Genomic DNA, 54,877 nt, shown 5'->3' on the forward strand with positions numbered 1-54,877 from the left:
TAGTGGCCGCTCTCCACGTAGCCGAGGAAATTGGCGACCGAGGCCGGGGCCCGGTCCTCGTGGAGGTCGATGACGATGGCGCCGAGGCTGGTGGTCAGCTTCACCTGAGGCATGTCGGGTCCGGTCCCCTTTCCGGTACTGAAACGTGCCACCAAGCTTCGCAGAGCGTCACCGGCACGCCACGGCCCGGGGTGCGACCCCGGGCCGGGACGCCGGCGGCGTCATCGTCGGTCCGCTACGGCAGGTAGCGCTCGATGACCTGCGGACCCTCCTTCTCGATCAGCCGGCGGGCCTTCTCGACCCGCTCCGGAGTCGGGTCGTGTCCGGTCGCCATCACCAGGTCCTCGGGGTCGTACGGTCGCTCCGGCTCCCCACCCGTGAAGAGCCGGTCCGACCGGGTGGGCCGCTCGTCCGATTCACTGTCCATCGCATACCTCCTCCGGTGCCCCCCAGGCCCCCATCCTCCGGCCGCGGCCCCATGAACGCACCTCGGGGCGGACCCCGTGCCGCGCCCGCGCCGAGACCGTGCCGCACCCGTCCGCGGACCGCGCGCCCCTCCCGCGGCCATAACACCGGAGGAAGGGTCAACCGGCAGCTCCCGCAGGCCCGTTCGCGTTCCTACGGTTTCGGTGACCCCCACGAGGAACCGAGGAGCCCCCATGCTCAAGCGACACGCCCGCGCGGCGTGTACCGCCCTGGCCGCCGCCGGACTGCTGCTGGCCGCCGGCAGCGCCACCGCCGCGACCGCCGCCACCGACACCGCCCCGCGCAAGTCCGCCGCCGCCACCCTGCGCACCGCCGACGCCCCGCCCGAGTTGCTCGCCGCGATGGGGCGCGACCTCGGCCTGACCCCCACCCAGGCCGAGACCCGCCTCGCCCACGAGGCCGAGGCCGGTGCCACCGCCGCCCGCCTGCGCCTGACGCTCGGCGCCGCCTTCGCCGGGGCCTGGGTCGACGGGGCCGACGCGGGCACCCTCACCGTGGCCACCACCCGCCCCGCCGACACCGCCGTCATCCGCGCCGCCGGCGCCACCCCGAAGCTCGTCACCCGCTCCCTGGCCGACCTGGACACCGCCAAGGCCGCCCTGGACCGGGCCGCGTCCACCGAGACGCCCGTGCGCTACGTCGACCCGCGCACCAACACCCTCGTCATCGAGGAGACCCGGCCCGGCGCCGCCGCCCGCCTCCTCGCGGCCACCGGCACCGACGGGACCCTGGCCACGGTGGTCCGCACCGCCGAGGCCCCGCGCCCGCTCCACGACCTGCGGGGCGGCGACGCGTACTACATGAACGGCAGCGGGCGCTGCTCCGTCGGCTTCCCGATCACCAAGGGCACCACGCAGGGCTTCGCCACGGCCGGGCACTGCGGGCGGGCCGGGACCACCACCACCGGCTTCAACCAGGTCGCCCAGGGCTCCTTCCAGGCGTCGGTCTTCCCCGGCAACGACATGGCCTGGGTCGCCGCCAACAGCAGCTGGACCTCCACCCCCTACGTCAAGGGGAGCGGCGGGGCGAACGTGCAGGTCACCGGTTCGGTGCTGCAACCCGTCGGCTCGTCCGTCTGCCGCTCCGGCTCGACCACCGGATGGCACTGCGGCACCGTCCAGCAGCACAACACCAGCGTCACCTACCCCGAGGGCACCATCTCGGGCGTGACCCGGACGACGGTCTGCGCCGAGCCCGGTGACTCCGGCGGCTCCTACATCTCCGGCAGCCAGGCCCAGGGCGTCACCTCGGGCGGCTCCGGCGACTGCTCGCGCGGCGGCACCACCTTCTTCCAGCCGCTGAACCCGATCCTGTCCGCGTACGGGCTGACCCTCAAGGTCACCGGCTCCGACCCGGGCCCCGGCCCCGGCCCCGGCGAGCCGGAGCCGGGCGGCACCTGGAAGGCGGGCACCGTCTACGCGACCGGCGCCACGGTCACCCACGGCGGCGCGACCTACCGCTGCCTCCAGGGCCACCAGGCGCAGACCGGCTGGGAGCCCCCGGTCGTCCCGGCTCTTTGGCAGCGGGTCTGACCAGAGGGGAGAAAGACGAAGGTGCCGTGACTGCCAAGGGGGGAGTCACGGCACCTTCGCGCGCGGGTCACAGGACGGCGAGCGTGCCCACCGCGCCGACGGCGACCAGGACGCCGCAGATGCCCAGGTTGACCGTGCGGTGTTCCCAGAAGACGGCCACGAACTCGCGCAGGATCGCGCTGGGCAGGAAGTACCGCGCGGTGGGCGAGCCGAGGACCTGCCCGTCGACCCCGGACTTGCGGGCCAGCATCGCCGCCCGGAAGGCGTGGAAGTTGTTCGTGACGATCACGCACCGGTAGTCGGGCCCGGCGGCCGTCATGATCTCCTTCGAGAAGAGCATGTTCTCCTCGGTGGTGCGGGAACGGTCCTCCAGGGTGATGTGCTCGGCCGGCACGCCCTGTTCGATCAGCCAGTCCGCCATCGCCCGCGCCTCGGGGACGCGTTCGTCGGAGCCCTTCCCGCCCGAGGTCAGCAGCACCGGCGGGCGGGAGCCGCGGGCCAGCTGGGCGGCGTAGATCTCCTGGCCCTTGCGCAGGCGCGAGGCCAGCAGCGGCGGGACGCGGTCCCCGCCGATCAGGCCGGAGCCGAGCATGACGACGTGGTCGACGTCGCCGCGCACCTTGATCCGCCCGTACAGCCAGGCGTAGCCGAGGAAGCACACGAAGATGAAGGAGACGTAGGCGACGACGGCGGTGAGGGTGGCGACCGCGCCGCCCAGCAGGGTCGAGCCGAACCACGGGACGACGATCAGCAGGGCCGTCATCGCGAAGATGCCCAACCCGGCCAGCATCGACAGCAGGTTGGCCGGCTTCCGGCCCTCCTTGCGGATCATGGTCATGCCGTTGGAGATCAGGAACCCGCCGAGGACGAGGACGCCGAGGGTCGGCAGGGCGAAGACGAGGAAGAGGACGGCGACGGCCGCCCAGGTCGGCAGGGCCCTCAACTGGAAGAGCAGGGCGAAGGAGAGCGCGAGGAAGGTCAGGCCGAGCAGCACCGCGTTGCGGAACCGGCGGCGGTCCTTGTAGGCGCTGATGCAGAAGACCACGAACAACACGGCGGCGGGGGCGAAGGCGACCATGCGTTCATCGTATGGGTCGCCCGCACGGAGCAGACCGGTCGTGAACGGGCGTACGACGAACGGCCCGACCTGCCAGGACCTCGGTCCGGCGGCCGTCCCGGACGACGAAGCGGCCGTCGATCAGCACGTGCGGGACGCCGACCGGCGCCGACCGGCGCCGGGTGGCACCGGTCGGCGCGGGTCGGGCGGGATCCGGAAGGGGCGGCCTAGAAGAAGGTGCGCACGTAGTCGGTGACGGTGCCGTCGGCGGCCACGACCGGGATCAGCGGCCACTTCTCGAAGATGGTGCACGGGTGCGACATCCCGAGGGCCACCCAGTCCCCGACCCGTACGTCGTCCTGCCCGTCGGTCTCCAGCCAGGCGTGCTGGTCGGAGAGCTTGACCACGCGGACGCCGTCGGCCGGGCGCTCCTCGCCGGTGAGGGGGTCGCGGACCAGCTCGGCCTCGGGCAGCCCCAGGTCGTAGGCGATGTCGCGCTTGCCCGCGTTGACGAAGGCCTGGGTGGGGGAGGGGCGGGAGACGACCTGCGTCCACAGCCGGAACGCGGGGCGCAGTCCACCCTCGGCGGGGATCCGGTTGAAGGGGGTCAGCCGGCCGTACCAGCCGTGGTCGTGGGAGACGTACGCGCCGGAGCGCAGCAGCCTGAGCACCGGGCGGGACAGCTCGGGGATCTCGGCGAAGACGTCGGCGACGGCGTCGAACCAGGCGGAGCCGCCCGCGCTGACGACGATCTCCGCCAGGTCGGGGGAGAAGCGCCCGGCCTTGTCGAACTCGACGGTGAGGGAGGTCAGGCGGCGCAGCCAGGCGTGGACGCGGTCCGGGTCGGCATCGGGCACCTCGGCCTCGTAGCCGGCGACGCCGACGAGGCGCAGGGCGGAGCTCGCGGCGACGGCGTCGGCCACGGCGCGGCAGTCGTCGTCGGTGCGGGCTCCGGTGCGGGCGCCCTCGCCGGCGCCGAGTTCGACCACGACGTCCACGGTGGCGCCCCGGCCGGCCAGGGCGGCGTCCATGAGCTCGACGCCGCGCACGGAGTCGACGTAGCAGACGAACCGGAAGTCGGGGTCGGCGGCGAGTTCGGCGGCGACCCAGCGCAGGGCGGCGGGGTCGACCAGCTCGTTGGCGAGGAAGATCCGGCCGATGCCGAAGGCGCGGTAGACGCGGACCTGGTGGGGCACGGCGGCGGTGATGCCCCAGGCGCCGTGGTCCAGCTGCCGGCGGAAGAGCTGCGGGGCCATGCAGGTCTTGCCGTGGGGCGCGAAGGCCAGGGCGTGCCGGCTCGCGTAGGTGCCGAGGACGGTGAGGTTGTGTTCCAGCGCCTCCGCGTCGAGGGTCAGCACGGGGGTGGTGAACCCGCCGGTGTACAGGTCGCGGGCCTGGGCCGCGAGCGCGCCGACGGTGAGGCCGGCGGCCTCGGCGTCCGGCGGCAGCCCCTTGAACCGGTGGTCGACCGGTTCGTCGGCGAGGGCCTGGACGGGGTCGCTGGGCATGGACGTGCCTCCCGGGTTCGGCGGCGTTGCGAGGAGTGCAACGGTCGTTGCGTACGGCGCTGCGAGTTGTCTAACATCCCGGATGACGGTGGGTCAACGTCCCGCCTCGGGCGGCCGGCGGGAGGGACACGGCATGAGTCAGTCGGTGGAACGGGCGCTGCTGATCCTGCCCGCGCTGGCGCGGGGCCCGGCGGGCCTCGGCGAGGTCGCGGCCGCGCTCGACGTGCACAAGAGCACCGCGCTGCGCCTGCTGCGCACCCTGCACGCGCACGGGTACGTCTACCGACAGCCCGACGGCCGCTACCGGCTCGGGGCGCGGCTGTTCGCGCTGGCCGCCGAGGCGGTGGAGGGCCTGGACATACGGGAGATCGCGCATCCGCACCTGGTCGCCCTGAACGCGGCCACCGGACACACCGTCCACCTCGCGGTCCACCAGGACGACGAGGTCCTCTACATCGACAAGGTCGAGAGCCGCTACCCGGTGCGGATGTACTCGCGCATCGGCAAGCCGGTGCCGCTGACGGTGGCCGCCGTCGCGAAACTGCTGCTCGCGGACCTGCCGGAGCCCGAACGCCGCGCGCTGGCCGCCCGCATCGACTACCCCCGCCACACCGCCCGTTCGACGCCCGACGCCGAGGCGTTCCTGCGCGAGCTGGCCCTCGTACGGGAACAGGGCTGGGCCAGTGACCTCGGCGGCCACGAGGAGTTCATCAACTGCGTGGGCGCCCCGGTACGCGGGCCCGACGGACGCGTGGTCGCCGCGCTGTCCGTCTCGGCTCCGAACGTGGTGGTCACCGCCGCCGAACTGCTCGACCTGCTGCCGCTGGTACGCCGTACCGCGGACGCCGTCGGACAGGACTACTCGGGGACCCCTTCGGGTGTCCCCGCCCCCACAGGAACCCAGGAGAACGCGTGAGCGAGAAGATCGCCGTCACCCCCGACACCCACACCGTCCCGCCCGCGCGGTTCTCGCACGGCGTGCGCAAGGGGAACATCCTCCAGGTCGCCGGCCAGGTCGGCTTCCTGCCGCACGTGGACGGGCAGCCGCCGACGCCCGCCGGGCCGACGCTGCGCGCGCAGACCCTCCAGACGCTGGAGAACGTCCGCTCGGTCCTGGAGGCCGGGGGCGCGGGCTGGGACGACGTCATGATGATCCGCGTCTACCTGACGGACACGGACCACTTCGCCGAGATGAACGAGATCTACAACGCCTACTTCGACGACCAGGGCCTCAAGGAGGCTCCCGCCGCCCGCACCACGGTCTACGTGGGCCTCCCGGCCGGTCTGCTCGTCGAGATCGACGCGCTCGCCGTCCTGGGCTGAGTCCCGCCGGCCGCGCCGACCGGATCGGGACCGGCGGCCGCGTAGGACCGGCGGCCGCGTACGACCGGCGGCCGCGCCGGGACCGGCGAGGGGGCGCCCCCCTGGCGGTGGGGCGCCCCGGGTCGTCCTAGGAGCAGTACTGCGCTTCCTTGCCGATCGAGCGGTACATGCAGTCCGCGTTCTCCAGGAGCTGGAGCACGGCCTCCTTGTTGCGGGCCGTCTCGCGGTCGATCACCTCGTCGGGCGGGTAGAAGCCGCCGCCGCCCGAACCGGCCGGGTACATCTCGAAGGTGTAGCCGAAGATCTTCTGGCTGCCCCACAGCCAGTCGTCGATCGTTCCGTCGGTGATGTACAGGTCACTGGACTGCTCGGGGGTGTAGCCGTTGCTCGCCGCCATGCTGGTGCCGACCTTCTTGAAGGCGGCGAGGTCGTCGGCGGTGAGCCCGGGCGCGGTGTCGTTGTAGGTCCAGCCGAAGGGCCACAGGACCAGCTCGCTGTACGTGTGGAAGTCGATCGCGGCCTTGATCTGCTGCTTGCCGCCCACGACGCGGCTGCGCACGAAGTCGGAGACCACCTTCACCTCGGGGGCCGACTCGGCGGCCGGACCGCGGTAGGTCTCGGAGCTCTTGCTGCTGCTGGAGCCGCCGCAGCAGCCCCACTTGTAGTTCCAGTTCCGGTTCTCGTCGGTGCCGACGGCGCTGGAGCCGGAGTTGGGCTGGCGGTTCTTGCGCCAGGAGCGGTAGGAGCCGGTGGCGATGTCGTACTCGCCGCCGTCGGGGTTGAGGTCCGGGATGATCCAGATCTCGCGGTTGTTCACCATGTTCGTGACCCGGGACTCGCTGCCGTACTTCGAGCCCAGCTCCTTGAGCAGGTACAGGGCCATCTCGACGGTGAGGTGCTCACGGGCGTGCTGGTGGGCCGTGAACAGCACCTCGGGCTCGGCCTCGTCCGTCGCCACGTTGTCGCTGATCTTGATCGCGACGAGGTCCCGGCCCTGGTAGGACTTGCCGATCACCCGCTTGCTCATGATCCCGGGGTACTGGGCGATGCGCTGGTCGATCTCCGCGCTCGCCTCGGCGTAGTTGTGGTACCGGGAGTCCGCCGACGGGAAGTCGAACGGGCTCGCCGCGATCCCGCGCTCGGAGCGGTCCGGCGGGCCGGGCAGGGCGGTGAGCCGGTAGCCCATCGCGCGCAGGCTCTTGGCCTGGGCCGGGTCCGCGGTGACCACGACCGAGCGGGCGTCCACCTCGTCGATGGACACGCCCGTGCGCAGCAGGGCGCTGCGCTCCGCCGGCGTGGAGGGGCCCTCGACCTCGTACTGGACGACGGCCTCGTCCTGGGTGGCGGTGGACGGGGTGGGCGGTGGCGCTGCCGTCGCGCTCATGCCGTAGGCGGGTGCGCCGAGCGCGAGCGCCAGCAGGGCCGCCGTGACGGCGGCCCTCCGGCGGGTGTGGAGCCGCATGCGTTCTCCTGGGTGGGGAGTGTGGGGGTAGCCGTGCGGACGCGCACAGCGTGCTCTCATGGCATGTCCGGGTCAAGAACCCCCGGGGTTCGTCGAACCGATTCAGGCCACCCCCACAGCTACCGCCTACGGGAGCGCGTGGACCTTCGGACCCACCGTGTCGGACCAGGTGCTACCCGCCTTGGCGTCCCAGTTGGTCGACCAGGTCATCGCACCGCGCAGTCCGGGGTACGTCTTCGACGGCTTGAAGGACCCGCAGTTCGTGCCCCGGGCCAGGCAGTCCAGGGCGTTGTTGACGATGGTCGGGGAGACGTAGCCGCTGCCCGCGCCGCTGGGCGAGGCCGGCACCCCGATGCCCACCTGGGACGGGTCGAGGCCGCCCTCCAGCTGGATGCAGGCCAGGGCCGTCAGGAAGTCCACGGAGCCCTGGGAGTAGACCTTGCCGTCGCAGCCGTTCATCGCGCCGCTGTTGTAGTACTGCATGTTGACGACGGTCAGGATGTCCTTGATGTTGAGCGCCGTCTTGAAGTAGCCGCCCTGCGGGGACTGCATGTCGATGGTCTGCGGGGCCATGGTGATGACGAGCGAGGGGCCCGCCTTCGCCGACAGGGCGCGCAGGGCCTGCGTCATGTAGGTCGGGTTGAGGCCGTTCTCCAGGTCGATGTCGATCCCGGTGAACCCGTACTCCTGCATCAGCGCCCAGGCGGAGTTCGCCAGGTTGTTCGCCGAGGCGGAGTCGTTGACGGTGATGGTGCCCTTCTCGCCGCCGATGGAGAGGATGACCGACTTGCCGGCCGCCTTCTTCGCGGCGACGTCGGCCTTGAACTGCGCGACCGTGTAGCCGCCGAGGCCCGCCGAGTCGAGGTTGAAAGCGATGGCGCCGGGCGTGGCCGTGGCGTCGGCGAAGGAGACGGCGATGATGTCGTACTGCGCCGACACGTCGGAGATCTTCTGGACGGTCGCGCCGTTGTTGAAGTTCTGCCAGTAGCCGGTCAGGGCGTGCTTGGGCACCGAGGGGTTCGGGTTCGGGTCGCCCCCGCCGGTCGTGGTGCCGGTCACCGGCGCGGACCGGGGTCCCTCGCCCGCCGCGTTGTACGCGCTCACCTGGAAGGAGTAGGAGGTGGAGGGCGCGAGCCCGGTGATCGCGGCGGTGCTCGCGGACACCGTCCGCACGCGGGTCCCGTCCTGGTAGACGTGGTAGCCGCTCGCGCCGGAGACGGCGTTCCACGAAAGGGTGAGCCCGTTCGCGCTCTGGCCGGAAACGGCGGCTCCCGCGGGGGCGCCGGGCACGCTCGGGCCGGGGTCGGTGCCGCCGCCCCCGTCCGGGCCGAAGACGCTGAACTCGTCCACCGTGTAGGCCGGCTGGCCGTACCAGCCGTGCGTGTAGACGGTGACCTGGGTGGTGTTCGGGCCTGTGCTGAAGGTGGTCGACAGCTTCTGCCAACCCGAACCGGAGCCGGGGGTCCAGGTGGAGACGTCCTGCGTGCCGGTGCCGGTCGCGCCGAGGTACACGTAGCTGCCCTGGACCTGGGTGCTCAGCGTGTACGTCGAATTCGGCTTGACCGTGACGGTCTGACTGCAGCGCGCGTTGTCCGAACCCGCCGGGGTGGCCTTGAGGGCGCCCGCGCCGGCGAAGACCGGGGAGGCGACGACGGCGCCCGAGCCGCCGGCGCAGGACCAGTGGGAGAGGCCGGACTCGAAGCCTCCGTTGCGGGCGACGTTGATGTCGGCGGCCTGCGCGGTGCCCGTGCCGAGGGCGGACAGGCCGCCGGCGGCGAGGGCCGTGGCGCCCAACAGGGCGAGGGAGCGTATGCGGTTCACGTGGTCTCCGTGGGGGGAGGAAGGGAAGGAGTGAACGGGGGTGGTGCGGGTGTACGAACGGGGGGAGTGGGGGTCCCCGGGGTCGGCGGCCGGGCGGAAGTCCCGGCGCAGCCAAGTTGGTCCAGACCAATCCCCGTGTCAAGGGTCTTTGCGATGTGGCTGGAAATGAACGGACGCCCGATCCCTGTTGTCCGGGTTTCCGGGCACCTGTGACATGTGCTTCCGGCACGGGAATCACCAAGGCCCTGCCCCGCCAGGGGCGTCGCGGATATGGTGCTCGGGCAAGGGGGAAGCGCGTCGATCGTTTGCGGTCGCGCAGTACGTGCGCGTACGTGACGACCGTGCGAACGGGCGCGGGCGTAACGGGTGAACGGGGGGATTCACGTGCCGACCGCCATCGCTGTCACCAGCGCCGACCTGGTGCTGCCGGCCCCTGACCGGCACACGCCCGCAGCCGCGGTCCTGCGTCCGCCCGACGAGGTCGACCTGGAGTCCTCCCTCGCCGAGACCACCGCCCTCCTGGAGCGCCACGGCCACCTCCTGGTCGTCACGCCGCCCTGGCTGCCGCCGGCCGTCGCGCGCCGCCTGTACACCGTGCGGGCCATCCTGGAGACCGATCGGATCGCGTTCCTCGACGTCGATCTCCCCCCGCTGGGCGTCGCCGTGCTGGTGCGTCAGCTGCGCCAGCTGACCGTCTGCGACTTCAGCCCCGGCGTGATCGCCTCCGCCGCCCGCCTGCTGTCCCACTACGTCTACGCGGGCGCCCTGCTGGGTACGGTCGCAAAGCTGGACCGGGTGCCGGTCGGGCTGAAGGCGCACGCCCGGTCCTGGTCGCCGTCCGCGCAGTTCGCCGTGCTCGCCCACCCCGAACCCCACCTGGCCCGTCTCGGGACCGCCCCCGCCCCGGGGGCCGCCGTCCTGCCGCCCGGTCCCGGCTTCGCCACGCACCTCACCTTCGCCCGCGGACAGCTCTCCTCCGACTGGGTGACGGCCGAACTCGCCCCCGCCTGGCAGGTGCAGGGGGTCATGGAGAACCCGCTGCCCCTCGACTCGGCCCGCTGGTGGGCGACCGCGAAGCTCGTCGAGTTCGCCGCCGCCATCCCCGACGTCGCCGTGCTCCACCAGCTCGTCGCCTCGGTCCGCCGCGAGGAGTGCCGCTGGTGCGGCCTCGAACTCATCGGCGACCGCTGCGGATTCTGCTCCGCCCCGCTCGCGCCACCGTCCGCCGCCCCCTCGTACGCCGGCGCGCCGCCGGGGACCTCCTCGCCCTCGGGCGCCCCCACCGCGAGCCGACCGCACGCGCGTCCCCGCACCCGATCCAGATCCCGATCATGACCGGCCCGAACGAACGAAGAACGGCGAGGTAGTACGGCCCATGAACTCACGCCAGCGCCGCGGCGTCATCCTGCTCCTGCTGTCGGTCCTGTGCGCCCTCGCGGCCTTCGGCGGGGTCCTCGTGGTCATCGGCGACGTCAACTCCAAGGTCGGGGCCGAGACGGTCGCCTACCGGGTCAAGGGCGACATCGCACCGTACAGCCCGCTCACGGCGGGCCAGTTCGAGCAGGTCACCGTCCCCAAACGGTGGCTGTCCGAGACCGCCGTCACCGACCTCGGGGCCCTCCAGGGGAAGATCGCGCTCACCACCCTGAAGAAGGGCTCCTACCTCCAGAGCGACATGGTCGTCGACAAGCCGCAGCTCCAGGCGGGCGAACAGGAGATCGCCATCATGATCGACGCGGCGACCGGCGTGGCCGGCAAGATCACCTCCGGAGCCAAGGTCAACATCATCGCCACCTTCAAGGGCGCCAAGGAGACCGACCCCGCCCGCTCCGTGATCATCGTCCCGAACGCCCGCGTCCTCGGCGTCGGCAAGCTGACCTCCCTCGACAAGGACGGCACCAAGCAGGGCCCCACCGAGGTCGTCCCGATCACCTTCGCCCTGAACACCAAGGACACCCAGCGCGTCGCCTACGCCGAGTCCTTCGCCGTGCACGTCCGCCTGGCCCTCGTGGCCCCCGGCACCGATTCCGCGCCCGGCCCGAGCGAGCGCACGTACACCCTCGACGGGGACAAGTGAGGCCCGGATGACCACGCGAATCCTCCCCGCGGCCGCCGACCCGGACGCCGCCCGCGCCATCGTGGCCCTGATCGGCCAGCTCCCCGGCGCCGAACCGGCCGCCCCCGTCCCCGACTCGACCTCCCTCCTCGACACCCTGGCGCGGCTCGCCGCCGAGTCCGTCGACGAGCTGCCCGAGGTGGTCCTCGTCCACGAGCGGATCGGCCCGGCCCCCGCCCTCGAACTCGTCCGCGAGGTCGCCCTGCGCTTCCCCGCGGTCGGCGTGGTCCTGCTGTCCTCGGAGACCGGCCCCGCCCTGTTCTCCGCCGCCATGGACTCCGGCGCCCGGGGCCTGGTCGGGCTCCCCCTCGGCTACGAGGAACTCGCCGCCCGCGTCCAGGCCGCCGCCCAGTGGGCCGTCGGCGTACGCCGCCACCTGGGCGGGGGCGAACGCGTCCCCACCGGACCGGGCGGCCGGGTCGTCACCGTCAGCGGCGCCAAGGGCGGCGTCGGCACCACCTTCACGGCGGTGCAGTTCGCGCTGGCGGCGGCCGCCGCCGGACGGCGCACCGCCCTGGTGGACCTCGACCTCCAGGCCGGCGACGTCGGCTCCTACCTCGACGTGCAGTTCCGCCGCTCCATCGCCGATCTCGCCGGCATCCAGGACATCTCCCCCCGCGTCCTCCAGGACGCCGTCTACGACGACCGCACCGGACTCGCCCTGCTGCTGGCCCCGGCCGAGGGCGAGCGCGGCGAGGAGGTCGACGAACGGGCCGCCCGCCAGGTCATCGGCGCCCTGCGGACCCGCTACGAACTCGTCGTCGTGGACTGCGGCACCGTCGTCACCGGCGCCGGCGCCACCGCCGTGGAACTCGCCGACGTCGCCGTCATGGTCACCACCCCCGACGTGGTCGCCGTACGGGCCGCCAAACGCCTGGTCCGGATGTGGGAGCGGCTCCAGGTCCGCAAGGCGGAGGACACCACGATGGTCGTGAACCGCTGGAGCAAGCACACCGAGATCCAACCCGCCCTCATCCAGAAGATCACCCGAACCCGACCCACCCGCACCCCCGTCCCCGCCGCCTTCAAGGAACTCCAGGCCGTCGTCGACGCCGGCCGGGTGCAGGACCTCGACAACCGCTCCACCGTCAAGCAGGCCCTGTGGACCCTCGCGGGCGAACTCGGCCTGCTCGCCGCCCCCGGCGAGCCGGGAGCCCTCCCCGACCAGGCGGCCCTCGCCCCCGCGGGCCGCTCCGGCGGCACCGCCCTCGCGGTCCGCGCCGCCGGTCCGGTGGCCCGCCTGCGGCGCGGCCGGGAGGGCTGAGGCATGGACGCGGGCGGATCCGTACGCCGGGACCGGAAGCACGACGGCGACCGCGGCCAGGTGGCCGTCGAGTTCGTCGGCATGGTCCCGCTCATCCTGCTGCTCGTCGCGGCGGTGTGGGAGTGCGTACTGATCGGCTACGCCTTCTCCCTCGTCGGCAACGCCGCCGACGAAGCGGCCCGCGCGGGCGCCGTCAAGAACGACGGGGCGTGCGTCGCCGCCGCCGGGGAGCACATCTCCGGGGCCTGGGGCAGGGAAACGGACTGCGGCCGGGCCGGGGACGTCTACAAGGCCACCGTCTCGGTGCAGATCCCCGTGCTCTTCCCCGGACTGAACTTCGGCCGGATCCACGGCACCGCCGGCGCCGCCATGGAACGGGAGGAGTGAGGCGCAGTGAGGAGCACCGAGGACGTGAGGACACCGACACCGCGCACCCGCTCCGACCGGGGCCAGGTCGCCCTGGAGTACATCGGCTTCGTCCCGATCCTGCTGTTCGTCGCGCTCTGCGGGATCCAGCTCGGCTGGATCGCGTACGTCCACGAACAGGCCGACACCGCCGCCCGGACGGCGGCCCGCGTGGAGGCCCGCACGGGCGGTGGCGGGGCGGCGGCCGGCAGGGCCGCGGTACGCGGCGGCCTCACGGCGACCGTCGTCGTGACCAAGAACGCCGACGCCGTCACCGCGAACGTCTCCATCACCATCAACTCGATCATCCCCGGACTGAACCCCGACCCGGCCACCGCCACCGCCGTCATGCCCAACGACGACCCCGGCACCCTCACCGACCCCGACACCGACCCCGACACCCTCGTGAACAGCGCCGGCGCCGACGGCCCGAAGGGATCCCGACCATGAGCCTGCGTTCCCGGGTCACCACCCCCGAAGACCGGGGCGGCCCCCGCGAGGACGGCCACCTGGTCTCCTCCTACCGGGCCAAGCTGCTGGAGGAGATCGACCTCGCCGAGATGTCCGCGCTCGCGCCCGCCGAGCGCCGCGCCCGCCTCGAACGCGTCCTCGGGCACATCATCAGCCGCGAGGGCCCCGTCCTGTCCACCGTCGAACGCGACCGGCTCATCCGCCGGGTCGTCGACGAGGCTCTCGGACTCGGCGTCCTGGAACCGCTCCTCGAAGACGCCTCCATCTCCGAGATCATGGTCAACGGCCCCGACCAGATCTTCGTCGAACGCGCCGGCCGGGTCGAACAGCTCCCGCTGCGCTTCGCCTCGCACGAGCAGCTCATGCAGACCATCGAGCGCATCGTCTCCACCGTCAACCGACGCGTGGACGAGGCCAATCCCATGGTCGACGCCCGCCTGCCCAGCGGCGAACGCGTCAACGTCATCATCCCGCCGCTCTCCCTCACCGGCGCCACCCTCACCATCCGCCGCTTCCCGCGCGCCTTCACCCTGCCCGAGATGATCACGCTGGGCTCCCTCGACGAGCAGATGCTCCTGCTGCTGTCCGCGCTGGTCCAGGCGAAGCTGAACGTGATCGTCTCCGGGGCCACCGGCACCGGCAAGACCACCCTCCTCAACGCCCTCTCCGGACTGATCCCGGAAGGCGAACGCATCATCACCATCGAGGACTCCGCCGAACTCCAGCTCCAGCAGGCGCACGTCATCCGGCTCGAATCCCGCCCCGCCAACGTCGAGGGCAACGGCCAGATCACCATCCGCGACCTCGTACGCAACAGCCTGCGCATGCGCCCCGACCGCATCATCGTCGGCGAGGTCCGCGGCGGCGAGACCCTCGACATGCTCCAGGCCATGTCCACCGGCCACGACGGCTCCCTGGCCACCGTCCACGCCAACAGCTCCGCCGAGGCCCTCACCCGCCTCCAGACCCTCGCCTCCATGTCGGAGATCGAGATCCCCTTCGAGGCCCTCCAGGACCAGATCAACAGCGCGGTCGACGTCATCGTCCAACTGACCCGCTTCGGCGACGGCTCGCGCCGCATCACCGAGATCTCCCTCCTCGAATCCCACGGCCGCGAACCCTTCCGGATCACCACCGCCTGCCGCTTCCTCGCCCAACCCATGGGCCACGACGGCCGGGTGCACGGCCACTTCGTCCACCACCCGCTGCCGCGCCGCACCGCCGAACGCCTCTACCTGCACAACCAGCCCGTCCCCCAGGCCTTCGGCGTGGCCCCGCCCGACGGCTTCCACGACCCGCTCACCTCACGGACCGTCCTGTGACCAACCTCGTCCTCCTCACCCTCGGCGCCACCCTGCTGGCGGGCCTGTTCGTCACCCTCGGCGTACACGCGTACGCCGCCGGCCTCGAACGCCGCGCCGCCCTCATCGAACGCCTCTCCGCGGAGGGAACCCCCGAGCCCACCGGCCGCCGCCGCCGCTTCCAGGGCGTCGACCGGCGACTGCGCGGCACCCGGCCCGGCCGCCGCCTCGAACGGAAGCTGGCCACCACCGGCCTGGACCTCACCCCGGGCGAGTTCCTCGTCTACATGCTGGCCGCCATCGCGGGCGTCTGGCTCGTCTGCGCCTCCCTGCTGGCCCCCTTCTTCGGGCCCGTCGCCGGACTGATCGGCGTCTGGGCCGCGAACGCCTTCCTCAACTGGCAGCGGGCCCGGCGCACGGAGCGCTTCATCAACCAGCTCCCCGAACTGGCCCGCATCCTCGCCAACGCCACCCAGGCCGGGCTGGCCCTGCGCACCGCCATCGCGATGGCCGCCGAGGAACTGGAGGCACCGGCCGGCGAGGAACTGTCCCGGGTCGCCGACCGGATCGCCGTCGGCCACTCCATCGAGGAGGCCCTCGGGGAGATCGTCGAACGGCTCCCCTCGCGCGAGCTCGTCGTCCTCGTCTCCACCCTCGTCCTGTCCGCCCGCGCCGGCGGCGCCATCGTCGGCAGCCTGCGGAACCTGACCGTCACCCTGGAACAGCGCAAGGAGACCCGCAGGGAGATCCGTACGCAGCTCTCCCAGGTCACGGTGACCGCGTACCTCGTGCCCGCCATCGGCCTCGGCTCGCTGCTGCTGGTCAACACGATGATGCCCGGAGCCCTCGACCGGATGACCGGCGCCTTCGTCGGACAGCTCGCGGTGATCGTCTCGCTCGGCCTCTTCGCGCTGGGCTTCGTCCTCATCCGCCGGCTCTCGAAGATCGACGTGTGAGGGGGCACCGGTGACCGCGTACGTACCCCTGCTCCTGGCCCTGACCTGCGCCCTGTCCGTCTTCGGCATCCTGCACGGCATCCGCCTCTACCGGGCCGACGTCAAACTCCCCACCGACCTCGCCCTCGCCCTGGAGGTCGGCGCCACCCGCACCACGGCCGTCGGCTCCGTCATCGACCGCCTCGGCATCCGCTGGGCACCGCTCGTCCTGCGCCTGATGGGCCCCAGGCAGGTCGCGCGCAAGCGCCGCCAGATCGACATGGCGGGCAACCCCGCCGGCCTGACCATCGACCGGTACGCGGCACGCCGCGCCGTGTACGGCTTCCTCGGCGGCTTCGGCGCGCTCGCCATGCTGATGAACGGCCGCCTGGTACCCGCCCTCCTCATGATCGCCTTCGGGCTGTTCTGGATCGAGTTCGGCCTGTGGTCCGCGATCCGGGTCCGCCGCGACCACATCGAGCGGATACTGCCCGACTTCCTCGACGTGCTCGCCGTCGTCGTCAGCGCCGGACTCGGCTTCCGCCAGGCGCTGGAGAGGGTCGCCGACAAGTACGACGGCCCCTGGTCGGACGAGATCCGGATCACCCTCCAGCAGATGGACATGGGCGTCAGCCGCCGCCAGGCCTTCGACGACCTGCGCCGGCGCAACGACTCCGAGCAGGTCGCCCAGTTCGTCACCGCCCTCCAACAGGGCGAGGAACTCGGCTCCCCGATCGTCGACACCCTCATCGCCATCGCCGAGGACATGCGGCGCACCGACGCCCAGAACGCCCGCCGCCGGGCCGCCCGGGCCGTCCCGAAGGCCACCTTCGCGGTGACGATGTTCATGCTGCCGGGCACCCTGATCCTCCTCGTGTGCGGCTTCGTCTACGGGGCGGACGTCGACTTCGGCGCCCTGCTCGGGGGCGGGTGATGGCCATCCGCGTCCTGATCGCGGACGACGACCCCGTCGTCCGGGCGGGCCTGGCCGCCCTCCTGTGCGAAGCCGGCGGCTTCGACGTCGCCGCCCGGGCGGCCGACGGCCACGAGGCCCTGACCCTGACGCGCCGCCACGCCCCGGACGTGATCCTGCTGGACGTCCGCATGCCCGGCGTCGACGGCATCTCCGCCCTCCCGCACCTGGCCGCCCTGGCCCCCGTCCTGATGCTGACCCACAGCCGCGACGCCGGCACCGTACGGGAGGCCCTGCTCCTGGGCGCGGGCGGCTACCTGGTCCACGGCGAGTTCACCGCCGAGGACCTGATCCGGGCCGTCCGCGACGTCCGCGAGGGCCGCGCCCACTTCACGACGACGGCGGCGACGGCCCTCCTCGCGGACCTCCGCGCCTCTTCGCAGCCGCAACGAGCTGTGGCATCCTCGACGGAGCGGATGCACAACTCGGTGACGTACGGGCTGAGTTCGCGAGAGGCAGAGATCATGGACCTGATCGCGTCCGGCATGAGCAACCAGCAGATCGCCGGAGCCTGCTTCATCAGCGAGAAGACGGTCAAGAACCACATCAACCGCATCTTCGCGAAGCTCCGCAGCACCACCCGCAGCGAGGCGATAGCCCGCTGGCTGGGAACCGCCCGTCCGGGAGTGACCGGCCATGGCTGACCGCCGCGCACAGTGGGTCCGCATTTGGGCCCCGGGACCCTTGGTGACGACCCGTAACCCAACGTACCGTCCGCAAATCGACAGCGGCCCCGGCCCGGGAGGAACCCCCGATGTTGCAGAACACCCTGGCAAGGATCCGAAACCGCTACACGGTCAAGCCCGCGAAAGACCGCGGCCAGACGGCGTTCGAATACCTGGGGATCATCCTGGTGGTCGTGGTGATCATCGGCGCCATTGTCGGAACGGGCATCGGTACCGCCATCACGGACCGGATCAGCGCCGCCGTCGCGGCCATCACCGCTGGAGGCGGCGGAAAGTGACGTTGGGTCGCCACGGCGACCGAGGGCAGGCCTTTCCCATCTACATGGTGGCGATCGTGGGTCTGCTCTTTGCTGCGCTCGTCTTCTTCGTTGTCGGGCAGGCCGGAGTCACGAGAAGTAACGCGCAGGGTGCGGCCGACGCGGCAGCCCTGGCTGCTGCCGGTGAAGCAAGGGACAACGTTCTCGTCGGGCTTGACTTGATCAGTCTCAGGCCCGCCGACTGGTCGAAGATCGCCGATGGTGATCTGCTCACCGGCCGAGGCGTCTGCGCCGAGGCCGACGCGTTCGCTGCCCTGAACGACGCCACGGCCGTCTGCGAGGTGGCCATGCCCGAAGTCACCGTCACCGTGACCACGAACGGCACGGTGGGCAAGTCGGTCGTCCCCGGTACTGAGGAACTGCAAGGCAGAGCCACGGCCAAGGCGAGGATCAGCCCGCGCTGCTCCTTGCGGTCCGCCCCGGCTCCGGTCCCGGCTTCGCCCGCCCCGACACCGAGTGCGACGCCCAGCGCGAGCCCCACACCGGTGTTGGGGGACGTCACGTTCGTCTGCGAAGGAAAGTCGCTCAGTTTGGACCCGGCGGACCCGGGCCCGCTGAACCGGCTGGCAAGGGCCCTGTTCACGGTTCGACTGGTCGACTGACAAGCACGCGAGAGAAGGAAGCCGCATACATGAGCACTCGGCACACGGTGAAGGTCCGCGGGGGAGTGGCCGCTGTCGTCGCGGCCGTCTTGGCCCTCGCGCTGGCCGGATGCGGCGGGGGCGACGACAAGAAGCCGAGCGCCGAAGGGCAGCCGAGCGGTTCGCAGTCACAGAGCAGCGGATCGAACAAGCCCGCCACCAACGCCGTTCCCGTCCCTCAGACGACCGAGGTGATCGGAACGTCCAACGGTGACCCCGGCATCGTGCTGACCGTGAACTCGGCCGTGCGGGACTCCGGAGGCTTCATCACGGTCAGCGGGCAGATCAAGAACGGCGGAACCGCCGTCTTCACGAAGGTCACGGCCTGGCGCGGCGATGAGCGAGACGCGAGCGGCACGTCCATCGCGGGCGCGACCTTGGTCGACAAGGCGGGCAAGAAGCGCTACTACGTCCTTCGGGACACCGAGAGTCGTTGCCTGTGCTCAACGGGCATCACTCGCATCGATCCTGGGGCCTCGATTCCGTTCTTCGCACAGTTCCCGGCACCTCCGGCAAGCACTACCGAGGTGGACTTCGCCATCCCGACGTTCGCCACGGCCACCATCAAGATCTCTGGGTGACGCCATGACAAAACGCCACCGCACAGCCGCCACGACCGCCGTCGCCGGGCTCGTCATCGCCGGCGCCCACATGATCGGTGCGACCGGAGCGCACGCCGACGAGGTGAAGCCCTCCGTGCCCCCCGGGACCGAGCCGTCCGCCGCGGCGCCCGTGGCCATCGACTCCAACGCGCCCGGCCTCAAGATCCCCCAGGGCGGGACCCTCGCGCCGATCAAGGTGCTCGACATCGCCGAGGTCGTCGAGGACCTCGGCGGTGAGCAGCGGCGGCAGGAGACGAACCAGACCGTCATGATGGCGTTGCAGTCCGAGGTGCTGTTCCCCGAGAACAGCGCGGTGTTCAACGCCCAGGCGTCCGCCCGGATACAGGCCATCGCCAACGAGATCAACACCCAGAAGGCCACCCGCGTCCGCGTCTTCGGCTTCACCGACGACCAGGGCAGCTACGAGCACGGCAAGGAGCTGTCCAAGCAGCGCGCCGACGCCGTGCAGGCGGAGTTGGCCAAGACGGTGACCAATCCCGGCGTCACCTACGACGTCCGCGGCTACAGCGAGGACTACCCGATCGCCGACAACGGCACCGAGGAAGGCCGCAAGAAGAACCGCCGGGTCGAGATCACCTTCCCCCGGGGAGCCTCCTAGCCGTCGAGGGTCACGTCCGTCAGGAGGCGGTGCGCGGCCCGGGCGGCGTGGCGGGCCGGTTCGGGGCCGGGGTCGAGGGCGGCGACCGCCGTGGCGCCCTCGACGAGGATCAGCAACTGGTCGGCGAGCACCGGGTCGCCCGGGGCCAGGTCGCCGAGCAGGGAGCGCAGTTCCGCCTTGTGGCGGCGTACGACGTCCAGCACCCCGGCGGGGCCCGCGCCGAGTTCCCCGTGGGCGTTGAGGAAGGCGCAGCCGCGGAAGCCCGGTTCCCCGAACCAGTCCTCCAGCCAGGCGAAGAGCGCCGCCACCGGGTCCGGGGTGCCCGTCACGGCCTGCCGCAGGCTCCGGATCCAGCGCCGGTCGCGCCGCTCCAGGTAGGCGGTGACCAGCGCTTCCTTCGACGGGTAGAGCCGGTAGAGCCGCTTGAGCGCGACCCCGGACTCCGCTCGGACGCGGTCCATGCCGACGGCCTGCACGCCCTCGGCGTAGAACAGGGCCTCGGCCGCGTCCAGCAGGCGGGTCCGGGTCTGTTCGTCGTCGGTGGGGGGAGCCGTGCGCGGGGTCATGGGGGAAGGGTAGTCCAGATCCCTTGCGGGGAGAACGGTCGTTCTCTAGGGTGTGGTGAGAACGATCGTTCTCCATCGTGCCCCCGAGTCGAGCCGTAGCGAAAGGCCGCCCTCATGAGTGCCGCGTCCGCCGTACGTCCGCCCCTGCCCCCCTTCACCGAGGAGTCCGCCCGCGCCAAGGTCCAGGCCGCCGAGGACGCCTGGAACAGCCGCGACCCCGAGCGCGTCGCCCTCGCCTACACGGAGGACTCCGTCTGGCGCAATCGCGACCGCTTCCTCACCGGCCGCGACGACATCCGCGCCTTCCTCGCCGACAAGTGGGAGCGCGAGCTCGACTACCGCCTGCGCAAGGAGCTCTGGGCCTACACCGGCAACCGCATCTCCGTCCGCTTCGAGTACGAGTGGCACGACGCGGCCGGCCGGTGGTTCCGCAGCCACGGCAACGAGCAGTGGGAGTTCGACGCCGACGGCCTCATGCGCCGTCGTGAGGCGAGCGTCAACGACGTCCCCATCGCCCCCGAGGACCGCCGCATCGTCTAGCGGCCGCTCGGCAGCCCGGCAGCCCGGCAGCCCGGCCGCTCGGCAGCCCGGCAGCCCGGCCGCTCGGCAGCCCGGCCGCTCGGCGGCTCAGGCCGCTCCGCCGCTCAGGCTGCCTCGCCCGCTCCGTGCGCCCGCGTGATGAGGTCCGTCGCGACCTCCAGGGCCGCGAGCCGGGTCTCCTCCGGGTCGCCCTCCATGTGCTGGAGGAACATCATCCCCGCGTGCAGGGTGAACAGGGCGCTCACGCAGCGCACCTGGTCGGTCAGCGGGCCCTCCTCCGTGCGCAGGAGTTCCACCAGCGTGAAGAGCCGCTTCTTGACCGTCTCGCCGATGCTCAGCTCCCGCATCGTCGCCTGGTTCTCCTGCATGAAGCGGTACAGCGGGGCGCCCGCGGCCATCGCCTCGCTGTAGCGGCGCAGCACCTCGCGCTTGGTCTCCAGGGTCCGGGGCTGTTCCCCGGCCCATTCGATCAGCTCGTCGATCGGCCGGGTGAGGTCCTCGAAGACGCTGATGATGATGTCTTCCTTGGTCTTGAAGTGGTAGTAGAGCGCCGCCTTCGTGACCTCCAGCCGCTCCGCGATCTCCCGGAGCGAGGTCTTCTCGTACCCCTGCTCCGCGAAGAGCTCCAGCGCGACGTCCTGAATGCGCTGGCGCGTGTTTCCGCGCCTGCCCTGCGGAACCGCGCCGCCGGAGCTGCTGGACATGACTCTCCCCATGCTTGCTTACTTGACGCCCGGCTAGTGCCGGGTCTACCTTCCCCAGTGTAGTGAACTAGCCGGGCGACAAGTAAGTTCCCGGCCGGGCGAGGAAGCGCTGGTGCCAGGGGAGTGGAAATGACCGAGACAGTCAAGCCGACGGCGAAGTCCGGGGAGGTGAAGCCGCGCAGCGTCCGCGTCGTCCTCATGGCCCTGATGATCGCGATGCTGCTGGCCATGCTCGACAACATGATCATCGGTACCGCCATGCCGACGATCGTCGGCGAGCTCGGTGGTCTCGAACACCTCTCGTGGGTGGTGACCGCCTACACCCTCGCCACCGCCGCCTCCACGCCGATCTGGGGCAAGATCGGCGACCTGTACGGGCGCAAGGGCTCCTTCCTCACCTCGATCGTCATCTTCCTGATCGGCTCCGCCCTCAGCGGCATGGCCCAGGACATGGGCCAGCTCATCGGCTTCCGCGCCATCCAGGGCCTCGGCGCCGGCGGCCTGATGGTCGGCGTCATGGCGATCATCGGCGACCTGATCCCGCCCCGCGAACGCGGCAAGTACCAGGGCATGATGGCCGGCGTGATGGCCCTCGCCATGATCGGCGGCCCGCTGGTCGGCGGCACCATCACCGACCACATGGGCTGGCGCTGGTCCTTCTACATCAACCTCCCGCTCGGCGCCGTCGCGCTCGCCATGGTCACCGCGGTCCTGCACCTGCCCAAGAAGGCGGACGGAGTCCGACCGAAGATCGACTACATCGGCGCGGCGCTGCTGACGATCGCGATCACCTCCACCGTCCTCCTCACCACCTGGGGCGGCACCGAGTACGCCTGGGGCTCCGCCGAGATCATCGGCCTGATCGTCGTCGGCGTGCTCTCCACCGCGGCCTTCCTCTACGCCGAGACCAGGGCGGCCGAGCCGGTCATGCCGCTGCACATCTTCCGCAGCCGCAACTTCACCCTGATGTCCGTGATCGGCTTCCTCGTCGGCTTCGCGATGTTCGGCGGCGTGCTCTACCTCCCGCTGTTCCAGCAGTCGGTGCAGGGCGCCTCGGCCACCAACTCGGGCCTGCTGCTCCTGCCGATGCTGCTCTCGATGATGCTCGTCTCGCTCGTCGCGGGCCGGATCACCACCAACAGCGGCAAGTACAAGATGTTCCCGATCATCGGCGGCGCGCTCATGGTCGTCGGCATGTTCCTGCTCGCGACCATGGACACCGGCACCTCGCGCCTGGTCTCGGGCGTCTACATGGCCGTCCTCGGCGCCGGTCTGGGCTTCCTGATGCAGATCACCATGCTGGTCGCGCAGAACAGCGTCGAGATGAAGGACATGGGGGTCGCCTCCTCCTCCGCCACCCTCTTCCGCACCCTCGGCGGATCCTTCGGCGTGGCCCTCATGGGCTCGCTGTTCACCGGCCGGGTCACGGACACGATGTCCGAGCGGCTCGGCCCGCAGGCCGCGAACGCCGCAGGCGCCGCCCAGCTCGACGCGGCGAGCCTGGCCAAGCTGCCCGAGCAGGTCCGTGACGCCTACCAGCACGCGGTGGCCGCAGGCACCCACTCCGCCTTCCTGCTCGGCGCGGCCATCGCCGTACTGGGCTTCCTGGCGGCCTGGTTCGTCAAGGAGGTCCCGTTGCGGGGCGCCGGCCCGGCCGCACAGCCCGCGGGCGAACAGGCCAAGGGGGCCGCGGCCCCGCAGGACACCTTCGCGCACTGAGCCGCACTGAGCCGCACCGAGCCGCACCGAGCCGGGCGGCGGCGAGACCGCCGCCCCGCACGGCCGCATGACGAAGGCGGGTGCCGCCCCGGGTCCTCCCGGGGCGGCACCCGCCTTCGTCATGCGGCCGTGTGACGGAAGCGGTCGGAAGTGTCATTCGGGGCCATGAAGGACCAAAGTCCTTATTACCTGTAATTTATGGGGCAATTGAGCGGAACCCCTCACCAATCCAAGGCGTCATGACCCACAAGGCCCTTTCAAGGGCGGATGGGGAGTGGACACATGACGCGTACGCAGAAGCACGGAGGCCTCCGGTCCCGGATCGCCGTGGGAGCCTCGGCCGTCGCCGTCGCCGCGACCATATGGGGAGTCACCGCCCTGGTCACGATCGACGGCGACGCCGGGCGGTCCGCCGGCGGCCGGTCCCGTACGGACGACGGCGGCCCGGCGGGCTCCGGCCCCTCGGCGGGCTCCTCGGCGGGCTCCTCCTCCGGCATACCCGAGACCATCGCCCACCTCTCCGAGGCGGGCGGCGACGCCGTCAACATCACCATCGACGACGGCCCCGACCCCCGCTGGACCCCGCAGGTGCTGGACGCCCTGGCCCGGCACGGGGCCAAGGCCACCTTCTGCATGATCGGCCCCCAGGCCAAGGCCCACCCCGACCTGGTCAAGCGGGTCGTCGCCGCCGGCCACCGGCTCTGCGACCACTCCATGACCCACGACACGGGCATGGACAAGAAGCCCGTCGCCTACCAGCGGGCACAGATCCTCGACGCGAAGAGGCTCATCGAGGAAGCGGCCGGCGATGGCGCGAAGGTCGAGTACTACCGCGCCCCCGGCGGGGCCTTCACCCCCGACAGCCGCCGCATCGCCGCCGCGGCCGGGATGCGCCCGCTCGGCTGGAACGTCGACACCAAGGACTTCGCCAAGCCCGGAGCCGCCGCCATCGTCGACACCGTCAAGCGCGAGATCGGCAACGGCCCCACCCTGCTCTTCCACGACGGGGGCGGCGACCGCCGGCAGACCGTCACCGCCCTCGACCAGGTCCTGACCTGGCTGAAGGAACAGGGCCGCCCGACCGGCTTCCCGATCCGCACGGCGCCCGAGTCCCCCTGAGACCACCGGACCCTGACACGCCGTCCGGCTGCGAACGGGTGACGGTCGACCCCCCGGACCCGCCCGGGGTGTTCCCTGGTCGCGCACGCAGCACCGTACGCGCCACCCCACCCGTCCCACGCGCGACCAGGAGACCCCGTGATCCAGCCGGACCAGCTCACCGACCCGACCGTCCGCGCCTTCGTCAAGGCCGTCAACGCCGGCGACCGCGCGGCCTTCGAGGCGCTCCTGACCCCCGGCGCGACCATGTCCGACGACGGCTCCGACCAGGACGTCGCCGACTGGACCGAGCGGGAGATCTTCTCCTGCGGCGGCCACATGGCCGTCGCCTCCGAGTCCGACGGCGGGCGCGCCCTGGTCGTCGACTACCGCAACGACACCTGGGGCGAGATGCGCACCGCCTGGCGGTTCCACGTCACCGGCGACGGCCACGTCAGCCGCTTCGAGACCGGCCAGGCCTGAGCCCCGCCGGCCCCGGCCCCCTCCTCACAGCCCGCGCGCGACCTTCAGCACCGCCGCCGTCAGCCGCTCGTTCTCCGGGGCCATCCCGCCCGGGAAGGCGAAGCGGCGGCGCGTGTACCCGTACGCGATCCCCGTGACGGGGTCGGCGAAGCCCTGCCCGCCCGAAGCGCCCTGGTGCCCGAAGGCCTCCGGACCGACGGCGGGCTGCCGCTCGAAGCCCAGCCCGAAGTGGTCCGGGGTCGCCGTGACCACGTCCACGTCCGGAGTGTGCGGACGGGCCACCTCGGCCAACGCGTCCGGCTTCAGCAGCGCACCCCGCTCGTCCAGGCCGGCGGCCGCCGCGAACAGGGCGGCCACCCCGCGCGCGGAGCCGACGCCGCCCGCCGAGGCCGGACCGAGGGCCAGCGTCTTCGGGTGGTTGGCGTAGGCCACCATGTCCATCGGCGGCTCCCGGTGCGCGTTGAAGGCCACCTTCATCAGCTCGGGCATCGGCCCGCCGGCGACGAGCTCCGCGATCTGCTCCGGCGTCGGCAGCATCTCCAGGACCGGCTTCCAACGGCCCTCCTGCTCCGCCGGCAGCCCCAGGTACAGGTCCAACCCGTACGGGGCCCGCACGCGCTCCTCGTACAGCTCCTGGACGGAGCGGCCCGTCACCCGGCGCACCACCTCGCCCGTCAGGGCGCCGATCACGAAGGCGTGGTAGCCGTACGCCGTCCCGGGCTCCCAGTAGGGCTCCGCGCCGGCCAGCCGCTCCGCGATCAGGGCGTCGTCGGCGATCTCCTCGTACGAGAGGCCCTCCGGGGTGTTGATCAGCCCCGAGCCGTGCGCGACGAGCTGCCGCACCGTCAGCCGCTCCTTGCCGTGGCCGGTGAACTCCGGCCAGTACGAGGACACCGTTCGGTCCAGGTCCAGTACGCCGTCCTGCGCGAGGAGGGCGACCACCAGGTGCGCGGCGGCCTTCGTGATCGAGAAGACCCCGGTCAGGGTGTCCGCCCCGGTGTCCTCGCCGGCCCACAGGTCCACCACGGTTCGCCCGTGGTGACTCACCGCCAGCTGGGCCTCCGGCGCGTGCGGTTCGGCGGCGACGAAGGCCTCGAACTCCTCCCGGACGCTCTCCCAGCCCGCTGCCACCGTGCCGTTCACGGTCACGCTCATGTTCGTCCCCCGCTGCTTCGTATCGGTCGTTCGTGTCGTGCGAGGCGAGACAACCAGAGGTCCGGAGCCGGTGTTCCCGCCCTGGTGGGGAATGTGTCACCTCCGCCCGCGGCGCCCTCCCGTACGGGTGAACGCGCGCACGGCCTCGTTCCGGCCCGCCGAAGCGGGGCGTTGGTACGGGCATGAACCGCACCCGCACCGCCGCCCTCGCCCTCGCCGCCGCCGTCGCGGCCCTCGTCCCCGCCCTCGGCCAGGCCCCGGCCGGCGCCGCCGAGGCGGCGAAGTACCTCCAGGACCCGGCCGGGGACGGCAAGAAGATGAAGTCGATGTGGACGAAGGACGACATGCACAAGGTGGAGGGCCAGTTCCGGTTCTACCCCGGCGTGCAGTACAAGACCGTCACCCGTCCGGGGCCCGACGGCGCGCCGGAATGGGAACGCCAGGTCGGCGACCCGAAGACGCTGGCCTGGCTGCCCTCGTACGAGTTCGCCTGGGCGGTGTCCGACTCCGCGCTGGTCAAGAGGGCCGTCACCACCAAGGAGGGCAAGCACCCGATCGTCGTCCACGCCGTGCTGCGCGACGCGAAGCGCGCCAAGGCGGGCGAGGTCACCCGGGAGCTGAAGGACCGTCCGGCGACGGGGAAGGAGAAGGTGGCCGGGGACCGGCGGATCGCCTGCGACACCGGCGTGTACACGGTGGAGTGGTCGGTCACGCGCACGGGCTACGGGACGCTCACGGGCACCCTGAACTGGGATTCCAGCTGCGAGCAGTACCGGACGGCGTTCGCCGCGAACCACGGCGGGATCTAGCAGCCGGGGAAGGGAGGCGGGAGAGGGGCGAGGAAGGGAGGAAGGCCTGTCGCCCCGTGCACCTTGTGGGTGCCCGGCGGGCGACTGGGCCACGGCCTTGGATCAAGTGCCGTCCCCGTCATTGTGCCGCACGGGATGGGGTGCGACAGGGGTCGAAGGTCCTGTGTCGTACGGGACTTCGGGGGTGTGCTGCGTTCAGTTCCTCGGAGCCGCCGCGGAGGCCTTGGCCTTCGCGGCGATGTCCTCCAGGACCGCCTTGGGGTTGCCGTTCGGTTCGACGGCGCGGCCGATGTTGCGCTTGAGGTTGTCGCTCACCTTCACCCACGACGGGTCGTTCACCGGGTACAGCTGCGCGCCGCGCAGGGCGGTCAGGAAGTCCGTGTCGATGGCGTCGAGGCCGCCGCCCGCCGGGGTGCGGGACGCGGTGACCGTCGAGGGCAGCAGGTGGTAGCGGCCCGCGAAGTCCGACAGGTTCTTGTCCTGGTAGACGAAGTCCAGGAACTTGCCGATCTCCTCCTTCTTGCCGTTCTGCTTGAACGCCATCATCCAGTCGGCCACGCCGACGGTCGGCGGGGTCTCGCCCACGCCGAGGGCGTCCGAGACCGGCATCGACACGGCCTTCAGGCTGATGCCCTTGGCCCGGGCCTCGTGGGAGAGGGAGGGGTAGCCGTTGACCATGCCGACCTCGCCGCGCAGGAAGGCCGCGAAGGCGTCGGCGCGGTTGAGCTGGGACGGCGGGGTCGGTCCGGTCAGGCCGGGGCCGACCAGCTTCTCCTTGAGCCAGTTGAAGGTGTAGACGTTCTGTTCCGAGGCCAGGGCGTAGTTGCCGCTGCTGTCGGCGTAGCCGCCGCCGTTGCTCAGCTCCCAGATCAGCGCCTCCGCGTGCGCCTCCTCCGGCCCCAGCGGCAGCGCGTACGGGTACTTCACTCCCTTGCCCTTGAGGGCCTTGGCGGCGGCCTCCAGGGCGGACCAGGTCTTCGGGGCCTCGGTGATGCCGGCCTGCCGGAAGAGGGCCTCGTTGTAGAACAGCAGGCGGCTGCTCGCCACGAAGGGCAGGCCGTAGAGGGTGTTGCCGACCGAACCGGCCTCGGCGAGCGGCGGCAGGAAGTTCGCCTCGGCGGAGATCGAGAGGAGTTCTTCCGCGGAATAGAGCTTTCCCTGCGCGGCGAAGTCGGAGTAGGAGCCCATCAGGGCCATGTCCGGCGCCTTGCCGTCCTGGACCATGCGGCTGACCTCGCGGTCGATGTCGGCCCACGGCAGGAGTTTGACCTCCACCTTGATACCGGGATGGGCGGAGGTGAAATCGTCCGTCACCTTGTCCCAGAAAGCCTTCGAGCTGTTCCCCGCGTTGTCGCCGTATTCGGCGGCGATCAGGCGCAGGGTGTCGCCGCTTGCGCCCGCCTCCGAACTTCCGCAGGCAGACAGCGGTATCAGCAGGCCGAAAGCGGCCACGGCGGCCGTACTGCCGAATATTTTTCGTCGCACGGGTGGGTACCCCTGATTTTCTTTTGAGCCCGTTATTACTTATGAGTTACTCCGGGCTGGGGTGTCCCTCCGTGGCCCGTTGGCCGGAATTCTCTCCTGGCCCCCGGGTGGTTGGTTCCATTGGGTCGGCACTTGTGTTCAATGCTCCAAGTGCGGGATTTCTCCATGGTGTTTTCCGATATGCGTCGGCTGTTTTGGACGCGCGTAGAGGCGGCAGAAGTCCACAGAAACGCCGAAAAGCCCGATTCCGGGTCGGAAGCGGGTTGTGGTCAGGCGGTGGGCGTCGGACGGAGGGTGGCGGGCGTCGGGCGTCGGGCGTCGGGTGGCGGGCGTCGGAGTCAGTCGGCGAAGTCGCCGGCGTACGGGTCCGGCTCGCCCGTCTCGGGATTGCGGCCCTCCTGCCAGCGCCGCTGGGCCTTGCGCCAGTGGACGAAGCCGATGTGCCCGGCGTCCCAGAAGGTGATCCCGACGGGGCTCACGTCGAACTCGTCCGAGCACAGCCGCAGCAGGAACTCGGCCATGCCGTACGGGTACACGGCGAAGGCGTCGGCCGTGTGCCGCCCCACGACCAGGACCGGCCACCGGTCCGGGTCCGGACCGTCGGTCAGCCAGCACAGGATGTCCGAGCCGCCCGTGACCCCCCAGGCGACGATCGACTCCGGGTTCACGTCGAAGGCGGCCCGGCCGCCCTGGTCCGCCCAGATCTGGCGGGCGTTCGCGGTCTCCTCGGCCATCTCGGCCGGGTCCCACTGGAGTCCGGGCTTGGGCAGCGGCAGCAGGATGGAGGCCTCGCCGTTGATGGAGCCCGCGCCGAAGCGGCCCATGAAGGCGACGTAGTCGGCCGGGAAACGGGTCCCCCAGGCGGCCTCGGCGGCCTGCCAGTCGATGTCCTCGTCGGCCCCGTGGGTCGCCGGCATGATCTGCTCCAGCGCACCGATCCGCGCGTTCTCCGTCATGCCGCTCCCCTGAGACCCCAGCTCAACCGCCCCAACCTACCGCCCGTCGGCCTCGCCGGCCGGCCCCGGTCGAGCCGTCCTCGGGTCCTCGTCCGGCCCCGTCGCCACGCGCACCCGACAGCCCGGGCGCAGTCCCCAGCCGGCCATCGCCCCCGCGCCGGCCTCCAGTACGTGCCGGGAGCGCGGCCGGGGCAGCCCGAGCCGGCCCGGCCGCATGGTGACCACGGCCAACACCCGCAGCCGCCGGTCCAGATAGGCCACGTCGACGGCGAAGCGCATCCCGAAGGTGTGCACGCTCGCCGCCGGGGTCAACAGCAGTGCCCCCTCGACCCCGTCGCGCCCGAGCAGGCCGCGCGTCCGGGCCCGGTACGAGGCCGCCACCTCCAGCGGCACCTCGACCCACGGACCCCCCTCGGCGACCTCGACCCCGAGCGTGCCCCCACCGTCCCGCCAGCGCCCCATGGCGGCCAGCGTAGGCCCTGGCGGGGCTGTCCCGCGGATCACGACGGGGCTACCTTCGGCGGGTGCGGGTATTCGTGATCGTCATCGCCGTCGCGTACGGGGCGACCGCCGGGCTGCTGCTGCCGCGCGCCGTCTACCGACTGTCCGCCCCGGCGGGGGAGCCCTGGCGCGCGCTGTGTCCCGACGGGCACCGGGTCCCCGGCTGGCTCGGGCCCGCCCGCTGCCGCGCGCCGGGGCACGGCTACGGGGCGGGCCGGGTCGGCCTCCTCGCCGGAGCGGCCGGCGCGGCGGTGTGCGCCGCCCTCGCGGCCGCGTCGGGCCCGCGCCCCGAGACGGCGGTGTTCGTCGCGCTCGCCCCGGCGCTGGTGCTGCTGGCCCTGGTCGACCTCGCCGTGCACCGCCTGCCCGACGTGCTCACCCTCCCGCTCGCCGCCGCCACGGCCGCCCTGCTCGGCCTCGCCGCCCTGCTGCCCGGCGCCGCCGGGTCGTGGCGGCTCGCTCTGCTGGGCGGGGGAGCGCTCGGGGCGGCGTACCTCCTGCTGTACCTGATCAACCCGGCCGGGATGGGCCTCGGCGACGTCAAGCTGGCGCTCGCGCTGGGGGTCGCTCTTGGGTGGTACGGGTGGGGGGTATGGATCGCCGGAGCCTTCCTCGGCCTCCTCTACGGCGCCCTGTACGGCCTCGGCCTTGTGGTTCTTGGCCGGGCGACCCGCCGGACGGGTTTCGCCCTGGGCCCCTTCATGGCCGCCGGAGCCCTCACCGGAATGCTGCTGGGCGGATTCGGAGCGTAATCATTTGGCGCCGATGCACGCATCAGGCTTTACGAAGGGTTATGGTGGAACCCCCCCCTCGGGCCGGTCCGTATCCCCCCCACGGACCGGCCCGTTTTTTCTTTTCCCGCGCTTTCCTCAGGATTTCCTCAAGCCCGGGGCATCGCCGCAGGTCAGCCGCGCTGGGCCCAGATGTTGGTGCCGGGGGTGGACACCGCGAAGGAGTCGATCTCCTTCAGTTCCTCCGCCGAGAGGGGCTCGCCGGCCAGTGCCGCGACGTTCTCCTCCAGCTGCCGCACGCTCGAAGCCCCGATCAGGGCCGAGGTCATCCGGTCGTCGCGCAGCACCCACGTCAGCGCCAGCTGCGCCAGCGACTGGCCGCGCCGCGCGGCGATCTCGTTCAGCCCCTCCAGGCGCCGCAGCACGTCCGGCGACAGCAGCGAGGGGTTCAGGGACTTGCCCTGGCTGGCCCGCGAGCCCTCCGGGATGCCCTGGAGGTACTTGCCGGTGAGCATGCCCTGGGCGAGCGGCGCGAAGGAGATGCAGCCCATGCCGGCGTCCTCCAGGGTGTCCAGCAGCGCGTCCTCCTCCGTCCAGCGGTTGATCATGGAGTACGAGGGCTGGTGGATCAGCGGGCGCACGCCCATGTCGGTGAGGATCCGCGCGGCCTCGGCCGTCTGCTCGGCCGTGTACGAGGAGACGCCGACGTAGAGCGCCTTGCCCTGGGCCACCGCGGACGCGAGCGCGCCCATGGTCTCCTCCAGCGGGGTCTCCGGGTCGAAGCGGTGCGAGTAGAAGATGTCGACGTGGTCGACTCCCATCCGCTTCAGCGAGGCGTCGAGCGAGTTGAGCAGGTACTTGCGGCTGCCCCACTCGCCGTAGGGGCCGGGGTGCATCAGGTAGCCGGCCTTGGTGGAGAGGACCAGCTCGTCGCGGTACCGCGCGAAGTCCTGGGCGAAGATCTTGCCGAAGTTCAGCTCGGCCGAGCCGGGCGGCGGGCCGTAGTTGTTGGCCAGGTCGAAGTGGGTCACGCCGAGGTCGAAGGCGCGGCGCAGGATCGAGCGCTGGGACTCCAGGGACCGGTCGTCGCCGAAGTTGTGCCAGAGGCCGAGGGAGATGGCGGGGAGCTTGAGGCCGCTGCGACCCGTGCGCCGGTAGGGCATGGAGTCGTAGCGGGAGGGCTCTGCCCGATAGGGATTGTTATCAGTCACGATGTCCTCCCTATCACGGACTTGTGACAGACCGAGTTGGGTACCCGATCCCGGCGCGCAGTAATGTGGCGGACCTCGGGGGAGACCGCAATCGGCACGGGGGCATTGCACGGAGGGGCTCGAAGATCGTGAAGCTGCGCGACCTGGTGTACAGGCTCTATGCACGCCGGGTGGAAGGCCGCCTCGACCATGACGCGTCGCCCAAGCACATCGGCGTGATCCTGGACGGGAACCGGCGCTGGGCCAAGGCGTCCGGAGGCACGACGGAGCAGGGCCACCAGGCCGGCGCCGACAAGATCTCCGAGATGCTCGGCTGGTGCACGGAGACGGACGTCGAGGTCGTCACGCTGTGGATGCTCTCCACGGACAACCTGGACCGGCCGGAGGTCGAGCTCCGTCCGCTGCTCAACATCATCGAGAACACGGTCCGGGGACTGGCCGAGGACGGCCGCTGGCGCGTCCACCACGTCGGCAACCTGGACATCCTGCCCTCGCGCACCCAGACCGTGCTGAAGGAGGCCGAGCAGGCCACGCACGACGTCAAGGGGATACTCGTCAACGTCGCCGTGGGCTACGGCGGCCGACAGGAGATCGCCGACGCGGTCCGCTCGCTGCTCCTGGAACACGCGGAGAAGGGCACCTCCTTCGAGGAGCTCGCCGAGGTCCTCGACATCGACCACATCGCGGAGCACCTCTACACGCGCGGCCAGCCCGACCCGGACCTCGTGATCCGCACCAGCGGCGAACAGCGGCTGTCCGGATTCATGCTGTGGCAGAGCGCGCACTCCGAGTACTACTTCTGCGAGGTGTTCTGGCCGGCCTTCCGCAAGGTCGACTTCCTGCGCGCCCTGCGCGACTACGCCGCCCGTCACCGGCGGTACGGGACCTGAGCACGGGAGCCCCCCGGCTCCCCGCGCGGCACCCGGACACCACGGGCCGGACACCCACGCGTCACACCCGCCCCTCCCACGAGGCCTTCACCAGGGGTTCACCGAGCGTCCGTCATATGCCATGGCATGGCGGCCCGCGTTCGAGGGCATAACCCAGGCAGGTCGACGCCCGATCCACGGGTGTCGAGTCTCAGCGGACGGCACAGGGCCGTCCGCCCGGGAGGCCCTTTGCACCAGGACGAGCGTGCGGTTCGCACGGACGGATTGGAGGGCCGGAAAGCGGCCCTGGCATGGGAGCCGTTGACCGGTCCGGTCTTCATGGCCCGACCTCTTCCGAGGGGGTACGTCCTTCCGTGGTGACCAGCACAAAGCGCCGCCTGCCCGACAGGCGGACCTACGTCCTCGACACCAGCGTCCTGCTGGCAGACCCCAACGCGTTCTCCCGATTCGACGAGCACGAGGTCGTGCTCCCGATCGTGGTGATCACCGAGCTGGAGGCCAAGCGGCACCATCCCGAACTCGGCTACTTCGCGCGCCAGGCCCTGCGCCTGCTCGACGACTTCCGGGTTCGCCACGGTCGCCTCGACGCCCCCATCCCGTTGGGCGATCTGGGCGGCAGCCTGCGCGTCGAGCTCAACCACTCCGACCCGGGCGTCCTGCCCGCCGGCTTCCGGCTGGGGGACAACGACTCGCGGATCCTCGCCGTCGCCCGCAACCTCCAGGCCGAGGGCTACGACGTCACGGTCGTCTCGAAGGACCTCCCGCTGCGCATCAAGGCCTCCTCCGTGGGGCTCCTCGCGGAGGAATACCGCGCCGAACTCGCCATCACCGCCACCGGCTGGACGGGCATGAGCGAGCTCGCCCTCTCCGGCGAACAGGTCGACCTCCTCTACTCCGAGGAGCGGCTGTACGTCCCGGAGGCCGCGGAAATGCCCGTGCACACCGGGCTGGTCCTCCAGTCCGAGCGCGGCAAGGCCCTCGGCCGGGTCACGGCCGACGGCAACGTACGGCTGGTCCGCGGCGACCGGGAGGCCTTCGGGCTGCACGGCCGCAGCGCCGAGCAGCGCATCGCCCTCGACCTGTTGCTCGACCCGGAGATCGGCATCATCTCCATGGGCGGCCGGGCCGGCACCGGCAAGTCGGCGCTGGCCCTGTGCGCGGGCCTGGAGGCGGTGCTGGAGCGGAGGCAGCATCAGAAGGTGATGGTCTTCCGGCCGCTGTACGCGGTCGGCGGCCAGGACCTCGGGTACCTGCCCGGTGACGCGTCCGAGAAGATGAGCCCCTGGGCGCAGGCGGTCTTCGACACCCTCTCGGCGGTCGCCGGGCGCGAGGTCATCGAGGAGGTGCTGAACCGGGGGATGCTGGAGGTCCTCCCGCTCACGCACATCCGCGGTCGCTCGCTGCACGACGCCTTCGTGATCGTGGACGAGGCCCAGTCCCTGGAGCGCAACGTCCTGCTGACCGTCCTGTCCCGGATCGGGGCCAACTCGCGGGTGGTCCTCACCCACGACGTGGCCCAGCGGGACAACCTGAGGGTCGGTCGGTACGACGGGGTCGTCGCCGTGGTCGAGAAGCTGAAGGGGCATCCGCTGTTCGCGCACGTCACGCTGACGCGCTCCGAACGCTCCCCGATCGCCGCGTTGGTGACGGAGATGCTCGAAACGCTCTGACCCGGACAGCGGAGCACCGGTTCCGAACCGGTCAAAAACCGCATAGCGGGATGATGAGTTGACGCCGCCCGGCAAAGGTCCGAGAGCCTAGCCGGGCGGCGTCGCGTCGCACAGCCCTTTGTCGAAAACAGACGCGACATCCCTGGTGTGACCTTTCCCACGCAACGCGGAATTGCCTTGCGGCGTCGGGGTCCGGCAGAGTCTGGTTTCCGTCAGGCCCCGCATACGGCACACCTGTATCTCCCGTCGTACCGACGAGGGATGCGCGCAGCACCACAACTCCACAGCCGATGACCGTATGCCGCCCGGTTTCACGCGGCAACCCCCGCAGGGGAGTTGCCCACGGGCCCGTGTCTCCAGTGATCGCACCACCCCGGAGACCAGTGTCGAAGGGGCACTCTCGCGCCCGCGCGGTCACTGCGGACGCTGCTGGAAGGACACCGTGTGAGCCGGATCTCGGTCCGGGGGTTCGCCGTGGCTTCGGCCACCGCGGTCACCACCGTCGGCGCAGTAGTCGGCGTCGCCACTGGCGACGCCTCCTCTTCGAACGACCTCGAGACGACCGCGTCCGGCGCGACGCTCCTGGCCGAGGTTCCGGTCGACGAGCAGGCACAGGTCCAGAGCGCCACCCTCGCGCAGCAGGCCGACAGCATCGCCCACGCGGCCGACGCCGACGCCAAGCGCTCCACCGAGGAGGCCGCCCGCCTCCAGGCCGCCGAGGACGCCAAGTCCAAGAAGGCCGAGGCGGAGAAGGCCGAGAAGGCGAAGAAGGACAAGGAAGAGGCCGACGCCAAGCTCAAGGCCGAGCGGGAGAAGGAGGGCGAGGTCGCGAGCCGGTCCGCCACCCGCGACGCCGGTGACTTCCCCGTCCAGGGCTCCTACACGGTCGCCCAGGTCAAGGAGATCGCCCGGCAGCTGGTGCCCTCCGGGCAGTTCCAGTGCTTCTCCAACATCATCAACCAGGAATCCACCTGGAACTACAAGGCCGTGAACTCGTCCTCGGGCGCCTACGGTCTGGTCCAGGCGCTGCCCGGCACGAAGATGGCCTCGGCCGGCGCCGACTGGCGCACCAACCCGGCCACCCAGATCAAGTGGGGCCTGGGCTACATGAACGAGCGCTACGGCAGCCCGTGCGCCGCGTGGAGCTTCCACCAGGCCAACAACTGGTACTAGCCCGGACCCGGTCGACCACGGGGAGCCCCGCACCGTCCTACGGTGCGGGGCTCCTCGCGTGTACGGTCGTGCGGGGTGTGACCGTACGAGCGCGACCGGCGCGGTGGACGGGGGGAAGGGAATGAGATGGCGAAGAGGGCAGGCTGGCTCGGTCGGCTCGGCAGCAGGCTGAGCCGCATGGAGGCGCGCCTCGACGAGCGGCGCGCCGAGGTCGAGGCCGAGAGCGCGGTCGAACCGCCCTCGCTCCCGGTCGCCGCGGACGCGGCGCGGGAACCCGGCGGCTCGTCGGCGTACGCGCCCCCCGCCGCCCCCGAGCGGCCCGATCCGGTGACCGTCATCCCCTGGGGGGTGCGGGTGGCCGCCGAGGCCAGCTGGCGGCTGCTGCTGCTCGCCGGGATGCTCTGGGTGTTGATGAAGGTGATCAGCGAAGTGCGTCTGGTCGTCCTCGCCTTCGCCGCCGCCATGCTGGTGACCGCCCTCCTCCAGCCGTTCGTGGTGCGCCTGCGCCGGCTCGGGCTGCCGCGCGGGCTGGCCACCGCCGTCACCGCGATCCTCGGCTTCGTGGTGATCGGCCTCGTCGGCTGGTTCGTGGTCTGGCAGGTCATGGACAACCTGGACGACCTGTCCAGTCGTGTCCGCGAGGGCATCAACGAGCTGAAGAGCTGGGCGCTCGACAGCCCGTTCCACGTGACCGAGAAGCAGATCAACGACATCGCGAAGAACCTCAGCGAGACCATCGGCACCAACACCGAGCAGATCACCTCGGCCGGGCTCCAGGGCGTGACGGTCCTGTTCGAGGTGCTGACCGGCATGCTGCTGGCGATGTTCTCGACGCTGTTCCTGCTCTACGACGGCAAGCGCATCTGGACCTGGGTGCTCGGCCTGCTGCCGGCCGCCGCCCGTCCCGGTGTCGCGGGCGCCGGCCCGCGCGCCTGGCGGACCCTGACGGCGTACGTGCGCGGCACGGTGCTCGTCGCGCTCATCGACGCCGTCTTCATCGGCCTGGGCCTCTACTTCCTCGACGTGACGATGGCCGTGCCGCTGGCCGTGTTCATCTTCCTGTTCGCCTTCATCCCGCTGGTGGGCGCCGTGGTCTCCGGTGCCCTCGCCGTGGTGGTGGCGCTGGTGACCGAGGGGCCGTTCATCGCGCTGATGGTGGTGGTCGTGGTGCTCGCGGTGCAGCAGATCGAGGGCCACGTGCTCCAGCCGTTCATCCTGGGACGGGCGGTACGGGTCCATCCGCTCGCGGTGGTGCTCTCCGTCGCGGCCGGCGGCATGATCGCGGGCATCGGCGGCGCCGTCGTGGCGGTACCGCTGGTCGCCGTCACCAACACCGTGGTGGGCTACCTGAGGGCCTACTCCTACGAGCGCCACCAGGGGCACGCCGCGCCGGCCGGTCCGGGGCCGCACGGGGCGACGGCCACGACCGTCACCACCCGGGAGGCCGGGGATGATCAGCGAGCCTGAGCTGGAGGGGGAGTGGCCCCCGCGGCCGGCCGCCGCGGGGGCGCGCGGGGGTGCCGAGGGGCCGGCCGGGCCGGACGGCCCCGAGGGCCCCGACGGGCCCGGGCGGCCGTTACGGGCGTCCCGCCGGCCGTGGGCGTGGGCGCTGGGCGGGGCGGTGGCCGCCTCGGCGCTCTGGGCGGGGTTCCTCACCGTGCAGGATCGTTTCACCACCGCCGCGCCGCCGCCCGAGGTGGCCTACCGGCACTCCGAGGACCTCTGCGAGGACGCACCGCTGTCCGCCGTCGGCGCGCTGACCGGCCGCTTCGAACGCGGCCGGCCCAGGCACGGCGAGGACCCGCGCGTGGACTGGTCGTACTGCGGGATGGGCACGCAGTGGACCGAGGGCGGGGCCGGCTACGAGGTGCGCCTCCAGGTGGAGCTGCACAAGAAGGTCGACCCCGAGCCCGAGTTCGGCGCCGGCCCGAGCGGCGATCCGGAGGCCGGGTCGGGGCTCATCGAGGTCCAGGAGGTGCCGGGCCTGGGTGAGCGCGCCCTGTTCGACCGCAACGTGACGGCGCCCCGCCTGCGGGTCCTCGACGGGGGCGCGGTCTTCACGCTCACCCTCCAGGAGTACCGGGACGGGGGTGACCCCCTCGACGAGGACGCCGTCACCTCGGCGATGATCGAGGACGTGCGCACGCTGATGAAACGCCTGCGCGGCGGGACCTGAACCCCGGACCGCCCCTTCGGCCGGCGGCCCGCCCCGGTCAGATCGTGACCGTGCCGTGGGCGGTGGCGAACTCGACCGACACCAGGCCCGGTTCCTCGTCCTCGACCCAGGTGACGTCGATCTGGTCGAGGGGGTGGTCGGCCGGTTCGCCGAGGAATTCGGCGATGGAGGCGGCGTCGCCGGCGATGGAGACCCCGTGGATGCTGGTGGAGGTGCGCGGGTCGGCGCTCGGGCGCTCCTCGGTGGGGACCAACCACTGGAGGAAGTAGGGCAGTTGCGGATCCTCCAACAGCTCCAGCAGGCCGATCTGCTTCCACCGCAGGTCGAACCCGTCGGGGCGGACCCGGTGGCCCTCGGCCGAGGTGCGGCCGAGGCGGGCCTCGACCGGGGCGATGTCGTCGATGGAGACCACCCAGCCGAGCCAGCCGCCGCCCTCGGCGGCGCGCCGCGCGACGGCCTGGCCGAAGGGGGCGCGGTCGGCGGCGGGGTGGTCGAGGGTGGTGACGACCTCGACGTAGGTGCCGCCGCTCAGCGGGAGGATGAAGTTGCGGGTGCCGAACCGCGGGTGCACGCCCCCGTCGACGAACCCGGCTCCGAGGGCCGATCCGATCCACTGGACGGTCGACACGAAGCTGTCGCGGGCCACGGCATAGGACACGTGATCAAGTCGCACCGCGTCATCATGGCCCGACGACCCCGCACAAATCCGGACGCCACGCCCGCAGCCCGCGCCGGCCGCGACCCGCGGCGCGCGAAGGCCCCCGCGGCCGGTGTCGGCTGCGGGGGCCTTCGTCCGTACGGGCGTACGAGGGGTGACTACGCGTCGGCCAGGGCGGCTTCGGCGTCGAGGGTCACGGCGACGGCCTGGATCACCGAAGCGATCTTGAAGGCCTCCTGGACCGTGTCCCGGTCCACGCCGGCCTTGCGCAGGACCTGCTCGTGCGAGTCCAGGCACTGGCCGCAACCGTTGATCGCGGAGACCGCGAGCGACCACAGCTCGAAGTCGATCTTCTCCACGCCGGGGTTGCCGATGACGTTCATCCGCAGGCCCGCGCGCAGCGTCCCGTACTCCGGGTCGGAGAGCAGGTGGCGCGTGCGGTAGAAGACGTTGTTCATCGCCATGATCGCGGCGGCGGACTTGGCGGCCGCGTACGCCTCGGGCGTCAGCGCGGCCTTCGCCTCCGGCTCCAGCTCACGCAGGACGCGCGGGGACCGGGCGGCGATGGCGCAGGACAGGACCGTGCCCCACAGCTGCTGCTGCGTCAGGGTGTCCTGGTTGCCGATGACCGAGCCGAGGTTCAGCTTCAGGTCCTTGGCGAAGTCCGGTATGGCGGACTTGAGGGTGTCGAGGGACATCCGTCACTCACCGGCCAGCAGGGCGCCGGCGTCGAGGGTGTTCTCGCCCTTGGTCCAGTTGCAGGGGCACAGCTCGTCGGTCTGCAGGGCGTCGAGGACCCGCAGGACCTCCTTGGGGTTACGGCCCACGGAACCGGCGGTCACCATCGAGAACTGGATCTCGTTGTTCTGGTCGACGATGAAGACGGCGCGCTGCGCGAAGCCGTCCTCGCCCTGCACGCCACAGGCCTGCATGAGCTCGTGCTTGGAGTCGGCCAGCATCGGGAAGGGCAGGTCACGCAGGTCGGCGTGGTCCTTGCGCCAGGCGTGGTGGACGAACTCGGAGTCGCCGGAGACGCCGAGGATCTGGGCGTCGCGGTCCTGGAACTCCTCGTTCAGCTTGCCGAAGGCGGCGATCTCGGTCGGGCAGACGAAGGTGAAGTCCTTCGGCCAGAAGAAGACCACGCGCCACTTGCCCTCGTAGGTCTTGTGGTCGATCTGGGCGAACTCGCTGCCGGCTTCGAGGGAGACGCAGGCGGTCAGGTCGTAGCTGGGGAACTTGTCACCGACAGTGAGCACGAACTCTCCTTGCGGAATGGAAAGTGACCCTTTTGTGGGCTTTCCGAGGGGGTTGGACGTATCTCACATGCTGACACAGCTGCATTGATTACAGAAATAGCTACCCTTGCGTTGAGCGATCGGAGATACCTATCAGTGGCTGTGAGTAATAGAGGACCGAAGCAGCCGACGCTGGCCCAGCTGCGCGCCTTCGCCGCCGTCGCCGAGCACCTGCACTTCCGCGACGCCGCCGCGGCCATCGGAATGAGCCAGCCGGCCCTCTCGGGCGCCGTCTCCGCGCTGGAGGAGGCCCTCGGGGTGCAACTGCTGGAGCGCACCACCCGCAAGGTGCTGCTCTCGCCCGCCGGCGAACGGATCGCCGTACGGGTGCGGGGCGTGCTGGAGGCCGTGGGCGGGCTCCTGGAGGAGGCGGAGGCGGTACGCGCCCCCTTCACCGGAGTGCTGCGCCTCGGGGTGATCCCCACCGTGGCCCCGTACCTGCTGCCGACCGTCCTCGGGCTCTGCCGGCGGCGCTACCCCCGCGTCGACCTCCAGGTGCACGAGGAACAGACGGCCTCGCTGCTGGAGGGGCTGGCCGCCGGCCGCCTGGACCTGCTGCTGCTCGCCGTCCCGCTCGGGGTCTCCGGGGTCACCGAACTGCCGATCTTCGACGAGGACTTCGTCCTGCTGGCCCCGCGCGAGCACCCGCTGGCCGGGCGCCGGGACATCCCCCGCGAGGAACTGCGCGGCCTGCAACTGCTGTTGCTCGACGAGGGCCACTGCCTGCGCGACCAGGCCCTCGACATCTGCCGCGAGGCCGGCCGCACCACCGGCGCCGACGTCACCACCACCGCCGCCGGACTGTCCACCCTCGTCCAACTCGTCGCCGGCGGCCTCGGGGTGACCCTGCTGCCCCGCACGGCGCTGCGCCTGGAGACCGCCCGCAACGAGCACCTGGCCACCGGGTACTTCGCGGAGCCGGCCCCCTCGCGGCGGATCGCCCTGGCCATACGGACCGGCACCGCCCGCCAGGAGGAGTTCCGGGCCATCGCGTGCGCCCTGCGCGAAGCCGTACGCCCGCTCCCGGTGTGGCCCACGGACTAGGGTCTGTCGTCAAACTCCTGTCTGCCCCGCGACGCCTGGCACGCGCTCTCGCCGCACCGGGCGAAAGACCGAGTACGACCGGTACGCGGGCTTCCGCCCGGCACGCCGAGAGCACGCACCAGACGCCGCGGGGCCGCCCTCCGGGCGACGACAGGAGTTTGACGACAGACCCTAGGACCCGTCGGGAGCGGGCGTACGGCGGGGCGGGCGTCACTCCGTGCGCAGGCCGTCCGGGCGGGTCAGGCGCAGCAGCACCGGCAGGCCCAGCAGGGTCACCAGGGCGACCATGCCCGCGCCGGCGCCGGTCAGCGCCGCCACCGAGGGCCAGTCGACGTGCAGCGGCCGGGCCGCCATCCGCAGCAGGGTCGCGCCCAGCGCGAGACCCACACCGGTCGCGAGGAACAGGCCGAGCGCGACCGGCAGGGCCGCCTGCCACAGCACGGACAGGGCCAGCGTCGAGCGCGGGGTACCGAAGGCCACCAGGGCGGCGAGCAGCCGGCGCCGCTCGCGCAGCTGGTCCAGCTGGGACACCAGCAGGCTCGTGCCGATCAGGATCAGCACCCCGGTCGCGCCGAACCACAGCCCGACGCGGATCGTGGAGTACGTGTCGTCCGGCGCGCTCTGCCGCAGGGTCATGGCCGTCGCGAACGGGTCCGCCTTGAAGGCGGCGTTGCGGGCCCGGTCCAGGGCGTCCGGCAGGGCCTCGTCGGCCTGGACGAAGATCTGGGCCGACTGCCAGAACCCCAGGCCCTTCGGGGCCGCCGACGGGGTGACGAGCAGCCCCTCGCGCAGGGAGCCGACGGGGTCCTCGCGCGGGGCGACCGTACGGGGGTTCGCCGGGAAGGTCCACTGCACCGGCTTCTGGTCCGGGAGGCCCGCGGCGTGGTGGCCGCCGACGTTGCCCGCGTACAGCCGGTCGCCGGCCGCGATCGGCCTCTCGCCGGGTTCGGGCAGCGGTCCGCCGCTCAGGGCGAAGGCGTCGCCCTCCGCGCAGGAGCCGATCTCGGCGACCTCGCGCAGCGCGTCGCAGGTGCCGACGGTGACCTGGAGGGGCGCTCCGTCGGACGAGGGCGTCCGCGCGGCCTGGAAGGTGCTGAGGGGGACGGTGCGGGTGATGCCGGGGGCGGAGGCCAGTTCCCCGGCGAGGGTGTCGATCGTGGACTCGGTGCCCGAGTGCAGCAGGACCGAGATCGTCGCGCGGTTCGGGTCGTGGCGGGTCGTCCTCTGGTACTCGCCCTCGACGCCCGTGAAGAGCATCTGCAGGGCGATGGCCCCGGCGACCGCGACCGCGATGCCGTTGACCAGCCGGGCGGCGCCGGCGCTGTCGACCTGGAGCCGTCGCACCGCGAGCTGCCAGGACGCGGGTCCGCCCGGGAGCCGGCCGACGATCCGCTCCAGCACCCACGGCAGCAGGGCGGTGATGCCGACCAGCAGCAGCGCCACGCCGCCGCTGACCTGCCACTCGCCGAAGCGCCCGTGGTCGTTGCCGCGTCCCGTCAGCGGGACGAGCAGGGCGAGCCCCGCCAGGGGCAGCAGCAGGCGCCACCAGATCCGGCGCCGGCGCGCCTTGGTCGTCCGTACGACGCCCAGCGGTTCGATGGTCACCCGGCGCAGGGTGAGCAGGGTGACGGCCACGGCCGCCACGGGGACGGCCACGGCGACCAGCAGGGCCAGCCACGGGGCGGGGTCGAGGTCGGCGGGGAAGACGCTGCGCTGGTCGAAGGAGAACGACCCCACGAGGGCGCGGCCCGCCAGGAAGAAGCCCACGCCGAGCACCAGCCCGACCAGCGCCCCGGCGAGGGCCTCGCCGGCCGCGATCCGACGCACCATCAGGGCGTCGGCGCCCACCAGGCGCAGCGCGGCGAGCCGCTGGTCGCGCCGCTCGCCGCCGAAGCGGACGGCGCCGGCGACGAACACGCCGACGGGCATCAGCAGCGCGACGAAGGTCAGGACGACCAGGAGCATCAGCACCGGGTCGAGGTCGCGGCTCGCGTCGGCCTGGGCGAAGGCGTTGATCCGGCTGGTCCGGTAGTCGCCCGGTCCGCCCGCCGCGAGGGTGTCGCTGCCGAGGTAGAAGAGGAGCTCGGCCGGGCCGGTGAGGCCCGCGTCGGAGACGGTCTCGACGATCCGGGCGTCGAGGCGTTCGCGCAGCAGCGTCCCCTCGGGGGAGGCGAGCAGGCGGCCCAGGGCGGGGGAGACGGCCATCTCGCCCGCGCCGGGGATCGCCCGCAGCCCCGGCGGGACGGGGGCGCGGGGGCCCTCCGCCCGCAGCATCAGCCCCTCGATGTCCTGGCGGTGGTAGGTCTGGTTGACCGTGGCGACCAGCAGGGTGTCCGGGCCGGCGGCCTCGACGCGGGCGGAGCCCAGCGTGGAGCGGGCGTCTGCGCGGTCGTGGCGGGCGGAGAGCGCGCCCGGTATCGCGGTGCTGATCAGCAGGAGGGCGACGCCGAGTCCGACGCCGACACCGGTGAACAGGGTGCGGGTCCATCCCTGGCGCCCGCCGCCGAAGGCGAAGCGGGCGCCCATCGCGAGGTCGCGGGTCCACACCCGGAGCGTGCTCATACGATCCGCTCCATGTCCCGCGACCGGCCGTCGCGCACCACGATCTCGCGGTCCGAGTAGGCGGCCACGCGGGTCTCGTGCGTGACGAGGACGACGGCGGCGTTCGCGGACCGGGCGGCCTCGGTGAGCAGCTGCATGACCAGTTCGCCGTTGAGGGAGTCCAGCGCGCCGGTGGGTTCGTCGGCGAAGATCACCCGGGGGCGGGTGACCAGGGCGCGGGCCACCGCGACCCGCTGGCCCTGGCCGCCGCTGATCTCGCCGGGCCGCTTGGCGCCGACGTCCTCGACCTGGAGCCGTTCCATCCAGTGCAGGGCCATCTCCTCGGCCTCCCGGCGCTTGACGCCGGTCAGGCGCAGCGGCAGGGCGACGTTCTCCACGCAGGTCAGTTCGGGGACGAGCTGCCCGAACTGGAAGACGAAGCCGAATTCGGATCGGCGCAGTGCGCTGCGCTCGGAGTCCTTCATGGCGGACAGCTCGCGGCCGGCGTAGGTGACGGTGCCCGAGTCGGGCGCGACGATGCCGGCGAGGCAGTGCAGCAGGGTGGACTTGCCGGAGCCGGAGGGGCCCATCACGGCGACGACCTCGCCGGGGTGGACGGAGAAGGCCGCGCCGTCGAGGGCCTTGGTGGAGCCGTACGTCTTGTGTAGGTCGGTGGCGCAGAGCAGGGTGCCGGCCGGGGTCATCGGCGTACCTCCCGGGCGAGCTGGTCGAGGCGGGCCGAGGTCAGTTCGAGCCAGCGCAGATCGGCCTCCAGGTGGAACAGGGCGTGGTCGCAGACGAGCTGGTCGGCGAAGTCGCCCTTGCGCTTGCGCTGGGTCAGGATGCGCATGAGCCGCAGGTGTTCGGCGCGCTGGGTGTCCAGCAGTTCGTGGGCGGCCCGTCCGGTGAGCAGGGCGAGGACGACCTTGGTGTACAGGGTGGACTGGAGGTAGGGCTCGGGCTTCTCGGGCTGGGCGAGCCAGGTCGCGACGTCGGTGATGCCGGCGTCGGTGATGGCGTAGCGCTTGCGCTCGGGACCGCCGTCGACCTCCGTGCCGTCGACCTCGACGAGGCCGTTCTTCAGGAGTCGGGACATGGTCGAGTAGACCTGCCCGTAGGCGAGGGGGCGGTCGTGACCGAATTTCTCGTCGAAGGCGCGCTTGAGGTCGTACCCGTGGCGCGGACCGGCCTCCAGGAGGCCGAGGAGCGTGTGACCGATGGACATGCGGGTGACTATACACAGTGTGTATACGCACGGTGTATACACGCGGTGCACAGCGAGGCGCGGCGGTTCCGGGGCCGCCGGCGACCGCCGCGGGGCGCGGGCGGGGGCCGGTGGGGCTCGGGTGGGGGCCGGGCAGGGGGGGGGCGGGTCCTGCCGCCATTCGTAGGGACTCCGCGCCCGGTGCGCACGGCTCGGGCCGGGCTTCGGGGCGGCGCCCGCGCGCGGCCGGCACGTTGGGGCACGGTCCTCCCGCAACCCGAAAGGCGCACCATGCAGGGATTGCCCGCCGACGCCGACGCCGCCGACACCGCCGCCGTCCCCTCGCAACAGGGCGCGCCGGACGCCCGTACGCCCGCCCCCCGCTCCTCCCGCGCGGGCACCCCCTGGTGGATCCCGGCCCTCGCCGGCGGCCTCTTCCTCCTCTACGCGACCGTCTCCCTGCGCCTGCACCACCGGTTGCTCTCGCGCAGCTTCGACCTCGGGATCTTCGAGCAGGCGGTGCGTTCCTACGCGGCCGGCCGGCTGCCCGTCTCCGAGATCAAGGGGCCCGACTTCCCGGTCCTGGGCGACCACTTCTCCCCGGTGCTGGCCCTGCTGGGACCGCTGTACCGGGTGTGGCCGGCCACCGAGACCCTGCTCGTGGCGCAGGCCGCGCTGATCGCGGTCAGCGCGGTGCCCCTCGCCCGGTGGGCGCACCGCACGCTCGGCACGCGGGCCGGCGTCGTGATCGGCCTGGCCTATGGACTGTCCTGGGGTCTGGCGAGCGGCATCGGCTACGACTTCCACGAGGTGGCCTTCGCCGTCCCGCTGCTGGCCTTCTCCCTGACCGCGCTGGGCGAGGGCAGGATGCGGGCCGCCGCCTGCTGGGCCCTGCCGTTGCTGCTGGTCAAGGAGGACCTCGGGCTCACGGTGGTGGCGATCGGGTTGGTGATCGCCCTGCGCGGCGGCCGGCCCGCGCGGCGCACCGCCCTGGCCCTCGCCCTCGCGGGCCTGGCGGGGGCGGTGGCGGTGATGGCGGTGGTGCTGCCGGCCCTGCACCCGCAGGGGTTCGAGGGGTACTTCCTCTCCCACGGCACGGGCGGCGGGGGAGGCGGCGGGCCGCTGGAGCTCGTACGGCGCTTCACGGTCGGGCTGGTCACCCCCGAGACGAAGGTCGCGACCCTGGTGCTGGTGTGGGCGCCGACCCTCTTCCTGGCCGTCCGCTCCCCCCTCGCGTGGGTGGCCGTCCCGACGCTCGTGTGGCGCTTCGGCTCGGACTACGCGGCGCACTGGGGCACCGGGTACCACTACTCGCTGGTCCTGATGCCGATCGTCTTCGCGGCCTTCGTGGACGCCCTGCACCGGCGCGGGACCACTCCGGCCGGCCTGCGCCGGTACCTGCTCGGTGCGGCGGGCGTCTGCCTGGCGCTGCTGCCCTCGCACGCGCTGTGGCAGGTGGCCGACCCGGTCACCTGGAAGACCGACCCCCGGGTCGCGGTCGCGCAGCGCCTGCTGGGGCGGATCCCCGACGGGGCCACCGTGCAGGCCTCCGACCAGCTCGTGCCCCAGCTGACGAGCCGGACGGCCGTCAGCGTGTTCGGGTGGCCCGACAGCAGGCCGTCGCCGCAGTGGATCATCGTGGACACCTGGATCCCGATGGACCGGCGGTGGCCGCTGTCGCTGCCCGAGGAGTCCATCGCCCTCCAGCGGGCCCGGGACGACGGCTACCGCACCGAGGCCGCCGAATCCGGCTTCGTCCTGCTGCGCCGCACCGACTGAGGGCGCCGGCCGTGCGCCGCGCCCCGATGCCGGGGCGCGGCGCACGGCGCGTCGCGTACGAGGCCCCCGCGTGCGGCGCGCCGCGCGGCCGGCCCGCCGTCGGGGCGCGGCGTCAGGGGTCCGGTGTGGCGCGCGGGCGGCCGCGCGGCGGTATCGGCGCCGCCCCGCCCGGCAGCCGGCCGGACTCCGCCAGGGCCCTGCGGAGCAGGAACTCGATCTGCGCGTTCGCGCTGCGCAGCTCCTCGCCCGCCCAGCGCGCGAGGGAGTCGTACACCTGGGGGTCGAGGCGCAGCAGCACCTGTTTGCGCGCCTGGCGCCCGCCCCGCGCCGGCTTGGCGGGCGGGTCCTCGTCCTCGCCCTCGGGCCGGGCGCCGCCGGCGGGGCTCACTGGTAGAGGGTGCCCGCGTTGATGACGGGCTGGGCCGCGCGGTCGCCGCAGAGCACGACCATCAGGTTCGAGACCATGCTGGCCTTCCGCTCGGGGTCGAGGTCCACGATGTCCTCCTCGGCCAGTCGGGTCAGGGCCAGTTCCACCATGCCCACCGCGCCCTCGACGATCTGCTTGCGGGCCGCCACGACCGCACCGGCCTGCTGGCGCTGGAGCATCGCGGAGGCGATCTCCGGAGCGTACGCGAGATGCGTGAAGCGGGACTCGATGATCTGCACGCCCGCCGCGTCGACGCGGGTGGCCAGTTCGAGCGCGAGCTTCTCGGTGATCTCCTCGGCGTTGCCGCGCAGGGACAGGGCGTCCTCGTCGTGGCCGTCGTAGGGGTACTCGATGGCGATGTGGCGGACCGCCGCCTCGGTCTGCGTCTCGACGAACTCCGTGAAGTCCTCGACCTCGAACACCGCCCGCGCGGTGTCGGCCACCCGCCACACCACGACCGCCGCCAGTTCGATGGGGTTGCCGTAGGCGTCGTTGACCTTCAGGACGGGCGTCTCGTGGTTGCGGACCCGGGTGGAGATCCGGCGGCGCGAGGTGAAGGGGTTGACCCAGCGCAGTCCGTCCTCGCGGATCGTGCCCCGGTAGCGTCCGAAGAGCTGGACCACCCGGGCCTCGCCCGGGGCCACGGTGTTCAGCCCGCTGAGCGCGAGCGCCTGGGCGAGGACCAGCAGGACGCCGAGCGCGATCAGCGTCACCGCGGCCGCCGCGGAGGACAGGGAGGCGCCGAGGAGGATCAGCGCGACCCCCGCCGCCGTCCCCAACAGGCCCAGAACCAGGGCCGGTCCACCGCCGATGCTGCGGGCCGCGAACTCCCGTACCTCGCCCGTTCGCCTGTCCGTTTTCCCTGTCATGGAATGCCCCCGTTTGTTTGGTTGCGTCCGGCCGTGGTCGACCGGAGCTCCTATCAAAGTGATATCACTTTACGACGCCGCCGCAACCCTTCTGGTCTTATGAGCGTCGGTTCCAATGGCGTGGGTGCTGATTCTCACGTCCGAAATGACCGGTATTGATCAGGGTTAAGCAACCTTTGTCACAGCCTGCGGTGTTAGTTTTCTGAGCTGACGTCGGGGGGGTAATCGAGCGGAGCGGGAGCGATGGGCCGAGCAGACGCGCGACGAGCGCAACAGCAGCGCGGTGCGCGGAAGGCGCCGGGCGGGCGAGAGGGCAAGTCGTCCGACAAGCGCGGTGGCATACGCCGCTTCTTCACCTGGAAGACGATCCTGGGCACCTTCCTCGGAGGGCTGCTGCTCCTCGTGGCCGGCGCCTTCATCCTCTACTTCTCGGTGGACGAGCCCAGCGACCCGAACAAGACGGCGACGCTCCAGAGCAACACGTACAAGTACTCCGACGGCTCGATCATGGCCCGCACGGGCAGCATGAACCGCGAGATCGTCTCGATCGACAAGATCTCCGAGGACGTACGCACCGCGTTCATCGCCATCGAGAACAAGACGTTCTACAAGGACAGCGGCATCGACGTGATCGGCGTCGCCCGCGGTCTCTTCAACACCGCGACCGGCAAGGGCAAGGCCGGTGGTTCGACGATCACCCAGCAGTACGTCAAGAACTACTACCTCACCCAGGACCAGTCGCCGACGCGCAAGCTCCGCGAGCTCGTCATCGCGCTGAAGGTCGACCAGCGCATGGACAAGAACGAGATCCTCGCCGGTTACCTCAACACCAACTTCTACGGCCGCAACGCCTACGGCATCCAGGCCGCCGCCCAGGCCTTCTACGGCGTCGACGCCGACAAGCTGACCCTGGAGCAGGGCGCCTACCTGGCCGCCGTCATCCAGGCCCCCAGCCAGTACGACTGGGCGACCGCCGGCCCCAACGGCAAGCGACTCGTCATGATCCGCTTCAACGCCGTCCTCGACAACATGGTCGAGATGGGCAAGCTGGACGCGGCCAAGCGCAAGGAACTGAAGTTCCAGGAGCCCATCAAGCCCAAGCCCCGTCCGGGCATGGAGGGCCAGAAGGGCTACCTCGTCCAGGCCGCCAACGACGAGCTGAACAAGCAGAACATCAAGGACGCCGACATCGCCGCCGGCGGCTGGACGATCACCCTGAACATCGACAAGAAGAAGCAGGCCGCCCTGGAGAAGGCCGTCCAGGACGAGCTCGAATCCAAGCTGGACCGCAAGAACACCAAGGACCGCCCCCAGGACCAGAGCGTCCAGGCCGGCGCCACCTCCGTCGACGCCAAGACCGGCGGGATCGTCGCCATGTACGGCGGCGTGGGCCTGACGGAGAAGTCCGAGAGCAACGCCCTGCGCACCGACTACCAGCCGGGCTCGACCTTCAAGCCGGTCGTGCTCGCCACCGCCCTGGACACCGGAGCCACCACCCAGGACGGCAAGCCGATCACCCCGAACGCGCTCTACGACGGCACCAGCCGCCGCAAGGTCGTGGGCAGCGCGACCCCGTTCAACCCGCAGAACCAGGACGACATCAACTACGGCGACCCGATGATCACGGTCCAGGAGGCCACCAACTCCTCCGTGAACTCCGTCTACGCCCAGATGATCGTCGACGCCAAGCCGCAGGCCACCAAGAAGACGGCCCTCGCCCTCGGCATGGTCGACCGCGACGCCTGGCCCGCCGACGCGCCCGCCATGTCGCTCGGCACCATGAGCGCCAACACCCTGGAGATGGCCGGCGTCTACGCCACCCTCGGCAACCACGGCAAGAAGGTCACCCCGACCATCGTCAAGCAGGCCGAGCACAAGGACGGCGAGTTCAAGCCCGTCAACCCGATGGGCGCGCAGGTCCTCAAGCGCGAGACCGCCGACACCGTCACCAAGGTGCTGACCGGCGTGGTCGCGGAGGGTTCCGGCAAGGCCGTCCGCAGCTCCGCCTACGAGGCCGCCGGCAAGACCGGTACCACCGAGTCGAACGTCGCCGCCTGGTTCACCGGCTACACCCCGGAGCTCGTCACCGTCGTCGCGATGTTCGGCGAGGACCCCAACTCGCACAACCAGGTCACCCTGACCGGTACGGCCGGCAAGGGCCGCGCGGGCGGCTCCAGCTTCCCCGCGCAGATCTGGCAGGCGTACACGACGGCCGCGCTGGCCGGCGTCAACACCGGCGAGTTCGACCTGTCGGACGCGAAGATGGGCGCCCCGGCCGCGCCGACCCGCAGCGCGGTCCCGACGACCGGCCCGACCACCTCGGCCTCGCCGTCGCCGTCGAGCTCCGGCACCCGCCCGTCCGGCACCCCGGACCCCAGCGGCAGCAACGGCTCCGGCAAGCCCGACCCGTCGCCGCCGACGAAGAACCCGACGCCGCCGACCAAGAACCCGACGCCGCCGACGAAGAACCCGACGCCGCCGACCAAGGACCCGACGCCGCCGGTCATCCCGAACGAGCAGCCGCAGCGGTAGCCACCGCCCGGCCCACGACACGAAGGCGCCCCGCGGCGATCACGCCGCGGGGCGCCTTCGCGTCCGGAGCCGTTCAGCGCCGCTCGTGCGACCCCGGCAACGGCAGCTCGAACCAGACCACCTTGCCGCTGCTGAGCCGCGTCGCGCCCCACCGCCGGGCCAGCCGGTTGACCAGGAACAGGCCGCGCCCGCCCTCGTCGGTGTCCCGGGCCCGGCGCTGGCGCGGCAGCTGCGGGGAGTCGTCGCCGACCTCGCAGCGCAGCACGTCCGTACGCAACAGTCGCAGGGTCACCGGCCGCTCCGCGTACCGCACGGCATTGGTGACCACCTCGCTGACCAGCAGCTCCAGCGAGTCGCTCAGCTCCTCCAGGCCCCAACGGGCCAGCGCGCGCCGCGCGAAGCGGCGGGCCCGCCCCGGGGCGGTCTCCTCCGGGTCCAGGAACCAGTACGCCACGTCACTGGGCGCGATGCCCTCGAAACGGGCCGCCAGCAGGGCGATGTCGTCGTCCCGGTCCCCGGGGCCCAACATGTCCAGGACGTCGTCGCAGAGGGCCTCCAGCGGCGGCGAATGGTCCAGCCCCGTCAACTGCGCGGTGGTCGCCAGACGCTCGCGCAACTGCTCGATGCCGGTCCACACGTCCCGCAGCCGGGACTCCACCAGCCCGTCCGTGTACAGCAGCAGGGTGGCCCCGGCCGGGGCGTCCAGCTCCACGGCCTCGAAGTCCACGCCGCCGACCCCGATCGGGGCGCCCGGCGGTACGCGCAGCACCTCGGCGCGCCCGCCCAGGTGCAGCAGCACCGGCGGCGGGTGGCCCGCGTTGGCGATGGTGATCCGGTGCGAGACCGGGTCGTAGACCGCGTACAGGCAGGTGGCCATGCGGTCGGAGCCGAGCCGCTGCGCCTGCTCGTCGAGGTGGTGCAGCACCTCGGCCGGCGGCAGGTCCAGCTGGGCGAGGGTCTGCGCGGTGGTGCGCAGCTGACCCATGATCGCGGCCGAGGTCATGGAGTGGCCCATGACGTCGCCGACGACCAGCGCGACGCGGCTGCCGGGCAGCGGTATGGCGTCGTACCAGTCGCCGCCGACCCGGGCCGTCTCGGCGGCCGGCAGGTAGCGGGAGGCGAGCCGGACCCCGGTGGGCTGGGGGAGGCCGTCGGGCAGCATCGTGCGCTGGAGCTCGTCGGCGATGTAGGCCTCGCGCCCGTAGAGCACGGCCTTGTCGATGCCGAGCGCGGTGTGGGTGGCCAGTTGGGCGGCGACCAGCAGGTCGTTCTGCTCGAAGGCGGGCCGCTCGGGGGTGCGCAGGAACACCGCCGCGCCGATCACGCGCCGACGGCCCCGCAGCGGCGCCAGGATGGCCCGCTGTCCGCGCGGCACGGGATGCTCCGCGCCCAGCAGCTCGGGCAGCGCCCCCTTGGCGCCGGCGGCGGACCCGAAGACCGGCCGTACGCCGCGCAGCACCTCGGCGAGGTCCCCGCCGGGCCGGATCTCGCACAGCTCGGCGGCCGGCAGGTCACCCTGCGGACCGACCAGCGGCAGCTGGCTGAAGTCGAGCTCGCCCGGGGCCCCCGCGGCCCCGGCGCCCTCGCCGCCGTCGGTCAGGTCGTCGATCGGCCGGAGCCGGTCGGTGCGCCGCAGCCTTAAAACGACCGGTCCGACCGGCCGCTCGTCCCCGACGGGCAGCGGGTCGCGCAGGTAGACGAGGATCGCGTCGGAGAACGTCGGGACCGTCGCCCGGCACAGTCCGAGCACGATCTCGTCGAGGTCGATGCCGCGGGCGATCCGGCGGGTGGCGGCGCCGACGAACCGCAGCCGGTCGCCCTCGCGCCGGGCCGCGGCCGGCTCCCCGCCGCCCGCGGTGCCGATCCCGCCGCCGCCCGCGGGCGGCTCGCCCTCGCGCCGGCCGGCGTTGCGGGCGGCCTCGCCGTCCCGGGTGAGCCCGTCCGGGGGCCCGGTGTCGGCCGGACCGTGGGCGGCGCCCCGGGAACCCTCGCCGGGTCCGGGGTTGGGCCCGGGGCCGGTGGCGCCGCGCGGGCGCGGGACGTCGGCCGGGGCGCCGCCCTGCCCGGCGACCGGAACCTGAGCATGCGTGCGTACGGCCTCGGCGGCCGCGATCGGGGCCTTGCCGTGGCCTGCCTCGTCCGTGCCCGCGCCGGCGGGACCGGCGGGCTGCGGGCCCTCCTGAGAGGTGGGGTACTCCGTCACGCGTGGAATTCCGTCCGTTTGCGCTCGATGTGCGCTGCACTCAACTCGGTCAGTCGCGGTATACCCGCTCAGCGGCCGGGGCACCACCACCCCCCGTTTCCGCGTCCCGCTCGTTACCTCTCGTCCGCGTCGACGCCTGATCAAGTACCGGTCCCCGCAGGTGATTTGCGGTTACGGTGCCCAGGGGGCGCACCGCGTACGACCAGCGGAGGCCGATCCTACGTTTGCACCCCGGGGGCGCATCAAGGGTCTCATGAGGTCATATGCGCCGGGGTGCGGTCCCAGTCCTCGGGCAGAACCGGAACCTTCCAGGCCGGATCGGGCCGCCAGTGCTGCCAGCCGTCGCCGAACGGCGGGCCCCACGCCTCGATCACCTCCACCGCGGCGCGCCCCGCCTCCTCCACCCGCCGGGCCTGCCGCGCGTCCATCAGGCCGCTCTTCTGCGCCTGGGCGAACTCGTCCTCGTCCAGCCACTTCCAACTGCGGTCGGGGTAGACGGCGATGTCGAGGAAGTGGTCCTCGGAGTCCACGCCGCCGGACCAGCGGGTGCGCGGCCGCTCCAGGTTCACGTACCAGTTGCGCAGCTGCCAGTCCCGGTCCCAGAACAGCCACACCGACCAGGGCTCGTCCGGCCGGGCCAGCTTCAGCACGCCCGCGCCGAACCACCGCGACCGGGCGGTGGTGCGCGGCGCGGTGTAGCGGGTGCCCAGCGGTTCCTGGTGGACGGAGGAGCCGTCGGCGAGCACCGGCTTGACGCACTCGGTGCCGGGGGCCATCCACACGGCCAGCAGCTCGTCGGTGTCCCGCACGACCGTCACCGGACGGCAGATGTGGATCCCGCCGTCGATGCCCGGGGCGTGGTCGCGGTACCGCCACAGGATCTGCTCCCCGGGGGCCCAACGACCGGCGGGCGCGGCGGCCCGTACGGTCGCCGCGCCCCGTGCCGTGCCCCGTGCCGTGCCCCGTGCCGCTCCCGGTGCCGCGCTCGGTGCCGCGTCGAGCGGCTCGTGTCGGGCGGCGCCGCCCCCGGACCTGTCGGTACCTGTCATGCGCAGATCTTAGGGCTGTGGCCCCCGGGGATGCTGCGGTGCAGGTCACGGACGTGTCCGGGGAGCGTAAACGACCGGATTCGGCCCCTGTCCGGGGATCGTCCGCGGCCGCGCGGAACCTACCGCGGTCGGGTCATGCCGAGCACGTCCAGGGCCTCGTCGAGCTGTTCCAGGGTGAGCGCGCCGCGTTCGACGTGGCCGGACTCCAGGACGACCTCCCGGATGGTCCTGCGTTCGGCCAGGGCGCGCTTGGCCACCTTGGCGGCCTCCTCGTAGCCGATGTACCGGTTCAGCGGGGTCACCACGGAGGGCGAGGATTCGGCGTACTCCCTGGCCCGCTCGACGTTGGCGGTGATCCCGGCCACCGTGCGGTCGGCCAGCAGCCGGCTGCCGTTGCCGAGCAGTCGGATCGATTCGAGCAGGTTCCGGGCCATGACGGGGAGCATCACGTTGAGCTCGAAGTTGCCGGAGGCACCCGCCACGGCGACCGTGGCGTCGTTCCCCATCACCTGGGCGGCGATCATCAACACGGCCTCGGGGACGACCGGATTGACCTTTCCGGGCATGATCGAGGACCCGGGCTGAAGATCCGGCAGATTGATTTCGGCCAATCCCGTGCGCGGACCCGAGGCCATCCAGCGCAGGTCGTTGCAGATCTTCGTGAGCGACACGGCGACGGTGCGCAGCATCCCGGAGGTCTCCACCAGGGCGTCCCGCGCCCCCTGGGCCTCGAAGTGGTCGCGGGCCTCGGTCAGCGGCAGCCCCGTGGCCGCCGCCACCTCCGCGATCACGGCGGCGGAGAAGCCGGGCGGGGTGTTGATGCCGGTGCCCACGGCCGTGCCGCCCAGCGGCAGTTCGGCGAGCCGGGGCAGCGCCGCGCGCAGCCGTTCGACGCCGTGGCGGACCTGGGCGGCGTACCCGCCGAACTCCTGGCCCAGGGTGACCGGGGTCGCGTCCATCAGGTGGGTGCGGCCGGCCTTGACCACGTCGGCGAACTCGGCGGCCTTGTCCTCCAGGGCGGCGGCGAGGTGCTCCAGCGCCGGGATCAGCTCGCCGGTGACGGCGGCGGTCGCGGCGATGTGGATGGAGGACGGGAAGACGTCGTTGGAGCTCTGCGAGGCGTTGACGTGGTCGTTGGGGTGGACCTCGCGCCCGAGCCGCTCGGTGGCGAGGGTGGCGATGACCTCGTTGGCGTTCATGTTCGACGAGGTCCCCGAGCCGGTCTGGAAGACGTCGACGGGGAAGTGGTCGTCCCAGCGGCCCTCGGCGACCTCCTCGGCGGCGGCGCGGACGGCCCCCGCGACCTCCGCGTCGATCACCCCGAGCCGCTCGTTGACCAGGGCCGCGGCCGCCTTGACGCGCGCCAGGGCCTCGATGTGCGCCCGCTCCAGGCGTCGCCCGGAGAGGGGGAAGTTCTCGACCGCGCGTTGGGTCTGGGCCCGCCACTTGGCGTGTGCGGGGACCCGCACCTCGCCCATGGAGTCGTGCTCGACGCGGTGGCCGCCGTCCCGCGGGTCGGCCTGGTCGCCCTGCTGATCATGGGTCATGTTCGTTGCCTCCTCAGAAACTTGAGCAATTGTCTTGTTCGAACTGTTCCCATCTCCCCTACTGGCCAGTAAATACCGGTGGTAACACCGATATCGGGGAGGCGTTCATGGCACGTGCCCGTACGAAACCCAGGCTCAGATCTACCTTCGCCGTGGTGGCGGCCCTCGCGGCCGCCCTCGGAGGCGTCACGGCCATCACCCCCATGGCCCAGGCGGCCCCCGCCGCGACCGTCGCGATCACGCCCCTGCCGCCGGAACTGGAGGCCGTCCGGGCCGCCGAGGCCACCCGGATCTACGGGGACCCCGCGATCCGCCCGCTCGCGAACCGCAAGACCGGGCTCAT

The 54,877-nt window shown here is 72.0% G+C and carries 55 protein-coding genes (2 of these 55 only partly in view); 31 read left to right on the top strand and 24 right to left on the bottom strand.

The features are described from left to right. Positions 1 to 113 carry the beginning of a peptidylprolyl isomerase gene (locus ACZ6ZI_RS30765; RefSeq protein ID WP_469526242.1) on the bottom strand. It extends 388 nt beyond the left edge of the window, so 113 of the gene's 501 nt are visible here — the first part of the coding sequence; the start codon lies at positions 111 to 113; its stop codon lies off the left edge, out of view. 122 nt (positions 114 to 235) lie between these two features. Next, a complete protein-coding gene (locus tag ACZ6ZI_RS30770; protein ID WP_363061894.1) occupies positions 236 to 427 on the bottom strand; it encodes a hypothetical protein in 192 nt (63 codons plus the stop codon). 232 nt (positions 428 to 659) lie between these two features. On the opposite strand from ACZ6ZI_RS30770, the gene ACZ6ZI_RS30775 reads away from it, so the two are divergent. Then, on the top strand, positions 660 to 2,018 hold the full coding sequence (locus ACZ6ZI_RS30775; RefSeq protein WP_469526245.1) for a carbohydrate-binding protein: 1,359 nt from the start codon (positions 660 to 662) through the stop codon (positions 2,016 to 2,018). A 67-nt stretch (positions 2,019 to 2,085) separates the two neighbouring features. Here ACZ6ZI_RS30775 and ACZ6ZI_RS30780 read toward each other — a convergent pair whose 3' ends face one another. After that, positions 2,086 to 3,096 carry an ElyC/SanA/YdcF family protein gene (locus tag ACZ6ZI_RS30780; RefSeq protein WP_469526246.1) on the bottom strand — a complete coding sequence of 337 codons (1,011 nt, stop codon included), beginning with the start codon at positions 3,094 to 3,096 and terminating at the stop codon, positions 2,086 to 2,088. A 206-nt stretch (positions 3,097 to 3,302) separates the two neighbouring features. Beyond that, positions 3,303 to 4,583: an amino acid deaminase gene (locus ACZ6ZI_RS30785; protein ID WP_469526248.1), complete on the bottom strand. Its 1,281-nt coding sequence runs from the start codon at positions 4,581 to 4,583 to the stop codon at positions 3,303 to 3,305. 133 nt (positions 4,584 to 4,716) lie between these two features. Here ACZ6ZI_RS30785 and ACZ6ZI_RS30790 point away from each other — a divergent pair, with 133 nt between their 5' ends. Both ACZ6ZI_RS30790 and ACZ6ZI_RS30795 read left to right on the top strand, forming a co-directional pair. Further along, a complete protein-coding gene (locus ACZ6ZI_RS30790; protein ID WP_469526250.1) occupies positions 4,717 to 5,499 on the top strand; it encodes an IclR family transcriptional regulator in 783 nt (260 codons plus the stop codon). Then, positions 5,496 to 5,906 (top strand): RidA family protein, encoded by a 411-nt coding sequence (locus ACZ6ZI_RS30795; RefSeq protein WP_363061906.1) that lies wholly within the window; start codon positions 5,496 to 5,498, stop codon positions 5,904 to 5,906. The genes ACZ6ZI_RS30790 and ACZ6ZI_RS30795 overlap by 4 nt, the downstream gene beginning before the upstream one ends. Before the next feature lie 127 nt (positions 5,907 to 6,033). On the opposite strand, the gene ACZ6ZI_RS30800 is transcribed toward ACZ6ZI_RS30795, so the two are convergent. Next, positions 6,034 to 7,368, bottom strand: a complete 1,335-nt coding sequence (locus tag ACZ6ZI_RS30800) for a M14 family metallopeptidase (RefSeq protein ID WP_469526252.1) — start codon at positions 7,366 to 7,368, stop codon at positions 6,034 to 6,036. A 126-nt stretch (positions 7,369 to 7,494) separates the two neighbouring features. Next, entirely contained in the window at positions 7,495 to 9,189 is a 1,695-nt protein-coding gene (locus ACZ6ZI_RS30805) for a chitinase (RefSeq protein WP_469526254.1), read from the bottom strand. A gap of 384 nt (positions 9,190 to 9,573) precedes the next feature. Between ACZ6ZI_RS30805 and ACZ6ZI_RS30810 the strand changes: the two genes are divergently transcribed. From ACZ6ZI_RS30810 to ACZ6ZI_RS30870, 13 genes are all read left to right on the top strand, one after another. Then, a complete protein-coding gene (locus tag ACZ6ZI_RS30810; RefSeq protein WP_469526256.1) occupies positions 9,574 to 10,524 on the top strand; it encodes a hypothetical protein in 951 nt (316 codons plus the stop codon). 40 nt (positions 10,525 to 10,564) lie between these two features. After that, positions 10,565 to 11,266 carry a Flp pilus assembly protein CpaB gene (cpaB, locus tag ACZ6ZI_RS30815; protein WP_469526259.1) on the top strand — a complete coding sequence of 234 codons (702 nt, stop codon included), beginning with the start codon at positions 10,565 to 10,567 and terminating at the stop codon, positions 11,264 to 11,266. A 7-nt stretch (positions 11,267 to 11,273) separates the two neighbouring features. Next, positions 11,274 to 12,569, top strand: a complete 1,296-nt coding sequence (locus tag ACZ6ZI_RS30820; RefSeq protein ID WP_469526260.1) for an AAA family ATPase — start codon at positions 11,274 to 11,276, stop codon at positions 12,567 to 12,569. 3 nt (positions 12,570 to 12,572) lie between these two features. After that, complete coding sequence (locus ACZ6ZI_RS30825; RefSeq protein ID WP_469526263.1) at positions 12,573 to 12,956, top strand: TadE/TadG family type IV pilus assembly protein; 384 nt, start codon at positions 12,573 to 12,575, stop codon at positions 12,954 to 12,956. 24 nt (positions 12,957 to 12,980) lie between these two features. Continuing rightward, a complete protein-coding gene (locus ACZ6ZI_RS30830) occupies positions 12,981 to 13,424 on the top strand; it encodes a TadE/TadG family type IV pilus assembly protein (RefSeq protein ID WP_469526265.1) in 444 nt (147 codons plus the stop codon). Then, a complete protein-coding gene (locus tag ACZ6ZI_RS30835; RefSeq protein ID WP_469526267.1) occupies positions 13,421 to 14,767 on the top strand; it encodes a CpaF family protein in 1,347 nt (448 codons plus the stop codon). Before ACZ6ZI_RS30830 ends, ACZ6ZI_RS30835 begins: the two co-directional genes overlap by 4 nt. Further along, positions 14,764 to 15,702 (top strand): type II secretion system F family protein, encoded by a 939-nt coding sequence (locus ACZ6ZI_RS30840; protein WP_469526268.1) that lies wholly within the window; start codon positions 14,764 to 14,766, stop codon positions 15,700 to 15,702. The genes ACZ6ZI_RS30835 and ACZ6ZI_RS30840 overlap by 4 nt, the downstream gene beginning before the upstream one ends. A gap of 10 nt (positions 15,703 to 15,712) precedes the next feature. Beyond that, on the top strand, positions 15,713 to 16,615 hold the full coding sequence (locus tag ACZ6ZI_RS30845) for a DUF5936 domain-containing protein (RefSeq protein WP_469526271.1): 903 nt from the start codon (positions 15,713 to 15,715) through the stop codon (positions 16,613 to 16,615). Continuing rightward, positions 16,558 to 17,298 (top strand): response regulator, encoded by a 741-nt coding sequence (locus tag ACZ6ZI_RS30850; protein ID WP_469526273.1) that lies wholly within the window; start codon positions 16,558 to 16,560, stop codon positions 17,296 to 17,298. The genes ACZ6ZI_RS30845 and ACZ6ZI_RS30850 overlap by 58 nt, the downstream gene beginning before the upstream one ends. A 110-nt stretch (positions 17,299 to 17,408) precedes the next feature. Next, positions 17,409 to 17,618, top strand: coding sequence for a hypothetical protein (locus ACZ6ZI_RS30855; protein ID WP_469526276.1), 210 nt, complete (start codon positions 17,409 to 17,411; stop codon positions 17,616 to 17,618). Further along, a complete protein-coding gene (locus ACZ6ZI_RS30860; RefSeq protein WP_469526279.1) occupies positions 17,615 to 18,259 on the top strand; it encodes a pilus assembly protein TadG-related protein in 645 nt (214 codons plus the stop codon). Before ACZ6ZI_RS30855 ends, ACZ6ZI_RS30860 begins: the two co-directional genes overlap by 4 nt. A gap of 29 nt (positions 18,260 to 18,288) precedes the next feature. Continuing rightward, entirely contained in the window at positions 18,289 to 18,879 is a 591-nt protein-coding gene (locus tag ACZ6ZI_RS30865) for a hypothetical protein (protein WP_469526282.1), read from the top strand. A gap of 4 nt (positions 18,880 to 18,883) precedes the next feature. Next, positions 18,884 to 19,519, top strand: a complete 636-nt coding sequence (locus ACZ6ZI_RS30870; RefSeq protein WP_469526284.1) for an OmpA family protein — start codon at positions 18,884 to 18,886, stop codon at positions 19,517 to 19,519. Here ACZ6ZI_RS30870 and ACZ6ZI_RS30875 read toward each other — a convergent pair. Then, positions 19,516 to 20,085 carry a TetR/AcrR family transcriptional regulator gene (locus tag ACZ6ZI_RS30875; RefSeq protein WP_469526287.1) on the bottom strand — a complete coding sequence of 190 codons (570 nt, stop codon included), beginning with the start codon at positions 20,083 to 20,085 and terminating at the stop codon, positions 19,516 to 19,518. The genes ACZ6ZI_RS30870 and ACZ6ZI_RS30875 overlap by 4 nt on opposite strands. A 114-nt stretch (positions 20,086 to 20,199) precedes the next feature. Here ACZ6ZI_RS30875 and ACZ6ZI_RS30880 point away from each other — a divergent pair, with 114 nt between their 5' ends. Beyond that, positions 20,200 to 20,625: a nuclear transport factor 2 family protein gene (locus ACZ6ZI_RS30880; RefSeq protein WP_469526290.1), complete on the top strand. Its 426-nt coding sequence runs from the start codon at positions 20,200 to 20,202 to the stop codon at positions 20,623 to 20,625. 104 nt (positions 20,626 to 20,729) lie between these two features. Here ACZ6ZI_RS30880 and ACZ6ZI_RS30885 read toward each other — a convergent pair whose 3' ends face one another. Continuing rightward, positions 20,730 to 21,329 (bottom strand): TetR/AcrR family transcriptional regulator, encoded by a 600-nt coding sequence (locus ACZ6ZI_RS30885; protein WP_469526291.1) that lies wholly within the window; start codon positions 21,327 to 21,329, stop codon positions 20,730 to 20,732. 129 nt (positions 21,330 to 21,458) lie between these two features. On the opposite strand from ACZ6ZI_RS30885, the gene ACZ6ZI_RS30890 reads away from it, so the two are divergent. The 3 genes from ACZ6ZI_RS30890 (at position 21,459) to ACZ6ZI_RS30900 (ending at position 24,629) form a co-directional block, all read left to right on the top strand. Further along, the gene (locus ACZ6ZI_RS30890) at positions 21,459 to 23,048 is read left to right on the top strand and encodes an MDR family MFS transporter (RefSeq protein WP_469526293.1); all 1,590 of its coding nucleotides are present in this window, start codon (positions 21,459 to 21,461) and stop codon (positions 23,046 to 23,048) included. Between the two features lie 282 nt (positions 23,049 to 23,330). Then, positions 23,331 to 24,167 carry a polysaccharide deacetylase family protein gene (locus ACZ6ZI_RS30895; protein WP_469526294.1) on the top strand — a complete coding sequence of 279 codons (837 nt, stop codon included), beginning with the start codon at positions 23,331 to 23,333 and terminating at the stop codon, positions 24,165 to 24,167. A gap of 138 nt (positions 24,168 to 24,305) precedes the next feature. Continuing rightward, positions 24,306 to 24,629 carry a nuclear transport factor 2 family protein gene (locus tag ACZ6ZI_RS30900; RefSeq protein WP_469526296.1) on the top strand — a complete coding sequence of 108 codons (324 nt, stop codon included), beginning with the start codon at positions 24,306 to 24,308 and terminating at the stop codon, positions 24,627 to 24,629. Positions 24,630 to 24,653: 24 nt separating this feature from the next. Here the strand turns inward: ACZ6ZI_RS30900 and ACZ6ZI_RS30905 are convergent, their stop codons facing one another. Then, a complete protein-coding gene (locus ACZ6ZI_RS30905) occupies positions 24,654 to 25,784 on the bottom strand; it encodes a serine hydrolase domain-containing protein (RefSeq protein ID WP_469526300.1) in 1,131 nt (376 codons plus the stop codon). A 182-nt stretch (positions 25,785 to 25,966) separates the two neighbouring features. Between ACZ6ZI_RS30905 and ACZ6ZI_RS30910 the strand changes: the two genes are divergently transcribed. Beyond that, positions 25,967 to 26,593: a hypothetical protein gene (locus ACZ6ZI_RS30910; RefSeq protein WP_469526302.1), complete on the top strand. Its 627-nt coding sequence runs from the start codon at positions 25,967 to 25,969 to the stop codon at positions 26,591 to 26,593. 195 nt (positions 26,594 to 26,788) lie between these two features. On the opposite strand, the gene ACZ6ZI_RS30915 is transcribed toward ACZ6ZI_RS30910, so the two are convergent. From ACZ6ZI_RS30915 to ACZ6ZI_RS30925, 3 genes are all read right to left on the bottom strand, one after another. Next, positions 26,789 to 28,045, bottom strand: a complete 1,257-nt coding sequence (locus ACZ6ZI_RS30915; RefSeq protein WP_469526303.1) for an extracellular solute-binding protein — start codon at positions 28,043 to 28,045, stop codon at positions 26,789 to 26,791. Positions 28,046 to 28,416: 371 nt separating this feature from the next. Continuing rightward, positions 28,417 to 29,034 (bottom strand): SMI1/KNR4 family protein, encoded by a 618-nt coding sequence (locus ACZ6ZI_RS30920; protein ID WP_469526306.1) that lies wholly within the window; start codon positions 29,032 to 29,034, stop codon positions 28,417 to 28,419. A gap of 36 nt (positions 29,035 to 29,070) precedes the next feature. Next, positions 29,071 to 29,496: a DUF192 domain-containing protein gene (locus ACZ6ZI_RS30925; RefSeq protein ID WP_469526308.1), complete on the bottom strand. Its 426-nt coding sequence runs from the start codon at positions 29,494 to 29,496 to the stop codon at positions 29,071 to 29,073. A gap of 62 nt (positions 29,497 to 29,558) precedes the next feature. Here ACZ6ZI_RS30925 and ACZ6ZI_RS30930 point away from each other — a divergent pair, with 62 nt between their 5' ends. Continuing rightward, entirely contained in the window at positions 29,559 to 30,287 is a 729-nt protein-coding gene (locus ACZ6ZI_RS30930; protein ID WP_469526310.1) for a prepilin peptidase, read from the top strand. 152 nt (positions 30,288 to 30,439) lie between these two features. Here the strand turns inward: ACZ6ZI_RS30930 and mgrA are convergent, their stop codons facing one another. Next, positions 30,440 to 31,477 carry an L-glyceraldehyde 3-phosphate reductase gene (gene mgrA / locus ACZ6ZI_RS30935; RefSeq protein ID WP_363061962.1) on the bottom strand — a complete coding sequence of 346 codons (1,038 nt, stop codon included), beginning with the start codon at positions 31,475 to 31,477 and terminating at the stop codon, positions 30,440 to 30,442. 128 nt (positions 31,478 to 31,605) lie between these two features. On the opposite strand from mgrA, the gene ACZ6ZI_RS30940 reads away from it, so the two are divergent. From ACZ6ZI_RS30940 to ACZ6ZI_RS30960, 5 genes are all read left to right on the top strand, one after another. Then, complete coding sequence (locus ACZ6ZI_RS30940; protein WP_249767575.1) at positions 31,606 to 32,367, top strand: isoprenyl transferase; 762 nt, start codon at positions 31,606 to 31,608, stop codon at positions 32,365 to 32,367. A 353-nt stretch (positions 32,368 to 32,720) separates the two neighbouring features. After that, complete coding sequence (locus ACZ6ZI_RS30945; RefSeq protein WP_363061965.1) at positions 32,721 to 34,037, top strand: PhoH family protein; 1,317 nt, start codon at positions 32,721 to 32,723, stop codon at positions 34,035 to 34,037. 444 nt (positions 34,038 to 34,481) lie between these two features. Beyond that, positions 34,482 to 35,210: an aggregation-promoting factor C-terminal-like domain-containing protein gene (locus tag ACZ6ZI_RS30950; RefSeq protein WP_469526313.1), complete on the top strand. Its 729-nt coding sequence runs from the start codon at positions 34,482 to 34,484 to the stop codon at positions 35,208 to 35,210. A gap of 126 nt (positions 35,211 to 35,336) precedes the next feature. Then, the gene (locus tag ACZ6ZI_RS30955; protein WP_469526315.1) at positions 35,337 to 36,677 is read left to right on the top strand and encodes an AI-2E family transporter; all 1,341 of its coding nucleotides are present in this window, start codon (positions 35,337 to 35,339) and stop codon (positions 36,675 to 36,677) included. Then, a complete protein-coding gene (locus tag ACZ6ZI_RS30960) occupies positions 36,661 to 37,386 on the top strand; it encodes a hypothetical protein (protein ID WP_469526318.1) in 726 nt (241 codons plus the stop codon). Before ACZ6ZI_RS30955 ends, ACZ6ZI_RS30960 begins: the two co-directional genes overlap by 17 nt. Positions 37,387 to 37,423: 37 nt before the next feature. Here ACZ6ZI_RS30960 and ACZ6ZI_RS30965 read toward each other — a convergent pair whose 3' ends face one another. From ACZ6ZI_RS30965 to ACZ6ZI_RS30975, 3 genes are all read right to left on the bottom strand, one after another. Further along, positions 37,424 to 38,059, bottom strand: a complete 636-nt coding sequence (locus tag ACZ6ZI_RS30965; protein WP_469526321.1) for a VOC family protein — start codon at positions 38,057 to 38,059, stop codon at positions 37,424 to 37,426. A 143-nt stretch (positions 38,060 to 38,202) separates the two neighbouring features. After that, positions 38,203 to 38,742, bottom strand: coding sequence for an alkyl hydroperoxide reductase (locus ACZ6ZI_RS30970; RefSeq protein WP_363061975.1), 540 nt, complete (start codon positions 38,740 to 38,742; stop codon positions 38,203 to 38,205). Positions 38,743 to 38,745: 3 nt separating this feature from the next. Next, on the bottom strand, positions 38,746 to 39,300 hold the full coding sequence (locus ACZ6ZI_RS30975; RefSeq protein ID WP_469526324.1) for a peroxiredoxin: 555 nt from the start codon (positions 39,298 to 39,300) through the stop codon (positions 38,746 to 38,748). A 135-nt stretch (positions 39,301 to 39,435) separates the two neighbouring features. Here ACZ6ZI_RS30975 and ACZ6ZI_RS30980 point away from each other — a divergent pair, with 135 nt between their 5' ends. Further along, positions 39,436 to 40,383: a hydrogen peroxide-inducible genes activator gene (locus ACZ6ZI_RS30980; protein ID WP_469526325.1), complete on the top strand. Its 948-nt coding sequence runs from the start codon at positions 39,436 to 39,438 to the stop codon at positions 40,381 to 40,383. 210 nt (positions 40,384 to 40,593) lie between these two features. Here ACZ6ZI_RS30980 and ACZ6ZI_RS30985 read toward each other — a convergent pair whose 3' ends face one another. From ACZ6ZI_RS30985 to ACZ6ZI_RS30995, 3 genes are read right to left on the bottom strand one after another with little or no spacing between them, the layout of a single operon-like run. Then, positions 40,594 to 42,945, bottom strand: a complete 2,352-nt coding sequence (locus ACZ6ZI_RS30985) for an FtsX-like permease family protein (protein ID WP_469526330.1) — start codon at positions 42,943 to 42,945, stop codon at positions 40,594 to 40,596. Beyond that, complete coding sequence (locus tag ACZ6ZI_RS30990; protein ID WP_469526332.1) at positions 42,942 to 43,628, bottom strand: ABC transporter ATP-binding protein; 687 nt, start codon at positions 43,626 to 43,628, stop codon at positions 42,942 to 42,944. Before ACZ6ZI_RS30990 ends, ACZ6ZI_RS30985 begins: the two co-directional genes overlap by 4 nt. Further along, entirely contained in the window at positions 43,625 to 44,149 is a 525-nt protein-coding gene (locus ACZ6ZI_RS30995) for a PadR family transcriptional regulator (RefSeq protein WP_363061985.1), read from the bottom strand. Before ACZ6ZI_RS30995 ends, ACZ6ZI_RS30990 begins: the two co-directional genes overlap by 4 nt. A 270-nt stretch (positions 44,150 to 44,419) precedes the next feature. On the opposite strand from ACZ6ZI_RS30995, the gene ACZ6ZI_RS31000 reads away from it, so the two are divergent. Further along, positions 44,420 to 45,907: a DUF2079 domain-containing protein gene (locus tag ACZ6ZI_RS31000; RefSeq protein ID WP_469526335.1), complete on the top strand. Its 1,488-nt coding sequence runs from the start codon at positions 44,420 to 44,422 to the stop codon at positions 45,905 to 45,907. Positions 45,908 to 46,019: 112 nt separating this feature from the next. Here ACZ6ZI_RS31000 and ACZ6ZI_RS31005 read toward each other — a convergent pair whose 3' ends face one another. Together ACZ6ZI_RS31005 and ACZ6ZI_RS31010 are read right to left on the bottom strand one after the other, a co-directional pair. Further along, positions 46,020 to 46,295 (bottom strand): type II toxin-antitoxin system antitoxin, encoded by a 276-nt coding sequence (locus tag ACZ6ZI_RS31005; RefSeq protein ID WP_469526337.1) that lies wholly within the window; start codon positions 46,293 to 46,295, stop codon positions 46,020 to 46,022. Beyond that, positions 46,292 to 47,203 carry an SPFH domain-containing protein gene (locus tag ACZ6ZI_RS31010; protein WP_469526339.1) on the bottom strand — a complete coding sequence of 304 codons (912 nt, stop codon included), beginning with the start codon at positions 47,201 to 47,203 and terminating at the stop codon, positions 46,292 to 46,294. Before ACZ6ZI_RS31010 ends, ACZ6ZI_RS31005 begins: the two co-directional genes overlap by 4 nt. 243 nt (positions 47,204 to 47,446) lie before the next feature. On the opposite strand from ACZ6ZI_RS31010, the gene ACZ6ZI_RS31015 reads away from it, so the two are divergent. Continuing rightward, the gene (locus tag ACZ6ZI_RS31015) at positions 47,447 to 49,735 is read left to right on the top strand and encodes a transglycosylase domain-containing protein (protein ID WP_469526340.1); all 2,289 of its coding nucleotides are present in this window, start codon (positions 47,447 to 47,449) and stop codon (positions 49,733 to 49,735) included. Positions 49,736 to 49,808: 73 nt separating this feature from the next. Here ACZ6ZI_RS31015 and ACZ6ZI_RS31020 read toward each other — a convergent pair whose 3' ends face one another. From ACZ6ZI_RS31020 to ACZ6ZI_RS31030, 3 genes are all read right to left on the bottom strand, one after another. Further along, positions 49,809 to 51,938, bottom strand: coding sequence for a SpoIIE family protein phosphatase (locus ACZ6ZI_RS31020; protein WP_469526343.1), 2,130 nt, complete (start codon positions 51,936 to 51,938; stop codon positions 49,809 to 49,811). A gap of 251 nt (positions 51,939 to 52,189) precedes the next feature. Beyond that, positions 52,190 to 52,987, bottom strand: coding sequence for a cytidylyl-2-hydroxypropylphosphonate hydrolase (gene fomD, locus ACZ6ZI_RS31025; RefSeq protein WP_469526345.1), 798 nt, complete (start codon positions 52,985 to 52,987; stop codon positions 52,190 to 52,192). Between the two features lie 119 nt (positions 52,988 to 53,106). Then, positions 53,107 to 54,534 (bottom strand): class II fumarate hydratase, encoded by a 1,428-nt coding sequence (locus ACZ6ZI_RS31030; protein ID WP_469526348.1) that lies wholly within the window; start codon positions 54,532 to 54,534, stop codon positions 53,107 to 53,109. Between the two features lie 107 nt (positions 54,535 to 54,641). Here ACZ6ZI_RS31030 and ACZ6ZI_RS31035 point away from each other — a divergent pair, with 107 nt between their 5' ends. Continuing rightward, positions 54,642 to 54,877, top strand: the 5' portion of a protein-coding gene (locus ACZ6ZI_RS31035) for a ricin-type beta-trefoil lectin domain protein (protein ID WP_469526349.1). Its footprint extends 1,294 nt past the window's final position; the window shows 236 of its 1,530 coding nt (coding positions 1-236); it begins with the start codon at positions 54,642 to 54,644; the stop codon falls past the right edge of the window.

This window comes from Streptomyces sp. NPDC103540 (genome assembly GCF_055584445.1).

What these genes read in the sequence shown, in the direction of transcription:
- cpaB (WP_469526259.1), top strand. Translation starts at nt 10,565, where the DNA reads ATGAACTCACGCCAGCGCCGCGGCGTCATCCTGCTCCTGCTGTCGGTC.
- ACZ6ZI_RS30925 (WP_469526308.1), bottom strand. Translation starts at nt 29,496, where the DNA reads ATGGGGCGCTGGCGGGACGGTGGGGGCACGCTCGGGGTCGAGGTCGCC.
- ACZ6ZI_RS30790 (WP_469526250.1), top strand. Translation starts at nt 4,717, where the DNA reads ATGAGTCAGTCGGTGGAACGGGCGCTGCTGATCCTGCCCGCGCTGGCG.
- ACZ6ZI_RS30960 (WP_469526318.1), top strand. Translation starts at nt 36,661, where the DNA reads ATGATCAGCGAGCCTGAGCTGGAGGGGGAGTGGCCCCCGCGGCCGGCC.
- ACZ6ZI_RS30990 (WP_469526332.1), bottom strand. Translation starts at nt 43,628, where the DNA reads ATGACCCCGGCCGGCACCCTGCTCTGCGCCACCGACCTACACAAGACG.
- ACZ6ZI_RS30875 (WP_469526287.1), bottom strand. Translation starts at nt 20,085, where the DNA reads ATGACCCCGCGCACGGCTCCCCCCACCGACGACGAACAGACCCGGACC.
- ACZ6ZI_RS30905 (WP_469526300.1), bottom strand. Translation starts at nt 25,784, where the DNA reads ATGAGCGTGACCGTGAACGGCACGGTGGCAGCGGGCTGGGAGAGCGTC.
- ACZ6ZI_RS30855 (WP_469526276.1), top strand. Translation starts at nt 17,409, where the DNA reads ATGTTGCAGAACACCCTGGCAAGGATCCGAAACCGCTACACGGTCAAG.
- ACZ6ZI_RS30890 (WP_469526293.1), top strand. Translation starts at nt 21,459, where the DNA reads ATGACCGAGACAGTCAAGCCGACGGCGAAGTCCGGGGAGGTGAAGCCG.
- ACZ6ZI_RS31030 (WP_469526348.1), bottom strand. Translation starts at nt 54,534, where the DNA reads ATGACCCATGATCAGCAGGGCGACCAGGCCGACCCGCGGGACGGCGGC.
- ACZ6ZI_RS31015 (WP_469526340.1), top strand. Translation starts at nt 47,447, where the DNA reads ATGGGCCGAGCAGACGCGCGACGAGCGCAACAGCAGCGCGGTGCGCGG.
- ACZ6ZI_RS31010 (WP_469526339.1), bottom strand. Translation starts at nt 47,203, where the DNA reads ATGACAGGGAAAACGGACAGGCGAACGGGCGAGGTACGGGAGTTCGCG.
- ACZ6ZI_RS30825 (WP_469526263.1), top strand. Translation starts at nt 12,573, where the DNA reads ATGGACGCGGGCGGATCCGTACGCCGGGACCGGAAGCACGACGGCGAC.
- ACZ6ZI_RS30775 (WP_469526245.1), top strand. Translation starts at nt 660, where the DNA reads ATGCTCAAGCGACACGCCCGCGCGGCGTGTACCGCCCTGGCCGCCGCC.
- ACZ6ZI_RS30820 (WP_469526260.1), top strand. Translation starts at nt 11,274, where the DNA reads ATGACCACGCGAATCCTCCCCGCGGCCGCCGACCCGGACGCCGCCCGC.
- ACZ6ZI_RS30835 (WP_469526267.1), top strand. Translation starts at nt 13,421, where the DNA reads ATGAGCCTGCGTTCCCGGGTCACCACCCCCGAAGACCGGGGCGGCCCC.
- fomD (WP_469526345.1), bottom strand. Translation starts at nt 52,987, where the DNA reads ATGACAGGTACCGACAGGTCCGGGGGCGGCGCCGCCCGACACGAGCCG.
- ACZ6ZI_RS30970 (WP_363061975.1), bottom strand. Translation starts at nt 38,742, where the DNA reads ATGTCCCTCGACACCCTCAAGTCCGCCATACCGGACTTCGCCAAGGAC.
- ACZ6ZI_RS30870 (WP_469526284.1), top strand. Translation starts at nt 18,884, where the DNA reads ATGACAAAACGCCACCGCACAGCCGCCACGACCGCCGTCGCCGGGCTC.
- ACZ6ZI_RS30865 (WP_469526282.1), top strand. Translation starts at nt 18,289, where the DNA reads ATGAGCACTCGGCACACGGTGAAGGTCCGCGGGGGAGTGGCCGCTGTC.
- ACZ6ZI_RS30770 (WP_363061894.1), bottom strand. Translation starts at nt 427, where the DNA reads ATGGACAGTGAATCGGACGAGCGGCCCACCCGGTCGGACCGGCTCTTC.
- ACZ6ZI_RS30885 (WP_469526291.1), bottom strand. Translation starts at nt 21,329, where the DNA reads ATGTCCAGCAGCTCCGGCGGCGCGGTTCCGCAGGGCAGGCGCGGAAAC.
- ACZ6ZI_RS30995 (WP_363061985.1), bottom strand. Translation starts at nt 44,149, where the DNA reads ATGTCCATCGGTCACACGCTCCTCGGCCTCCTGGAGGCCGGTCCGCGC.
- ACZ6ZI_RS30955 (WP_469526315.1), top strand. Translation starts at nt 35,337, where the DNA reads ATGGCGAAGAGGGCAGGCTGGCTCGGTCGGCTCGGCAGCAGGCTGAGC.
- ACZ6ZI_RS30780 (WP_469526246.1), bottom strand. Translation starts at nt 3,096, where the DNA reads ATGGTCGCCTTCGCCCCCGCCGCCGTGTTGTTCGTGGTCTTCTGCATC.
- ACZ6ZI_RS30920 (WP_469526306.1), bottom strand. Translation starts at nt 29,034, where the DNA reads ATGACGGAGAACGCGCGGATCGGTGCGCTGGAGCAGATCATGCCGGCG.
- ACZ6ZI_RS30985 (WP_469526330.1), bottom strand. Translation starts at nt 42,945, where the DNA reads ATGAGCACGCTCCGGGTGTGGACCCGCGACCTCGCGATGGGCGCCCGC.
- ACZ6ZI_RS30800 (WP_469526252.1), bottom strand. Translation starts at nt 7,368, where the DNA reads ATGCGGCTCCACACCCGCCGGAGGGCCGCCGTCACGGCGGCCCTGCTG.
- ACZ6ZI_RS30785 (WP_469526248.1), bottom strand. Translation starts at nt 4,583, where the DNA reads ATGCCCAGCGACCCCGTCCAGGCCCTCGCCGACGAACCGGTCGACCAC.
- ACZ6ZI_RS31000 (WP_469526335.1), top strand. Translation starts at nt 44,420, where the DNA reads ATGCAGGGATTGCCCGCCGACGCCGACGCCGCCGACACCGCCGCCGTC.
- ACZ6ZI_RS30895 (WP_469526294.1), top strand. Translation starts at nt 23,331, where the DNA reads ATGACGCGTACGCAGAAGCACGGAGGCCTCCGGTCCCGGATCGCCGTG.
- ACZ6ZI_RS30910 (WP_469526302.1), top strand. Translation starts at nt 25,967, where the DNA reads ATGAACCGCACCCGCACCGCCGCCCTCGCCCTCGCCGCCGCCGTCGCG.
- ACZ6ZI_RS30880 (WP_469526290.1), top strand. Translation starts at nt 20,200, where the DNA reads ATGAGTGCCGCGTCCGCCGTACGTCCGCCCCTGCCCCCCTTCACCGAG.